Raw genomic sequence first — 57,671 nt, forward strand, 5'->3', positions numbered from 1 at the left:
ACTTACACCTTCTGGAAAATAATTGCACACCTAACACTTGGTTTTCTATTCAAGAATTTGCATTTTTGGAATTTATTCAAACCTTGCGGTTGGTGTGCACCTGCTCATGCAGGGCACACACAATGTACAAAAAGCACCCTAGCGGGTCGCTGCGCTGCTTTTTGTACTAAACGTCAGACTACGCAAAAACTAACAGTTTTACTAGCATAAAATTTTAAAAAATCGTAAATTTAGAGAAGCAAAAACTTCTCTTTTTTTATGGATTTTCAAAAAGGTATCGACAGGCATCAATTACAGATATTTGTTTAAAAATAGGGTGAAAAACTTAGTTTCTAAATTTCGGAACAAGTATTACTCATTTTTAGTCGTTTTAATACATTTTATTCTTCAAAGCATTTCACCTTTGTTTAAATTATTCAAAATTAAAACACTCTTAAATTTGATTTATTTATGTTAAAAGATTAGTTTTAACGAAAATTGTGGGGTTTGTGCGCAGACTCCCGTTGTAACCAATAAACATAAAAAGAACAACTTAATAAAATGACTACAAGAAAAATCTCTATTCTTATAATAATAGTTTTATTTATTGTTGTTTTAGTTTTACCAAACTTCAATTTTCCAATTAAAAACAAAGATCTAATCGGAACATACATTGAAGATTACTATGTATCATTAAATTCAGATCACACAAAAATAAGAGACACTTTAATACTTCGAGAAAATGGCCTGATAAGTAGTAATTATTTCGGTAATGGCTCTTATAAATTCACTAAACCAGATAGAATAACACTAATTCCGGAAACAGGAAAAGATGCTATGACATATACTGTAAATCTTACTAACATCATATTTCAGCCTATAACTATTGAATTAAGTAATACCGTAGATTGGCATCGATATGAAAAAATAAAATCAAACTAGTTACAACAAAGAACTGAGTTAAAACCCAAGTAAAACAGTCTTAAAGCTTATACAATATTTATCTAAGCATATCAGAATAATATTTTGATATGCTTTTTTTGCTTTTAATCTATTTTACCATTATTTAAATTATTCAAAATTAAAACATCCTTAAACTTGATTTATTTATGTTAAAAGACTAGTTTTAACGAAAAATATGAGTTTGTATGCAGACTCCGTTTTGCAACATTACTAAATAAGCTTTGAAAATAATACAATAACCATGAAAAAAAAGAACACAATCTTAATTTTACTAACATTATTTTCATTTTCTCTTTTCGCTCAAGAAAATAATTCTGATGCTGGTGGTCCACCAAAACTTTCTGAACTGTTAGGAGTTTGGAAAAAAGTTGAAATACCTAATGAAGATGAAATTAATACAGTAAATCCTTGGCCTCAAAAATATCAATGGTTTGCTTTTTTCGAAAATGGAAAAGTATATTCAATGATGTCTGATATTGATTATGATTATACCAAAAAAGACATTTTAGAAACATTTAAAGTTTTACCGTCTGACAAAACACCTGACTATAAATTAGAAGGACAATTTTTAACTATAGATAATAAAGAAATCAAAGATTACAGAGAGTTATGGGGAGTGAATTTATTTGCCAAAGATATAAATGAATTTCTAAAAAAAGGTAATTTAATGATGACTCTTGATGATGGAAAAGGGAATGTGATTTATTATAGATTATTAAAACGAATAGAATAATTACTACTAAAAAGAACTAATTTAAAAATTAAGTAAAACAGTCTTAAAGCTTATACAATATTTATCTAAGCATATCAGAATAATATTTTGATATGCTTTTTTATTTTTAATCTATTTTACCATTATTTAAATTATTCAAAATTAAAACATTCTTAAATTTGATTTATTTATATCAAAATGATAGTTTTAACGAGTATTTGAAATTTAGAATAAACTCTCCTTTAGTGTTAATTAAGAAAACTATACTTTAAATTTAAAAAATAAATAAAATTGGATAATAACATTCGACTTACTTATAGGAACGATAGCGAAATTCATTATTTCCTTTTTGAAAATAATAGCACATTCTTATTCAAAGATGTTTTCACTCAAGATAATCAAGAAAATATATCCGACTTTGACTTCTTAAGCTATTCAGAATTATTGAATATTCACTTAAATAAATCACGTTATAATTCTGGTTCACGATATATTTTATTGAGATATAAGGATAAAATCCAATTTATAGATTTGGTAGATGTAATTAATAAAATGCATCTAGACAAAGATTGGCATTACGACTATATTGAAAGCATAAATACTACTAATAAACCATATGAAATAGCTTTTATAACCCATAATCCTACTTATGGTGTTCAAGGAATAAAGATTTTAAAATTCAACAAATCATTTGATTTTGATTTAATCTATGAAATGGAAGATTTGGAGCTTGAAGGTGCATTTCACAATTTAACTTTTAATTCGAATAGCAATAAATTCTCTTTACTTTTATATAATTATAATTACCTAACCATTTGTGAGTATTCTATTGGTAAAAAAACAAAATCTCTAAATGAAATTCCACAAAAGATGTTTAAAACTGAATTTGAGTATTTCAAAAAAGGCATCCTAAAACTAAACATGAAATACTTAAACGATAATACTTTATGTATCGTAAGAAATTCAGATTTTATAATTTTTGATTTAAACGAAGGAAAAACATTAGAAATAATCAATAGAGATTTAGATACATCATATTTAATTACCTCACATTCTTTAAAATATAAAATGAATAAAAAATCTTGTGAAATAGATTTAAATCAATATTGAAGTGATTCTGAGAAATTATTTAAGATGCTTATGATTTTTTCTTACAAAAACTTAAACTTATTAAACAAAAAACTCCCTTTTGTAAAACTTAAAACAGTTTTCGAACATTTTAAATTCTAAAATTAGAAATTTCTTGCTTTTCAAACTTCTTTGCTTATATTCGCAGCGAATTTGGTTTTTCTTAACGGAAAATTAAAAGGGAATCTGGTGTAAATCCAGAACTGTTCCCGCAACTGTAAGTTTTTATGAAACTTTTTACAAATATCCACTGTTTTAATTTAAAATGGGAAGGAGTAAAAAGCTGAAAACAAGTCAGGAGACCTGCCAATTTCGTAAATATTACTATTAACTCTCGGGTAAAGAGTTGGATGGTTTATACGATATTGCTTCCTATTCGTACACAACCCCCTACACTTTCCCTGCAAACAATTTTTAAATGAAAAAAATTATTCTTTGCAGTGTGATGTGTCTTATATCTACATGGATATTTGCACAACAACGTATTCTTAAAGGAACTGTAAAAGACGCTACTACTGGTGAAAATCTAGTTGGAGCAACAATTCAAATTCAAACTACTACAAAAGGTACTGAAACGGATAGCAACGGAAATTATCAAATTGAAATTTCGAATGGAACACAAACAGTGGTTTTTTCTTCTATTGGTTACCAAACAATTACAAAAAACATTCAAATCTCAAAAGATGTTACGGTTTTAAACATTGGTTTAACAACGGAAACAACACAATTGAGTGAATTAAAAATCAACTCCAAACAAAACAAAACATTAGGAGCACAGATTGTACAAAAAGGTGTTCTAAAACTTCGTCCAATTAACAATGCACAAGATATTCTGAAAGTAGTTCCAGGTTTATTCATCGCACAACATGCTGGTGGAGGAAAAGCTGAGCAAATCTTCTTAAGAGGTTTCGATAATGATCACGGAACTGATTTCGCTGCATTTATTGATAATATCCCTGTAAATATGAGTTCGCATGCGCATGGTCAAGGTTATGCAGATATGCACTTTATCATTCCGGAAACTATTGGAAATATTGATTATTTTAAAGGACCACACGAAGCTAGTCTTGGAAACTTCGCAACTTCTGGTGCTGCAAAATTGAAAACAAAAAGTAGATTAGGAAGAAATGTGATCAAAGCAGAATATGGAGCTTATAATTATGCTCGTGGACTGGCGATGATTACTTTATTAGACAATAAAAATTTCTTATCTAAAAACTACGAAAACGCTTATGTAGCAATTGAAGGAACCTATAACGAAGGTTTCTTTGATTCTAAAATGAACTTGAGAAGACTAAATGGTTTTGCTAAATATTCTTTAGAAATCAATAATAAAAACTTTTTGGAAGTTTCAGGAAGTGGATTTACTAGTAAATGGAATGCTTCAGGACAAATTCCTTACAGAGCTGTGCAAAGTGGAATGATTGGTTATTTCGGAGCAATCGATGATACAGAAGGTGGAAATACAGATCGTTATCATGTAAATGCGCTTTTAAATTCTGAAATCAACGAAAATAATACGTTTACAAATAGTCTTTTCTTTGTTGCAAATTCTTATGATTTATATTCAAACTTCACTCTTTTCCAAGAAAATGAAGTAGATGGTGATATGATTTACCAACACGAAAACAGAAAAGTTTTTGGATATAATGGAAATTGGGAAAACAAAAGCTTTTTAGCAAACAAACCTTTAACTTCTGAAATCGGTGCATTTATTAGAGCAGATTTCAATAAAATGGGACTTGACAATGCTGTGAAAAGACAAATTACTTCTTCTGTAAATCATTATGACTTACAAGAAGTAAATTATGCGCTTTATCTTAAAGAAACTTTAGAACTTACTTCTAAACTTACTTTCGTTGCAGGACTTCGTGGAGATTTCTTCACATTTCAACAAGAAGATTTATTAAACAATACAGGAACTGAGAAAGAAAATGCATTTCGTTTTTCTCCAAAATTTAGTTCGTATTACCAAGTAACTCCTTCTGTGCAATTATTCGGAAAAGCAAGTATTGGTTATCATTCAAATTATACGCAAACTGCGATTAGCAGACCGGATATTCATCCTCTTCCAAAAGTAGAAGGATATGATTTAGGAACTGCTTTTAAAATTGGAGAAAAATTCGTTGGAAACTTCACTGCTTGGTATTTAAAAAGTGATGCAGAATATGTTTTTGTTGCAGATGCTGGAGGTTTTGAAAATAACGGAAAATCGGAAAGACTTGGAGTGGAAGCTTCATTTAAATACCAACCTCTTCCGTTTTTATGGTTAGAAGCAGATGGAAATTATAGTCACGGAAAATTATTGGATTCTCCTTCTGGAGAGAATTCTATTCCTGCTGCGCCAAGATTCACTTCTACTGGTGGAGCTGTTTTCAAATTTAAAAATGGAATCAACGGTTCTCTTCGTTACAGATATCTTGGACAAAGACCTTTAGTGGAAGATGAAAGCGTAGAAGCAGAAGCTTATTTCCTAGTGGATGCTGTTCTTAACTATACGAAACCAAAATATGAAATTGGAATTACTGTTGAAAATATTTTCGATGAAAGATGGATGGAAGCTGTTTTTTATGACAGTTCAAAACTAAAAAATGAAACGGAACCACAAGATGATTTCCATTTCACGCCAGGAACTCCATTCTTTATCAAAGCAGGAATTACTTATTTCTTCTAAAAATATGGGAAAAGATCTAACAAAAGCTGCCATCACAATTCAATTTTGTGATGGTGGTTCTTGCAAAAAAGCAGGAAGCGAACAAACTACTAGAGAAGCAAGAGCTTTTCTGAGAAATAATGGATATTGGAATGATATTCATAACATGAAAACTCGCTGCAATGGTCGTTGCGAGGATGCGCCTACTTGGATTATTTCCCAAGAAAATAGCTGGTATAAAAATGTTTCTCCAGAAAAAGGAATTGAAATTTTGAAATCTCATCTGGAAGAAAACAAACCACTAGAAGATTATTTATTATTCAAAAATGGTTGGTCTGAAGTAAAATCGGACAACGAGAGAATTGTAAAGAAACCTATTTTTCAATACAAATTCAATGAAAATTTTGGAGAACATCTTTCTGCTAGAATGATTTCTAGTGATCAATATATGTATCCTCTTTTTCAGTTTTTAATGGAAAATCACAAAGGAATTTCTGTGGAAATAGATGCTGAAACTTTTCTTCTTACGGAAAAACACAAAGCAGATTATTCGGATTTAACTTTTCTAAAAATTTCAGGAAAAGATTGGAATACTTCTTTTGCAATTGGAAAAGTTGAAAAAGATGCTTCTTACGAATTGGCTTCTCAAAAAATCGCAGTTGTGGAAGTTATTTGGAAAAATAGAAACGAAATAGAGGAGAAAAAAGCAATTGTTTTCAAAAGTAGAAAAGGAACACATTTGTTTACAATACATCTTTCTAATAAAGAAAAATTAGTTTGGAATCACATTCTAAAAATCTATCTTGACATGGATTTTAACAACTATAGAATAGAAGAAAAACATGCAAAAACAAATTAGTATTTTAGGTTGCGGTTGGCTTGGACTTCCTTTAGCCAAACACCTTTCAGAAAAAGGATTCAAAATAAATGGTAGTACAACTTCCGAGGATAAACTTGCCGTTTTAAAAGAAAAAAACATTCATCCTTTTCTTTTAAAAATTTCAGAAAACGAAATTGAAGGAAACATAGAAGCTTTTCTTGAAAGTTCTGAAATTGTCTATATCAATTTTCCTCCGAGAAGAATTCCAAACATTGAGGAAATTTATCCAAAACAACTACAATTAATACTAAATAACCTAAAACCAGTACAAAAAATAATCTTTATCAGTTCTACTTCTGTGTATCAAAATACAAATGGAACGGTGACAGAAGATTTGGAAATCAAACCTGAAAAAGCTTCTGGTGTTGCGCTTCAAAAATGTGAAGCAATTTTACAAAATTTACCAAATCCTACAACAATTATTCGTTTTGCAGGATTAGTTGGAGCAGACAGACTTCCTGGTAGATTTTTAGCTAATAAAACAAATCTAAAAAATGGAAATGCTCCAATAAACGTAATACATCTTGAAGATTGTATTGGTTTAATTGAAGAAACAATTTCTCAAAATTATTGGAATAAAATCATCAATGGTTGTGCAGATGAACATCCTTTGAGAAAAGAATATTACACTTTAGCAGCAAAAAAAATTGGACTTACTCCTCCCCTTTTCGCTGAAGAAGAATCTTGTGATTTTAAAATCATTTCCAACCAAAAATCAAAAAACGATTTAAACTATACCTATAAATTTCCAAATCCTCTTGATTTATTATGAAAAAAGGAATTTTACTTTGCGGACACGGAAGCAGAAAAAAAGCAGCAGTTACCTCTTTCCAAAAATTAGTAAAAGTATTGACGGAAAGATATGAAGAAAACTATATGGTTGATTATGGTTTTCTAGAATTTAACCATCCAACTTATGAAGCTGCCGTAGAAAGACTTTATGAAAAAGGTGTTCGTGAAATTATTGCACTTCCCGTAATTCTTTTTGCTGGAGCACATGCAAAAAATGACATTCCTTATGAGCTAAATACTTTACAATCTTATCATAATGATTTGACCATAAAAATGGGAAAACACATTGGTGTTAGCTCTTTTTTATTGGATTTGGCAAAAAAACGTATTGAAGAAACAGAAGCTAAACTTCCGAAAATTGATAGAAAAGATACTTGTCTTTTAGTTGTTGGTCGAGGAACTACGGATCCTGATGCAAACAGTGATGTACATAAATTAACAAGTATGCTTTGGGAAGGAATGCAATTTGGTTTTGCTACTGTTGCTTATTCTGGAACTGCTTTTCCAGATATCAAAACTGGTTTAGAAATCATTGAAAAACTAGATCATAAACGAACTATTGTAGTTCCGTTTTTCTTTTTCACAGGAGTTTTATTAGATAGAATTTACAGTGCTGTAGACGAACATAATCAAAAAAGTGAAAACGAATTTATCTACACAGCTCCTTTCAACACGGATGAATTACTTCTAAAAGCTTTTGATGAACGTGTGCAGGAAGCAGAACAAGGAATTGCAAATATGAATTGTCAGCTTTGTAAATATCGTAAACAAGTTATCGGTTTTGAAGAAGATCTTGGAAAGGAACAAATCGGACATCATTTAAATGTAAAAGGAATTTTGTTCGAAGAAGATGAAAAAATAGATGAAAACAAAAAGTCTATTGGAAATAAATTTAAAAAGATGTTAGGAATCTAGCTTTGGGTGTTTCCCTACGGGTCGGGCTTTCCGCTATATCTTTTTTGCTAAAAGCAATTTTATGAAGAAGCAAAAAAGGATGCCGCTGCAATCCCTAACACAAAAAACATTACTAACTATAAACCAATTTGATTAAGACGAAACAAAGTAAAATTTGAAATTCAAATGATGACTGAGCGTAGTCGAAGTCCGCACAAAATATATTACTAACTAAATTTCGGTGACTGAGCGAAGCCGAAGTCAAATTAACAAATTATGATTACATCAAAAATACCAGTTACAATCATCACAGGGTTTCTTGGTTCTGGAAAAACAACCTTGATTCATCAAATTGTCAAAAATGCCAATGGAAAACGAATTGCCATCATCGTAAACGAGTTTGGAGAACTTGGTATGGATGGTGAAATCTTAAAAGGAGCAGATTGTGGTTGTGAAGAAGAAAATATTCTTGAATTAAGTAATGGTTGTCTATGTTGCACGGTTCAAGAAGAATTCTTACCAACCATGCTTGCTCTGATGGAAAGAAAAGAAGACATCGATCATATCATTATCGAAACTTCTGGCCTTGCACTTCCAAAACCATTATTAAGAGCTTTTAATTGGCCAGATTTAAAACCTCAAATTACGGTGGATGCTGTAATTACTGTGGTAGATGCTGTTGGGCAAGCTACAGGAGAAATTTGTGATAGAGCTCGTGTACAAGCACAAAGACAAGCAGATGATAGTTTAGATCATGAATCTTCTATTGAGGAACTTTTTGAAGATCAACTTTCTTGTGCAGATTTAATTATCATGACGAAAAAAGATTTGGTAGAAGAAGAAAAATTCAATGAAGTTTCTTCTATTATTCAAGAAAAAGTTGGAAAAAATATCAAAATGATTGCTGCGGTAAAAGGTAATATTCCAACAGAGATTATTCTTGGTTTGGACGCTAAAGCGGAAGAAGATGTAGAAAATAGACATTCGCATCATGAAGAACATCACCACCACCATGATCATGACCACGATCACGACCATGAACATGATGAATTGATTAATTCGCATTCTATCGTTGTAGATGCTCCGCACACACCTCAGCAATTAATCAAAGTTCTAGAAGAATTAGTTTCAGCTTATACAGTTTACAGAATTAAAGGAATTATCCATGTTCCGAACAAACCAATGCGAATGATTGTTCAAGGTGTTGCACATCGTTTTGAAAACTATTTTGATAGAAAATGGAAAGAAAACGAGCTAAAGAAAACACAATTGGTAATTATTGGAGAAGATTTAAAAGAAGAAGATTTGGTTTCTTTCATTGAAGACAAATTAAAAGTTTTAGCATAAAAAATATGGTGCATCTAAGAAAAGCTACACTTGAAGATATTCCGGGAATTTTAGAGATTTTGAATTATGAAATCTTGAATCGAACTGCTATTTATTTCTATGAAGCTAGAACTCTAGCACAACAAATCGAATGGTTTGAAGAAAAGCTTGAACAGAAATTTCCTGTTTTAGTTGCTGTAAAAAATGAGCAAATTGTTGGTTTTGGTTCTTTTGGAAAATTTAGACCAAAACCTGCTTATCAATTTACAGTAGAGCATTCGGTTTATGTTTCTAAAGATTTTCAAGGTTTGGGAATTGGTAAAATCTTGTTGGAAGAATTGATTCTTATTGCCAAAAATGATAATTACCATTCGATGATTGGAGTGATTGATGCTAACAACAAAAGTAGCATTGCATTTCATGAAAAATTTGGTTTTAAAGAAGTTGGTGTTTTGAGAGAGGTCGGATATAAATTCGATACGTGGCTGGATATTTCTTTGATGCAATTAGTGTTGAAAAGTTCTGAGTAAATGTTTACACATTTCGCTGGCGCGAGTTTGTAACTCGTGACCACACAAATACTAGAAACAATGGACACAATTACAAAAGTGTACCTGATTTTCAATATTGAAAAGTTCTGAGTAAATATTTACACATTTCGCTGGCGCGAGTTTATAACTCGTGACCACACAAATACTAGAAACAATGGACACAATTACAAAAGTGTACCTGATTTTCAATATTGAAAAGTTCTGAGTAAATGTTTACACACCCCTAGCCCCTCTCAAGAGGGGAACTGAAAATTTTAATGCGTTAGGGATGGTAGTGAAAAGCCCGTAAAGAAAAAACTTTAGAGATTCTTTGCAAACGGAGGCGACCTTAGAAGCCCACGGATTGCTTAGAAGCTCTTGAGTTTTTTCTGCGGACTTGTAACGGACAGCCCGACTCCAAAGTTTTCGAAACTTTGGAGGAACGCCATAACTAAAAAGAAAAAACATAATGAAAATATATACAAGAAAAGGAGATAAAGGAAAAACTGGAGTCTTCGGTGGAAAACGAGAATATAAAGATTCGGCAAGAATTGAGTGCAACGGAGCTTTGGACGAAGCGAATTCGACAATTGGTTTGTTGCGAGCAAAATTGGGTGAAGACCACGAATGGCAAGCAAATCTACATCGAATTCAGAAAGATTTGATGGATATGATGTCGCATTTGGCAAGACCTTCGGATTCTAAAAAAGAAAATCCGAATGCGAGACCTGTGGATGGAGCAGAATTTTGTGAGCAATGGCTGGATGAATTAGAATCAAATATTACTTCGCCTTCAGATTATTTTATTCTTCCTGGAGGAAATGAAATTTCGGCTTTGTGTCATATGTGTCGAACGCAGATTCGTAGAGGAGAGCGTCGATTGGTGACATTGATGTTGGAAGATCCGGAGTGTGTGGAAGATTACATCATGGCGTATGTGAACAGACTTTCGGATTTATTCTTCACGATGGCGAGAGCGGAAATGGACAAAGAAGGTGTTGCGGAGGAAAAATGGCAATTGTTCTTGTATAAACGAAAAAAGAAAAAATAGATGTTGCATCCTGTTGTTGGAGTTTCTGTTGGGCCTGGAGATCCGGAATTGATTACGGTAAAAGCTTTGAAAGCTTTAGAAAATGCGGATATCATTTATTTCACAGGTTCGGAGCATAAGGGAATACGAAAAAGTTATGTATTGCCGATTTTGGAATTTCATCAGATTTCGAAAGAAAAATGTAAGGGATTTTTTATTCCGATGGATTTTAAAAGAGACGGTGCAAAGAAAACTTATTTGGAAACTGTAGAAGCTGTTCAAAAAGATTATTTGGATGGGAAAAAAGTCTGTGTAATCTGTGAGGGAGATATCAGTCTTTTTGCTTCGTTTTCTTATATGATGGAACATTTTCATCAGAGAGAAATTCCGATTTCTTTGATTCCTGGTGTGAATGCTTTTTCGCTAAATGCCGCAGAACAACAAGTTCCGATTAGCTTACTGAAAGAAAAAGTAGCAATTCTTCCGAGAGTGCAAGATATTTCGGAAATCGATGCTTATATGGAAAACTTCGATACCTTGATTTTAATGAAAATCAAATCGGGATGGAATACTTTTCAAAAAGAATTGGAAGCAAGAAAGTATCAATGTTTTTATGGAGAAAAGCTTGGAACTTCTGAAATGTTTTTCACAAAAAATATAAAAGATTTAAAAAACCGAGAAATTCCGTATTTCTCTTTATTAATGCTAAAAAAATGATTGAAGTTATTGGTCTTGGACCTGGACATAAAGATTATATCATTCCGATGGCAACGGAAGCAATTCCTAAAGCTGAGGTGATTATTGGATACCATTATTATTTTCAATTTATAGAACATTTAGTTTCTCCGAATGCAGTTTGTATCGGGAAAGAATTAGGTGATGAAGAAAAAAGAGCAGATATCGCAATTGAACATGCTTTGGAAGGGAAACGTGTTGTTGTTATTGGTTCTGGAGATGCGAGTATTTATGCGATGGCTTCTATCGTTTATGAAAAAGTTGCAAAACAAAATTTAGATATTGAACTAGAAACTATTCCAGGAATTTCGGCTTTTATAACTGCTGGAAGTAAACTTGGAGCTGTTTTAGGTCATGATTTTTGTACGATTTCTCTTTCAGATTTGATGACTCCTTGGAAAACTATTGAAAGAAGAATCAAAGCTGCGGCAATTGGAGATTTTGTGACTTCGATTTACAATCCGAAAAGTGTAAAACGTTATTGGCAATTGGCAACTTTGAGAAATATTTTCTTAAAACATAGAAATCCGAAAACTCCAGTTGCTATTTGTAAACAATTAGGAAGACCAACCGAAGATATTTTCATTACAACTCTGGAAGAATTAGATGTTGAAATGGTAGATATGTTTAGTGTGGTTGTGATTGGAAATGAGCAAACTTTTCAACACAAAAATCATTTAGTAACTCCACGAGGATATTTGAACAGAAAACCAGAAACTGGAGAAGAAATTCAACAAGCAAGTTTTGAAGAAATTCTGAACACACTTCCATTGGAAGATTATGAACCTTCTTTTCTTTGGGCAGCAATTCGTTGTATTCATACTGCTGGAGATTTTGAATATATCAACTATTTGGAAACTACGGAAAATGCCATTGGAATTTGGAGAGAATATTTGAAAAATGGAGGAACTATCGTAACCGATGTGACTATGGTTGCAAGTGGAATTACAAGAGCTTTTACAGGGAAATATGAAAATCAAGTAGTTTGTATGCTAAATGATGAAAAAACTTTAGACTTAGCTGCAAAAGAAGGATTAACTCGCTCACAAGCCGGAATACGTTTGGCTGCGGAAAAATATCCAAACGCACTTTTTGTGATTGGAAATGCACCAACTGCATTGATAGAAATTGCAGATCAAGTAAGAGAAAATAAAATCAATCCTATTGGAATTGTAGCAGCTCCTGTTGGATTTATCAATGTGATTGAGTCTAAAGAAAGAGTAAAAACACTTCCTAATACGCCTTATGCTATTATTTCAGAAAAAAGAGGAGGAAGCAATTTTGCAGCTGCTATTGTAAATGCTGCTTTTACTTATGATGAAAATTTTGTAGAAAAATATAATAAAGAACTTGTTTAAATGGATTTACCTAAATCATTCAGAACTTTTAACAGAGAAGAGCAAGAAATCTTTAAAGAAATCTTGGCAAACAGAAGAGATGTTCGTGGACATCAATTTTTGATAAAAGGAATTCCAGATAGAGAAATCGACCAAATTCTGGAAGCTGCTCTGATGGCTCCTTCTGTTGGATTTTCACAACCTTGGGAGTTTGTAATCATTAAAGATTTGGAAACAAAACTAGCAATCAAAAATAGTTTTGAAGAAAAAAATCAAGAAGCAAGTCATCTATTTGAAGAGAAAAAACAGAAAGCTTATGATGATTTAAAATTGGAAGGAATCATTGAAGCGCCCTTGAATATTGCAGTTTTTTATGTTCCATCTAAAGAACCTGTTCTTGGACAAACTGCAATGCCAAATATGGGAAGATATTCTGTTGCTTGTGCAATTCAAAATATGTGGTTGATGGCTCGTTCTCTAAATATCGGAATGGGTTGGGTAAGTATTTTAGATGCAGAAAAAGTAAAAACTATTCTGAAAGCTCCTGAAGATAGAGAGTTGATTGGTTATTTATGTTTTGGTTATACAGATGGTTTTTACAGTAAACCAGAATTGGAACTAAAAAAATGGGATAAACGAAAACTTTGGAAAGAAGTCGTAGTTAACGGAAAATACGAAGTGAAATGAAATTCATCATTATTGGAATAGGAAATAAAAAAGCACATTTTTCAGAGGAATTAAAAAGTCTTTTTCAAAAATCTACATTTTTTACTGGAGGAAAAAGGCATTATGATTTGGTGAAAGATTTTTTACCAAAAAAACAGCAATGGATTTTTATCAAAAGCCCAATGCAAACACTTTTTGATTCTTATTCTGAAATTGAAGAAAACATCATCGTTTTTGCTTCTGGAGATCCACTTTTTTATGGTTTTGCAAATACTTTGAAAAATGCTTTTCCAAATGCTATTTTTGAAATTCATCCGTATTTTTCGAGTATTCATTTATTAGCAAATCATTTTCATCTTAATAAAAACGATTTAGAAGCCGTTAGCGTACACGGAAGAGATTGGTCGGAGCTTAACTTCGCAATTTCTAAACAAAAAACTTTAATCGGTGTTTTAACAGATTCTAAAAATTCTCCAAATGCAATTGCAAAAAGACTTTTGGAATATGGTTATTCTAACTATAAAATGTTTATTGGAGAAAATATTGAAGGAGAAACAGAACAGTTTTTCGAACTAGATTTAAAATCGGCTTCAGAAAAAGCCTTTGCAAATCTAAACTGTATTATTCTACAAAAAACAGAAAATAAAACAACTTATTTTGGAATTCCAGACACCGCTTTTTTCGGTTTAGAAGGAAGACCAAACATGATTACAAAAATGCCAATTCGACTTCTTAGCTTAAGTCTTTTAGATATTTCAAACAGAAAACATCTTTGGGATATTGGTTTTTGTACAGGTTCTATAAGCATTGAAGCAAAGCAACAAAATCCAAATCTGAAAATTTCAGCTTTTGAAAAACGTGAAGAATGTGATCTAATTTTAGATAAAAATCAAAAAAAATTTGGTGTGTTTGGTATTGATAAATATATGGGAGATTTCTTTGAACAAGATTTAAAAAACATCGAAAAACCAGATACTATTTTCATTGGAGGGCATGGTGGAAAATTAGAAAATTTACTTTCTATTTTAAATTCCATTCTTCCAAAAAATGGAATTATCGTCATCAATGCAGTGAAAGAATCTAGTATTGAAACTTTCAAAAAAAGCATCGGAAATTTAGACTTTTCTTTAGAAAAAGAAACAACAATTCAAGTAGAAAATCACAATCCAATTACACTTTTAAAAGCCATTAAAACAGCATAGAAAAACATGAACGAAAATAAAAAAATAGCAATCATTTGTTTTACCGATTCGGGAACTGAAATTGCGCTAAAACTACAAACTGAATTTCATAAAAGTTTGGTTTTTACAACAAGAGAAAATTACGCTCAAAAAAACTGTTTTCACTTTGAAAAAACAAGTGATGTAATGGCGGATAAATTCCACAAATTCACACATTGGATTTTTGTTGGAGCACTTGGAATTTGTGTAAGAAGCATCGCAGATTTCATTCAAGATAAAACAACAGATCCTGCTGTAATTAATGTAGATGATCAAGGAAAATTCGCACAATCTGTTTTAAGTGGACATCTAGGTGGGGCTAATAAAATGACAGAGCAAATCAGTAGAATCCTGCAAGCAACTCCTGTAATTAGTACTTCAAGTGACAATCAAAATAAATGGTCTTTAGACACTATTAGTAAAGAATTTAACTGGACTTATCAAACCAACACTTCACTTAATGAGTGTATTTCACTATTTATCAATAATAAAAAAACAGCACTTGTATTAAAAGTAAAAGATAAAGGAACCGAATTTCTTGAAAAATCAACACCTAAGAATATTTCCATATTCTATGATTTACAAGATCTTAACCCAAATGAATTTGAATTATTACTTTACGTTGGATACGAAAAGATAAATTCCACAATTCCTTTTATCGCATATTACCCAAAATGCTTACATCTTGGAAGTGGTTGTAAAAAAGATATTGAAAGTGATTTATTCGAAAATGCTCTTTTAGAAAATTTAGAAAAAAACAATATCGCTCCAGAAAGTATCGCAAGTTTAGGTTCTGCTTTTATCAAAGAAAACGAAAAAGCATACTTGGATATTTGTAAAAAATACAACTGGAATTTCAGCACTTTTTCAGCAGAAGAATTAGATTCGATTTCAACTCCAAATCCTTCAGAAAAAGTAATCGAAAAAGTTGGAGTTCCAAGCGTTTCAGAAAGTAGTGCTTCTCTCCTTTCCAACAATCAAAATTGGTTATTAGAAAAAACCAAAATCACTGTTGATTCTGGTAAAAAATTCACGCTTGCAATTAGTCTTGATTCTAAGTTTGAAAGAAGAGCAAGTATCGCAATTATTGGAGCAGGTTCTGGTGATCCGGATTTACTTACCATCAAAGGAAAAGAGCTGATTGAAAAAGCTGATTGTGTTCTTTATGCTGGAAGTTTAGTTCCTGAGAAATTAACACATTTTGCAAAAGAAGGTGCTTTGGTAAGAAATTCTGCTTCGATGACTTTAGAACAACAATTCGAAATCATGGATTCTTTCTACAAAGCTGGAAAATTCATCGTTCGTCTGCATTCCGGTGATCCTTCGATTTATGGAGCAATCCAAGAGCAAATGACGCTTTTTGATGAGCGAGGTTACGATTATTTTATCGTTCCAGGTATTTCTTCGTTCCAAGCAGCTGCGGCTTATTTAAAATCGGAATTTACCATTCCGGAAGTTACACAAAGTATCATTCTTACTCGTGGAGAAGGAAATACGCCAATGCCAGAACACGAGAATTTAGAAGAAATGGCAAAACACAGAGCAACAATGTGTGTTTTCCTAAGCGCTGGGATTGTCAAAAAAGTGCAAAAACAACTGATGGCACACTATCCTTCAGAAACACCTCTGGCGGTATTGTATCGTGTGAGTTGGGAAGATGAGCAAGTTTGGACAGGAAAACTGGAAGAATTAACAAGTATCATTAAAGATAATAAACTAACAAGAACAGTTCTAATTGTCGTTGGAGAAGCTGTGGGAGCTCGTAAAAACCGCTCTTGGTTATACGGTGACAATTGGCATCATATTTTTAGAAAGAAAACGAAAATTACACCTTCGAATAATTAAAATTCCCCTCTTGAGAGGGGTTAGGGGTGTGTATTACAATAATCATAACTAGAAATTGGGCAAAATTGAAATCTAAATAAACTTCAACTTCACTCAATTTTTAGTTCAAAACAAAAAGCAAAATGATTCTACTATTTGGAGGAACTACAGAAGGAAAAAAAGTGGCAACTTATCTTGATCAGATAGGAAAAACTTATTTCTATTCTACAAAAACTGAAGTATCGTTTTCTGGAAAAGGAAATACAGTTTTCGGTGCAATGAATTCCTCTGACATAACAGCTTTTTGTTTAAAAAATAATATTTCTTTAATCATCAATGCATCGCATCCTTTTGCTGAAAATCTTCATAGAGAAATTGCAGAAGCAGCTATACAAATTCCTTTAGTTCGATTTGAGAGAAAACAACTTCCTGAAGAAATAAATCCTTTACTTTTTTATGCTAAAGATTATCCTGAATTCATTCAGAAAATAGAAAGCTTCTCTCCTACTAAAATTTTATCCTTTACAGGAGTAAATACGATTGAAAAACTAAAAACGATTTGGAAAAAACATCCTTCTATTTTTAGAATTTTAGACCGAGATATTTCTAGAAAAGTTGCTGAAAAATCAAATTTTCCGAAAGAAAATCTTCGTTTTGGAATTCCTCAAAATTATGAAGAAGAAATCGCTTTTATCCAAAAAGAAAATCCTTCTTTATTATTGACAAAAGAAAATGGTTTCTCAGGAAAATTAGATGTAAAAATCAAAATAGCAAAAGAATTAAACATTCCATTATTCATTTTAAAAACACCAAAAATTTCGAGTAAATACAAGTATATTCAAAGTGTAGAACAATTAAAACCTTTTCTCCATGAGTGATTTACAAGAAATTCCTAAAAAACCTTTACGTTCTGGTTACACAACTGGTGCAAACGCAACAGCAGCTACAAAAGCTGCACTTTTATCTTTAGTTTTACAAAAAGAAATAATGGAAACGGAAATCACACTTCCCATAGGAAAAACAGTGCTTTTCAAAATGATTTATTGTGCTTATGATTCTGAGAAAGCAACAGCAACTGTTATCAAAGATGCTGGTGATGATCCAGATGTTACGAATAAAGCAAAAATCAGCGCCACTGTTTCTTTGAATTCGAATAAAGAAATTGTTTTTCTTCAAGGAAAAGGTGTCGGAAAAGTAACACTTCCTGGTTTACAAATCAGCGTTGGAGAGCCAGCAATCAATCCTGTTCCGAGGAAAATGATGCAAACAGTTTGTAAAAAAATCATTGCAGATCATAATTTGAATCAAGGTGTAGATATTACCATTTCTGTAAAAAATGGCGAAGAAATGGCTAAAAAAACTTTGAATGCTCGTTTGGGAATTTTAGGTGGAATTTCGATTCTTGGAACTACTGGAATTGTAACGCCATTTTCTGCAAGCTCTTACATCGCAAGTATTCAACGAGGAATTGATGTTGCTATTGCAAATAATTCATCTGAATTACTGATTAATTCTGGTGGAAGAAGCGAAAAATATTTAAAAAATATCTATCCAAATATTTCGGAAGTTTCTTGTATTCATTATGGAAACTGGATTCAAGAAACTTTTGAAAAAGTAAATATTTCGCCAAAAATCAAAAAGGTTTTTATGGGAATTATGCTAGGAAAAGCTGCAAAACTAGCACAAGGAAGATTAAATACACACAGCGGAAAAACACTTTGGGATAAACATTTTATTTATGAATTAGCCAAAGAAGCAAACTACTCAGAAAGTCATGCAAAGCAAATTTTAGACTTAAACATGGCTGGAAGATTAACCGAAATTTTTCCTTTTGAACAAACAGAACCTTTTTACCAAAAACTTTTAGAAAACTGCTATTTCCATTGTAAAAAATTAGCGCCAAATATTCAATTAACAATTCACTTAATTGCAAGTGATGGAAAAATAATCAACTATCAAAAAACATGAGTTTTATTAATTTCACAAGACCACTTTTGGCTGGAATTTTACATTCTTTCGAGCCAGATCATATTTCCGCAGTTTCGGTTTTAGCTGCCGAAAATGCTATTCAGAAAAAGAAAACCAATTGGAAAGTTTTGTTCACTGCTTCGCAGTGGGCTTATGGACATTCCTTGACTTTATTACTTTTTGGAGGAATTGCGCTTTTGTTTAAAACTACTTTGGAAGCTTTTGTTCATGACATTTCTTTTTGGGCGGAATTTTCTGTTGGGCCAATCATGGTTTGGCTTGGAATTGATGCAATTCGAAGAAATCATAAAATCAATGAAATGATGCAAGATCATAAGAAAATTGAGGAACATGAACACACTACAAATGCTATTCATCTTCATGGAAAATCTGGTGAAGAAATCGCGATGAATCCAATCAATCGTTCTTTTTGGGTTGGAATGCTTCATGGTTTGGCAGGAACTGGAGGAGCTTTGACTTCTGCGCTGATTTTAAGTGCTGCAACTTTTTCGGATGCTATCATGATTCTTGTGGTGGAATCTATCGGAATTATTGTTTCCATGGCTGCATATACTTATGTTTTGATTTTTACGATGAGTAGATTTATTGAGAAAAACCTTGCCATTTTTAAGTGGTTAAATGGAATTGTTGGTTTGCTTTCTATCTTTTTTGGAGCATTACTGTTTTATAATACAGTTTTAGCTTGATTTCGGCTATGTTCAATTTCCTATTGATTAAAAAACTTACACACCCCTAACCCCTCTCAAGAGGGGAACTTAATTTCTTTAGTTTATTAATTATGAAAACATCTATTATTTAAAACTATAAAAATATGATTCCTAAAATACAATTTCCGTTTACAGCTATTGTTGGACAAGAAGATTTTAAACTTTGCCTTTTATTAAATCTCATCGACCCGATGTTGGGTGGAGTTTTGGTTTATGGAGATAAAGGAACTGGAAAAACTACGACAATTCGTGCATTGAGCCAATTGATGGGAGCTGATTTTCCTTTCGTAAATCTACCAATTGGAGCAACTGAAGATCGAGTTTTGGGACATGTGAATCTGGAAGTTTTATTCAATGAAAAACGAATGATTTTAGAAAAAGGTTTGTTGGCAAAAGCAAATCGTGGTTTTTTATATGTCGATGAAATCAATCTGCTGAATGATTATTTGATGGATTCTCTTTTGGATGCTTCTGCTTCTGGAGGATATCATTTGGAAAGAGAAGGAATTTCTGAATGGCTAGAAAGTAGATTTTGTTTAGTTGGTTCTATGAACCCAGAAGAAGGGGAATTGAGACCGCAACTTGTAGATCGTTTTGGTTTAAGTGTGGAGATTTCTTCGGAAAAAGATTTAGTACTTCGAAAAGAAATCACCAAAAATAGATTAGCTTTCGATTTGGATGCTGAGAGTTTTTATGAATCTAAAAAAGAAGCGGAAAATAAACTTAAAGAGGAAATTATTTCAGCAAAAGAAAGATTGAATTCAATTATAATTCCTGAAGAAATAATGGAATTAGCAAGTAAAATTGCACTAGAAGCAGAAGTTGAAGGTTTGCGTGCAGATATTTTATTATTAAAAACTGCAAGAGCTTATACAGCTTTAAAAAAGGAAACAGAAGTAAGTAAAGAAAATTTAGAAAGAATCAAGGATTTTGTTTTAAATCATAGAGCAAAAAATAAAGACTCTGAAAATTCTAACAATTCAGATTCTAATAATAATTCTTTAGATGAAAATCAAAATCAAGAACAAAAAAACAATCAAAATTCTCATTCCCAAGAAGATTTTCAGTTGCCAGAAAATGTACTTTCTCAATTGCAATTTTCTGGAGAAGTTTCGGATAAAAAAAATTTATTTTCAAATCAAAACTTTACGCAACCAAAACAAACTATTAAAGGGAAAGATGTCAAAAAGATTGATTTACTAAAAACAATTCAACATAAATTATTGTTTTCTAAAGTAAAAATACATTACAAACAACTAGATAACAAAGCGAATTCTTATATCGTTTTCCTTGTGGATTGTAGCAGTTCTATGGCTATTGAAAAACAGATTTCATTTGTAAAAGGTTTGCTTCAAAACACTTTAGAAAAAAAGAAATTTCAGAAAATCTCTTATGCTTTGGTGGCGATTCAAGATGGAATTGGAAAAATAATTCATCCTTTTACACAAGATTGGAAAACTATTTTGGAATTAGGAAATAATCTTAAAACCAAAGGAAAAACAAATCTTGGTGATGCATTTTTAAAAGTAAAAACATTGATCAAATCTTTACAAAAGAATCAAATTCAACTTTTTGTTTTCACGGATGGAAAAATAAATCATGGAAATGAAAACCCTGAAACTTTTGCAAAAAAAATATTTCAACAACACCTTCGATTTTTACATAAAACAACTGTTGTAGATACTGAAAATGATTTTGTAAAACTTGGTAAAGCGAAAGATTTTGCGGAGGAATTGAAGTTGGATTATGTGAGATTGGTATGATAACCACCCCTAGCCCTTCCTTTTAAAGGAGGGGAATGAATAATTAAATTTCGTACACGAAATTTTAGTTTAAAGCAAAAGTATGTTTACAAGCTCGCATTAACATATAGAATAAATTTTAAAATGAAACAGAATAACAGATTTATGATTGCGGCTCCTTGGAGTAATTCTGGAAAAACTACGTTAACACTTGGTTTTGCTAGATATTTTAAGCAACAAAATAAGAAAGTACAGCTTTTTAAGTGTGGACCAGATTATATTGATACGATTCATCATACGAAAGCTTCAGGATTACAAAGTATCAATCTGGATTCTGTGATGATGTCGGAAGAACATGTGAAAGAACAGTTTGAAATCTATGGTAATTCTTCGGAAATTTCGATTGTAGAAGGTGTAATGGGATTGTTTGATGGAGCAAAAAAAGACAAAGGTTCTGCTGCGGAAATTTCAAAATTATTAAATCTTCCTTTGATTTTAGTTGTACCTGCAAAAGCTATTGCTTATTCGGTTGCTCCACTTCTTTTTGGATTGAAAAATTTTGATAAAAACATCCAAATTGCTGGAGTGATTTTCAATTTTGTGAATTCTGAATCCCATTTTAGTTTTTTAAAAGAAGCTTGTGAAGATGTTGGAATTCCTTGTTTTGGTTATTTGCCAACGAATGAAAAAATTCAAATGCCTTCGAGACATTTAGGTTTAAAAATAGACCAAGATTTTGAAGATTTATATGAGGAAGCAGCAAGTCATCTTGGAAAACATTTAGATTTTGAAGCTATTCTAAAGGCAACAAATTATACTTCAAATTCTATTTCAAAAACAAAGAATCCTTCTTTTAAGCAAGAGAAAAAAATAAAAATTGCAATAGCACAAGACGCTGCTTTTCAATTTACTTATCATGAAAATATCAAACAATTTCAAAAACTTGGAGAAGTTACTTTTTTCAGTCCTCTAAAAGATAAAAAACTTCCAGAAGCAGATCTTATTTATCTAGCTGGAGGCTATCCAGAATTGTATTTGGAGCAATTGGCAAAAAATATAGAAATGAAAAATTCGATTCGAAATGCTTTTGAAAAAGAGAAAAGAATCCTAGCAGAATGTGGTGGAATGATGTATTTGGGAAAAGAAATTGTGAACGCAAAAGGAGAAAAATTTGAAATGTGTGGGATTTTTGATTTTGAAACAAGTATGGAAAATAAAAAACTGCATTTAGGATATCGAAACGTGGTTTTTGAAAACTTTTCTGTTTGGGGACATGAATTTCATTATTCGAATTTGGGAGAAAACACCGAAAAAAATATAGCGGAAATATTTACCTCAAGAGAACGAAAAACAAACACGGATTATTTCAAAAAGAAAAACTGTACAGCTAGCTACGTTCACTTGTATTGGGGAGAGAAAAACACATTACATAATTTAGTTTATAATCTATAAAATATGCATTTAATAGCAGCAATTCCTGGAGGTTGGAATCCAGATGATGATGGGATTTTTTATATCGAACAAAAACCTGGAGATATTGTTTTTTTGAGTTCTGCAGATACAGAACTTCATACTTTAAATGAAGCTTATAAAACATTTCATCAAGAAGAAAATGGAAATGTTCCGAGTTTTCGAATGACAAATCTTTTGTATTTAAAACAAGAATTGACCATCGATAATTACATGGAAGATGTTTTGGAAAAAGCAAAAATTGTGGTTTGCAGACTTCTTGGAGGAATGAGCTATTATGGTTATTTGATTGAATCTTTAACTGAAATGCAAGAGCGAGTTGGGAATAAAGTAGTGTTTCTTTCTGCCTATGAACCAGATGTCGAATTGATGCAACTTTCTAGTTTTTCTTTGGAAAAATTACATCAAATCAATACTTATTTTAATGCTGGAGGAAAAGACAATGCGATTACACTTCTTAAATATATTTCCAATGAAATTTCTGCTACAAATTATGTAATAAATGAAACAAAAGAAATTCCAACACTTTTCTTATTTCATCATCAAAAAGGAATTGTTTCGAATGAAGAATTGAATACTCTTTTAAATCCTGAATTACCAACTATGGTTATTTGGGCATATCGAACGCATTTTGTTTCTGAAAATTTAGATCCAATTGAAGTTCTTTCTAAAACTTTTGAAAGAGAAAATTGTAATGTATTTACTGTTTTTGCTAATAATTTAAGAGAAAAAAACACTCTTGAAGAAGTCAAAAAACTAATGACTTTTGATGGAAAACGAAAGATTGCTTCTATTATAAATACCACAGGTTTTACGATTAAAATGATGGAAGAAAAAGATTTCATTTTTGATCAATTAAATATTCCTGTGATTCAAGCGATTTTTTCTTCTACGAATAAAGATTTATGGAAAGAAGGACTTTTTGGTTTAACTCCAACAGATATTGCGATGAATATTGCACTTCCAGAAATTGATGGAAGAATCATTGGACGAGCGATTTCATTCAAAAAAGAAATTGAAAAAACAGCTTTGACAGATAGTTCTATTTTAAAATATGAAGCATACCAACCAGCTTGTGATTATACGGTTTCTTTAGCAAAAAATTATGCGAAGCTTCAATCTTTAAAAAATAAAGACAAAAAAATAGCACTGATTTTACCAAATTATCCAAATAAAGATAGTCGTTTAGCAAATGGAGTTGGATTGGATACTCCTGAAAGTTGTGCTTTATTTTTGAAGAGTCTAAATGAAAATGGTTTTGATGTTGGAAACGCCATTCCAAAAAATGGAACTGCTTTGATGCATTGGTTTACACAATTAACTACAAACGCAATTGAAACAACCAATACAAGACCGCACGCTGCTATTTTACCTTTAGAAAAATTTCAGAAAATGTGGAACGCACTTTCTTCTGAATTAAAAGAAAAAATAGAAAACCAATGGGGAAAACCTTCTGATGATCCTTATTTTACGGAAAAAGGATTTATAATTCCAGGGTTTCGACTTGGAAATATTTTTGTGAGTATTCAGCCCTCCAGAGGTTATAATCAAGATCCACAAGCGATTTATCATTCGCCTGACTTAGCTCCTACGTATCAATATTTGGCTTATTATACTTGGGTTCAAAAAGAATTTCAAACCAATGCAGTAATTCATTTTGGAAAACATGGAAACTTGGAATGGCTTCCAGGAAAAAGTGTTTCGCTTTCGAATGAAACTTGTTTTCCTGCGGCAATTTTTGATGCAATTCCACATTTTTATCCATTTATCATCAATGATCCTGGAGAAGGAACACAAGCAAAAAGAAGAAATCAAGCGGTGATTCTAGATCATTTAATTCCACCGATGACAAGAGCGGAGAGTTATGGTAAAATGGTACAATTAGAGCATTTGGCAGAAGAATATTATGAAGCAGCTTCTTTGGATACTAAAAGAGCAAAAAGTATTGAAAAAGAAATAGCCGATTTAATCAAACAAACAAAACTAGATGTAGATTTGGGAATCAATTCGGATGATTTGGATGAATTATTGGTCAAATTGGATGGTTATTTATGTGAATTGAAAGAAGCACAAATTCGTGATGGTTTACACATTTTTGGGAAAGCTCCAGAAGCCGAACAATTGGAAGATTTATTGATTGCATTACACAGAGTTCCGAGTTATAATTCTATAGGAATTACACAGGCTTTGGCTAAAGATTTGAATATTTCGGATAATATTTTAGAAGAAAAATATGAAAACAAATGTGAGATTTCTGTGGATGAAACTCTATGTCGAACTTATGGAAAAGTAATCGAATCATTAGAGTTAAAAGCAAAAACATATCTACAAGAAGTTTTAAAACAAAATAAATATCCAGAGAATTTACCTTTAACAAAAACTGTTTTAGAAAAAATAAAAACAGAAACTTTAGGCAAAATTTTAGACACAAAAGAAGAAACTATAAATCTTTTGAAAGGACTAAATGGTGCATATGTTTCTTCAGGACCTTCGGGAGCTCCGACAAGAGGAAGATTGGATTTATTACCAACTGGAAGGAACTTTTATTCTGTAGACGTACGAACAATTCCGACAGAAACAGCGTATCGTTTGGGAGAAAAAAGTGCGCAATTAATCATTGAACGATATTTACAAGAAAATGGAGATTATCCTGAAACAATTGGAATTTCTGTTTGGGGAACCTCAACGATGCGAACAGGAGGAGACGACATTGCACAAGCTTTTGCTCTGATGGGAGTTCGTCCGATTTGGAAAAATACCAATCGTCGTGTGACGGATTTTGAGATTATTCCCTTAATGAAATTACAAAGACCTAGAATTGATGTGACTTTGAGAATTTCTGGATTTTTTAGAGATGCTTTTCCAGATGTAATTTCTTTGTTTAATTCTGCAGTGGAAAAAGTGGCGAATTTAGAGGAAGACTTAGAATACAATCCTATACGAAAAAGATTTTTAGAAGAAAGTGAAAATTGGAAATCAAAAGGTTTACCAGAAAAAGAAGCAAAACAAAGAGCTATGTATCGTGTTTTTGGTTCAAAACCTGGAGCTTATGGAGCAGGATTACAAGCTGTGATTGATGAGAAAAACTGGAAAACACAAGAAGATTTAGCGAAAGTTTATATCAATTGGAGTAGTTATGCTTATGGCAAAGATCGAAAAGGAGTTTCTGCGCATGAATCTTTTGAAAATAGATTGCAAGCCATGGAAATTGTTTTACAAAATCAAGATAATCGAGAACATGATATTTTAGATTCAGATGATTATTACCAATTTCAAGGAGGATTGGCAAATGCTGTGACAACTACAAAAGGAGAAGCTCCAAATATTTATTTCGGAGATCATTCTAGACCTGAAACTCCAAAAATTAAAACTTTAAAAGAAGAATTATTAAAAGTGTATCGTTCGAGAGTTGTAAATCCGAAATGGATTGAAGGTGTGAAAAGACATGGATATAAAGGAGCTTTTGAAATGGCTGCAACTTTAGATTATATGTTTGCTTATGATGCTACAACAAACTTGATCGATGATTTTATGTATGAAGGAATCACGGAATCTTATCTTTTAAATGAAGAAAATAAAAAATTCATTGAACAAGTAAATCCTTGGGCTTTGAAAGATATGAGTGAACGACTTTTGGAAGCAATGCAAAGAGGAATGTGGGAAAATCCTACGGAAGAAATAAAAAAGAAAGTAGAAGATTTATATCTAGAAGGAGAAAGTTTGACGGAATGATTTTTTAGTACTTACTAGCTGAAAGCTGACGTATAGAGAAAACACACACCTAGCCCTTTCAAGAGGAGAATTAAAAAAACATCAATTTACCCCAATCCTTTTAAAAAAAAGGAATTATAAAACAAACATGATAAATAAAGAACAAATAGAATCGAAATTAACATTAATTGGAGCAGGTCCTGGAGATCCAGAATTATTTACAATCAAAGGAATGAAAGCATTGGAGAAAGCAGATGTCGTAATGTATGATGCACTTGTAAATAAAGATTTATTGGATTATGCTCCGAATGCTGTAAAATTTTATGTTGGAAAAAGAAAAGGTTTACATTATTTATCACAAGATCAAATTAATGAGAAAATTGTTGAATTTGCTAGAACTCATAAAAATGTTGTACGCTTAAAAGGTGGAGATCCATTTGTTTTTGGAAGAGGAACGGAAGAAACGGATTATGCGGAGCAATTTGGAATTGAAACAGAAACTATTTCTGGAATTACCTCAGCGATTAGTGTCCCTGCAAGTGTTGGAATTTCTGTAACGAAAAGATATGTTTCTGAAAGCTTTTTTGTGGTTACTGCGACTACTTCAAAGTTTAAAATGAGTGATGAAATTTATACTGCTACAAAAGTAAATGGAACTGTTGTTATTTTGATGGGAATTCATAAGCTTCCAAAAATTGTTTCGGTTTTTCAAGAAGAAGGAAAAGGTCAACTTCCTGTTGCTGTGATTCAAGAAGGAACTCGTGAGAATGAAAAATATGGTGTTGGAATTATGGATAATATCGTGGAGATTGTTGAAGAAAAAGAATTAGGAGCACCAGGAATTATCGTTATTGGAGAAGTGGTTAGAGAAAGTTCGAAGTTGAAGGAATATTATGAATGTTTTTTAGAAAATGAAATCTAAAAAAAATACATTATTTATATTTCATTAATTAAATTGCCTCATGAAAAAAATTCTAGAAACCAACCGATTAATTTTAAGAGAATTTTCTGTTTCGGATGCAGAAAATATGTTTTTACTAAATGAAGATTTAGAAGTATTGAAATTTACAGGAGATATTCCTTTTGATAACATTGAAAAGGCGAAAACATTCTTGGAAAATTATGATCAATATTCTAAAAATGGTTATGGTCGTTGGGCTGTTGTTTTGAAAGAAAATAATGAATTTATTGGCTGGTGTGGTTTGAAATTTAACGAAGAAAACTATACGGATATTGGTTTTCGATTTTTCCAAAAACATTGGAATAAAGGATTTGCTACAGAAGCTGCAAAAGCAACTTTAGATTATGGTTTTGAAACTTTAAAATTAGATGAAATAATTGGAAGAGTAGCTACAGAAAATTTTGCTTCTATTAAAGTTTTAGAAAAATTAGGAATGCATTTTTGGAAACACGATACTTGTAAAGGAATTGAAAATTCTAGGTATTATAAATTGAAAAAAAATGACTATGAAAAATAAATTATACATTATTGGAATTATTTTTTACTCAGGATTTCATTAATTATTTTCAACTTTCTGAATCTTTTTCTAAATTTAAATAACTAAAATTCAAAGTCATGAAAAATAAAGATTCTAAAGAACCTGTTTACAACGAAATTGCATCTTCTTATGCAGAATCGAAGAAATTGTTGTATAGAAAAATGATTGAAGAATATAATTTATTCAAAATTGCTGGAGATATTTCTGGAAAAGAAATTTTGGATTTGGCTTGTGGTGATGGTTATTATTCTAGAAAATTGATGGAACATGGAGCAAAAGCAGTTCTTGGAATTGATGTTTCAGATGAAATGATCAAACTTGCAGAAAAACAAGAGGAAGAAAAACCACAAGGTTGTTGTTATATGGTTCGTGATGTATTGACTTTGGAAAAAGTAAAAGAATTTGATTTGGTAAACGCTGTTTATCTTCTAAACTATGCAAAATCAAAAGAAGAACTTCTGGAAATGTTACATGCAATTTCTTCTAATTTAAAATCTGGAGGAAGAATTTTTGGTTATAATTTTAGTCCTTTTTATCGTTTTACTTATTTTGAAGAAACTAAAAAATATGGTTTTACCGTAAATCAATATGAAAGTAGAAAAGAAGGTGATCCGATTTTTCAAACACTTTATAATGAAGACGGAACAGAATGTGGTTTTGATACGAGATATTTAAATCCTTCTACTTATGATATTTGTTTTGAAGAAGCTGGATTTACGAATTTCAATTGGCAATTTACCACTATGGAAGATTCTCAATTTCGAAATCCATTTTGGAAAGAATTCCTTTGCGACCCGCCTGTGATTGGATTTTCTGCAACAAAAAAGTAAAACTTTGACAGTTAAGCATATGTTAAATTCTCAAAAATATTTTTGTATTTGGACGACTGTCTATAGATTTGCAACATGGAATTGAAACAAGAACTATTAGAAATCGGATTGGAATTATTTTCTACAAAATCTTATCATGCAACAGGTATTCGAGAAATCACCAAAAAAGCAGGTGTTCCAACAGGTTCCTTTCACTATCATTTCAAAAACAAAGAAGACTTTGCTCTTTCTATTTTAGATTATTTTTTTACAAACAAACTAGAAAGAGAAACTAAAATCGTAACTAATTCTTCTTTGAATTCTAAAGAAAAACTGATAGAACTTTTTGAAATAATGATTCAATATCATACAGAAAACTCACAAGGTCCAATTGGTTTTAATGGTTGTATTATTGGAAATTTAGGACAAGAATTATGTAACCAAAGTACTCCTATTTCTGAAAAAATAAATTCCATTTATGAATCTATAACAGAAACTATCACAAATTTGTTGGAAGCAGGACAAAAAGATGCATCTGTAAATTCTAAAATTTCTTCAGAAAATCTGGCTCGCTTTATTTTTGACGCATATGAAGGAGCTTTATTAAGAAGAAAAATAGAAAAAACAGATGCTGCCACAGCAAATTTTATCAAAATACTTAAAGAACTCTAATTAGAGTTTTTTTTAAAACAAATACTAGACGGACGTCCAAATAATAAAAAATAAATAAGAAACCTCAAATACAATTATCATGTTTAAAAACATCAAAATAATACCTATAATAATCTTTTTATTTCTAGGATTCGCAAATTCTGAAGCGCAAACTAAAGATAATTCTAAAAAAGTTTTATTTGTTTTAACAAGTCACGATGCGTTAGGAAATACAGGATACAAGACAGGATTCTGGCTAGAAGAATTTGCAACACCATATTACCTTTTAAAAGATGCAGGAATTGAAATTACAATTGCATCTCCGAAAGGAGGACAACCTCCGATAGATCCTAAAAGTTTGAGCGCAGATTTTGCAACGGAATCTACAAAGAGATATGATTCAGATAAGAATTTACATGAAATATTAAAAAATACATTAAAGCTTAAAGATATCGATGCTAAAAAGTATGATGCTATTTTTTATCCTGGTGGACATGGACCTCTTTGGGATTTAGCAAATGATGCGACTTCTATTTCTTTGATTGAATCTTTTTATGCAAATAAAAAGCCTGTAGCTACAGTGTGTCATGGACCTGCTATTTTAAAAAATACTAAAACAAAAAATGGACAATATATTGTTGACGGTAAAAAGGTAACAGGATTTTCAAATACAGAAGAAGCTGCAGTTCAGCTTACGGAAGTAGTACCATTCTTACTTGAAGATATGTTAAAAGAAAATGGAGGAATTTATTCTAAAGGAAAAGATTGGATGCCATATGCAATAGAAGATGGTTTATTAATCACTGGTCAAAACCCTTCATCTTCTGAAAAAGTAGCAAAATTATTATTATTAAAATTAACAAAATAAAAATCGACTATTTGATATAGTTGACAATAAAATACATAAAAATGAAAGAAGATTTTTTAAATAAACTAAGAGAACGTTATGCTTGTAAGGCAATGAACGGAGAGAAAATTGAAGAAGAAGTTGTAGAAAGAATTTTAGAAGCTGCACGTTTAGCTCCTACTTCAAGTGGTTTACAACCTTTTGAGATTTTTGTAATTACAGATCAGGAAGTGAAAGAAAAAATCAGACCTGTATCTTGGAATCAATCTCAAATTACGGATTGTTCTCATTTATTAGTTTTCGCTGCTTGGGATACTTATACGGAAGATCGAATCAATTATATGTTTGATTTGACAAACGAAATTCGTGGATTTAAAAACGAAGGATGGGAAAACTATCGTCAGCAATTATTAGCTGTTTACCCAAATCAAGATGCGAATGAAAACTTTCATCATGCTGCTAAACAAGCTTACATTGCAATGATGGCTGCAATCACACAAGCAACTTATGAAGGTGTTGATAGTGTTCCAGTAGAAGGATTTACTCCAAATGATGTAGATGAAATTTTAGGTCTTAAAGAAAAAGGACTAAGAAGTGCTGTGATGCTTCCTTTAGGATATAAAGATGCAGACAACGATTGGTTAGTAAACTTGAAAAAAGTAAGAAAACCAATGGATAAATTGGTTACAAGAATATAATTTTAGAAAACTCATGAGCGAAAGTTCATGAGTTTTTTGTTTTTATTATTTCAATCGCTCCCCTTCTATTTTTTTGTTATAAATCTTTTTTACTTTTTTCTTCCCAAAATCATATCGTAGATTGATGTATGCTGTTTTATAATAATTTTTCTTTTTATAAAATGAATATGTGCCTCTGTCTTCCTTCAAAATAAGGTCTTCTCTTGCCAAATCATAAGCTCCGATGTTTACACTAAAATTATTGAAAGTTCTACTCAGCGTAACTTTTAAAGAATGTAAAGCATTTCTTTCTCCAAAAATATTAGTACTTGTAGATGTAAAACCATAATCACAACTGAATTGTAAATCATTTTTCTTAGATAGATTTACGAAGTTTCTCAGATTAAATGTGAAGTTTTTATTTTCATAATCTAAATTAATTCCATTATAGGCACCATTGGTATTATCATAAGTAAATTCAGTTGTAGTAGAAACATTCCAATTTCCATGAAAAAAAGTATTTGAATACATAAAACCTAAATAATAAGAATTGGAATTTCCGTAATTATCTGTCAGAATTTCGATATCGTTATTTGGTAAAACAACATCAAAATCATTGAATAAATCTTGGTCATGGATATATTCAAAATCAAAACTAAAATCATCAAAAAAGGTATAGTTCAACAAAGCTTCATAAGACAAAATTGGTTTTAAATTCGGATTACTAATTCGATAAGAATTTGGTGAAGTATATTCCAAAAAAGGATTCAAATTTCTATAAGGAGCTCGCATAATATTTGAAACTAAATCTAGCGTAAATTCATGATTATCTGAAGGATCATAAAGTAAAAACAAACTTGGAAACAAATATGTATTTTCAATATTTACTTCATTTTTTACCGTTTCTGTTTCACCTTCTGAAGAAAAATGTTCTAATCTTAAACCGAAACCTCCTTCTATTTTTTTAGAAATTACTGTTTCGTAACTTGCATATGCTGAAATCGTATATTCTTTATAGTCAAATTTATTCGATTGCTTTGGATCTGAAACATAGATAGGATTTTCAAAGTTTCCGAAGAAAAAATCGTTATTAATTTTACTGTAATTCCCTAAAACTCCATATTTCAAAATCGCATCATTTTGGAATACTTTGTTATAATCTGTCTTGAAGTTTAAAATAGAAATTTCAATCGCTGGATTTTGAATAAACGAATCAAAAACATCCGATGCATAATTAAAATTGTTATATGATTTTTCATCTTCTTTTTTATAAAAACTAGAAAAATCAATTCGCAAATTACTTCCTAATGTATCTGTTTTTTTATAATAATTTAAATTTCCGAAAAGTTGTAAAAAATTCGGATTTTCTCGTAAAATTTCACTCGTAGAGACAGAATCAATTGCAATTTCATTTACATTTCTAAAAATATTTTCTGTGTGATTTTTAGAGTTTTTATCTGAAAAAACAGCATTGAACTGCACTCCTATTTGCTCTTCTTTCGAAAATTGATATTCAAAATTTAAATAAGGATTAATTCTCTTTTCTTTATTTATTTCTGAGTTTAAAATTTCAGTTTCTAGATTTGCTTCATAATTCTTATAACTATTTATCGCATCCAACCTCGATTTTGAATTTCTTAATGCAACACCTGAAGTCAGATAAATTTTATTTTTAGCATAAGACAAAAAACTACGAAATTGCTGTGAATTATAGAAAGACTGATAAGAACTCAAACTAACAGAACCTTTTAAACCTTCATAATCTTTTCCTTTCAAAATCACATTTATAATTCCATTTTTATTAGAAGCACTATACTCACTTCCAGGATTTTTAATGATTTCAATTCTTTTAATTTCAGAAGCCGGAATAGATTTTATCATGTTTAAAGCCACATCATTTGAGCCAACATTTTTTCCATTTATCAGAATTGTAGCATCTCCTCTATTTCTAATTTTCAGACTAGAATTATTGTGTGAAGTTTCTAAAATTGGAACTGTATTTAAAAATTCAAAAGTGGATTTATTTTTTGAAAATTTAGAAGCAGAAATATTAGTCAACACATATTTTCCTAGTTTTTTTTTCAATTTTGGTTTCGAAGTAATATCTACTGCTTCTAGATTTATCTCTGATTTTAATTGAAGCTTTTTTAAATCCAAATTCGAATCGATTAACAATTCTTGCTCATGGATTTTCTCTGAAAAATAAAATATCGTCAGTTGATATTTTCCTTTTTTTAAATTTTCTAGTTCAAAAAAACCTTCAAAATCTGAGATGGTATTTTTTAATTCTCCAGTATTTTGATGTTTTAAAACTACCTCAGCATAATCCATCGGATTTCCTTGACTGTTCTCAATATTTCCAGAAATTCTATATTGAGAAAAAGTAAAAACTGGAATAAAAAACAAGAAATAATAGAAGTTTTTCATCTTTTAATCAGGAATATCAGTTTCTAAAATTTCATTGTTTTTATAAGCCAGAATAGTCGTTCCGAAATCATGTTCATAAGAAAAAGATGTTTCTTTTAAATCTAAATCCTCAGAAAAAACCAATTGATCAAACTCTTTTATATTTTTTAAAACTTCTTCCGGATTTTCTTTAGAGAAATATCCAGGACCAAAACCTGTAAGCTCAGCACTGAAATTTAATCCAGTCTCAGAATCTTGAATATAAAAAGCATACCCTTCTTCCGTTACATCTGGCTCAAAACCAAGAAAACTAAATAATCGAACAAAAAATTCTGCTCTAATTTTCGGAATCGCAATATTTTTTGATTCTATTCTATCTCCTGTACTCTTTCTTTTATTCTCAATAAATCTTTGTTGCATTTTTTTATTTTTTGGCAACTAAATTTATTAATAATTAATTATAGTACCAATTATATCTTTTTCATCAACAAAACCAAAAAACCTAGAATCAAGAGCGTTATGTCTATTATCTCCTAGAACAAAATATTTTCCTTGAGGAATTTTTAATGGACCAAAATTATCTATATTCCAATTTTCACCATAAACCTTTTTAATTTCAGAATCTACAGCTCCTTTTTTAGACATTCGGATATAAGATTCTAAATTATTTTCTTGAGCAAAATTTTTATCCAAAGAAATAGTTGTTTTATCATCACTATTTCTAAACTTCTCTGTAATATTTGAAAAATCATGTTTTTTTGAAAGCTCTTCAAATTTTTCATTATCTAAAATATAGAAATGTTGAAGATTTAAATTTTCATCAAAATTCTTCCCATTGACAAAAAGTTCTCCAGCTTTAATTTCAAGAATATCTCCTTCTTTTGCTACCATTCTATAAATTACATGAATTTCACCCAATCCCATAATTTCGTCAACTCTTTTGAAAGAAATAAAATCGCCTCTATCATATGAAACTAGATTAGAAACTAATATTTTCGAATTAATTTTAATTGTAGGCATACTCGATGAAGTTGGTACAGTATAAACTCTTAAAACAGCAGTGCTATGTAATATTTGATAAAAAATCAAAAGTCCACCTAAAACAATTCCAATCCTAACAAGTAATTTTTTGTTCATTTTTTTATTTTTAATTTATTTCGGTCAAATGTATAAATTTTGTATTTATATAAATTTTAAACCACTTCATTTTCTTTAACAATCGAATCTCTACCGAAAACTTTTACAAATATACTTTTTAATAATTTTTAATTACATTTATTAACTTTAAATCATTTTTTTAACACATTACGTATAAATACTTATTTTTTTAACATTTTTTTCAATATATTTAAACTCTTTAAAAAAATTAAATGAAAATAACTTTTCGAGTATAAATATTATATCATAAACAAAAAATATGAAAAAAATAACTACTTTGATTGGAGCTTTTGCTCTTGCTTGTTTTAGTTGGAATGCCAGTGCGCAAACAGCTATTTTTAGTTCTGATATGTCTATAGAGACATTTGGGAGCGTAAATTCTCCTGCAAACGAATCTGTAGGAAATGCTATTGATGGAACTTCGAATAAGTATCTTGATTTTAATGGTGCTGACGGAATGGGATTTACCGTTGATTTAGGTGGAGAATCTAAAATTGCGCAATCTATCGAAATTACAACTGCAAATGATGCTCCAGATCGTGATGGTGGTCAATATGAAGTTTTAGGTTCTACAGATGGTACTGAATTTACAAGTGTTGCAACGGGTTCTATTCCTTGTGTTACTACAAGACATTTTACAAGACAATTTAATTTTGAAAATTCTACGGCATACACGCATTATCGTATTATTCTGAGCGAAAGATGTGGTGGTGGAGATGATATGTATCAAGTAGAAGAAGTTCAATTATACGATAGTCCATTTTGTATTGCTCCAACTAATTTAACGGTTACAAATTTAACAACAACTTCTGCTGACTTAGAATGGACGGAATCTGATGATTCAACACTTTGGGACGTAGAATGGGGAACTACAGGTTTTGAGCAAGGTTCGGGAACTATGGTCACTGGAAATACAACTAATGTTGAGAGTTTATCTGGATTAACTCCTTATGAAACTTATGATTTTTATGTAAGATCTGATTGTGGTGAAGATCAAAGTGAATGGGTTGGTCCATATACTTTCACAACAGGATATTGTACACCTTCATCTTCAGGTGGAAATACTTATGTAAATAATTTTACTACAACAAACGGTATCACAAATATTTCTAATTTAGAATCTGGATTTACAACTGGAGGATATTTTGACGGATCTGAGCAATCAGTTCAAACTACAACAACAGGTTCTTTTGATTTTAATGCTGAAATAGTTGGAGGAACTGCAGGTTTTTCTGTTTGGATTGATTGGAATAACGATCTAACTTTTGATAATGAAACTGAAAGATTTTACAATACAACATCTTATCAAAATGGGCCATTTACTGGTACGATTGAAGTTCCTTCTGGAACTGCTGTTGGTGATTATAGAATGAGAATTGTAGTGGATTATTATTCTTCAAACCCTTCAAACCCTTGTAGAGAGGATGATCAATTAGAATATGAAGATTATACGATAAGCATTGTAGATAATGCTTGTGAAACTCCTACAGATGGATTAGCAGAGAATATTTCTATTGATTCTGCTGATTTATCTTGGACTAGTTCTGGGGATACTTGGGATATTGAGTTAGGAACTGCTGGATTTACGCCAACAGGAACTCCAACAACTGCTGGATTAACTACAACTACGCATAATGAAAATAATTTATTAGCATCAACTTCTTATGATTTTTATGTAAGAAATGTTTGTGGTGAAGAGCAAAGTGAGTGGGCTGGACCTTTTACTTTTACAACTTTAGATGAAGTAATTACTCCTTGTGAAGCACCAACTGATGGAGCTGCAAATAACATCACTATAAATTCTGCTGATTTAGCTTGGACTGAAAATGGTTCTGCTGCTTCTTGGGATATCGAATTAGGATTAGATGGATTTACTCCAACTGGAACTCCGACTACTTCGGCTACAACTGATAACCCAACTAATATTGCTGACTTAACAAGTAATACAGCATACCAATTCTATGTAAGAGCTATTTGTGATGATAATCAAAGTGAGTGGGCTGGACCATTTAGTTTTACAACTTTAGAAGAGGTAACTACATGTGAAGTTCCAACAGATGGAATGGCAAATAATATTACAAATGAATCTGTTGATTTAGCTTGGACTGAAAATGGTACTGCTACTTCTTGGGATATCGAATTAGGATTAGATGGATTTACGCCGACTGGAACGCCGACTACTTCTGCTACAACTGATAACCCAACTAATATTGCTGATTTAACAATCAATACAGCATACCAATTCTATGTAAGAGCCATTTGTGATGATAATCAAAGTGAGTGGGCTGGACCTTTCGATTTTGTAACTGCAAATATTGGAATTAACGAAAATGATAATGCAATTGGATTTAATATTTATCCAAATCCAAATAATGGAATTTTCAGTTTAGATATTAATGCTGCAAATGTTTCAGTTGAAATAGTGAATACGGCAGGTCAAATTATTTTAAGTAAAAATAATGTAAATACTAATGATAAAATTGATTTAAGAAATAATTCAAAAGGAATTTATTTTGTAACGGTTACATCGAAAGATAAGACATCTACTCAAAAATTGATTTTAAAATAATTATAATTTCTAAATAAAAATGAAAGGCTTGAATTTTATTGTTCAAGCCTTTTTTTTATCAATAATTTTAACAACCACTAGGATTCGAAATTTGAATGTATTTAATAGTTTCATTTCCTGAATGATCTGTAAGAATTAACTTAAAAAGTGTATATGGAATTGAGTACGCATATACAGTTCCTCGAAAATTATAAGTCGGAACCCAAGCTCCTTCTCCATTATGTCCCCAGTATTCTGATTTTGTCAAATTAAGTTTCTTTACTCTCTCTTTTTGAATTTTATCTGAATTTAAATTTGGACCTCTAAAAAATGCTCCCTTATTATATTTTATTTCATTATAAGAATCTGTTCCAATCCACTCTTCACCAGTATTATTTTCAATTAATCCTATTTTATTAAAAGGATACATTCTTTCCATATACGTATAAGAAACCTTTACTTTTTTGTATTTTTTATTTGGTTTAATATGAATCAATTTATGAGATATTTCACTCATTTCATCAGCAACATAAAGTGTGTCATTTTTTATTTCATAAACCTGTCCTTGAAAATCGAAAATTTCCAAATCAAAAAAATCATTAGAAGCTTTTATACCACAAGTTCCAAAATCTGGATCACAACCTGGAACATCTTTTGGGTTTCTTTCAGCAGGCAATAAAAAGCCACTAAAAACATAACCATTCGTCCCGTCTTCAGATTGCATTTTCACCCATTTTCCTACTACTTTTTTTCCTTCATCTAAAATATCAAAAGTAATTCCAGAAGATTTTATTAATTCTAAATTTTCTCCAAATTCAAATTTCCCAACTTTTTGAGAATTTAAATTTGGCTCTGTTCGAATATTTAAACCACTTTTTGCAATAACTGTATAATATTTCTGTGCATTTAGCGTATTTACTGCGACTAGTATTAAAACAAGAAATAGAAACTTTTTCATTTTTCTTTGAGTTTAAGTTAAATTTTTAACAAAAATAGATTTTCTTTTTAAAAAACACTTGATCAAAAACTATTATTAGAATAAGTTTTTCAGGTAGTTATCAAATTTTTGTAATTTAAATTGTAACAAAACAAATCTTAATTCTACTTATAAATTGAAAATTATATCGAGTGTGGAAAAAGATTTAGAGAAAGATTTTTTAGATAAAATAGATAAAAATCAAAATATAATTCATAAAATTTGCCGGGCTTATACCTCGGATGAAGATTCGCATAAAGACTTGTTTCAAGAGATCACAATTCAACTTTGGCAAGCTTATGGATCGTTTCGTGGTGAGGCAAAATTTACAACTTGGATGTACAGAGTCGCTCTGAACACTGCTATTAGTATTTACCGAAAGAAAAGTCGGCAAGTAAATACTTCTAGCATGGATGAATATAATTTTCAGGTTGCTTATAAACCATATGATTCTACGGAAGAAGAACAATTAGAACTGATTTATAAAGCAATTCAACAATTATCAGACATTGATAAAGCTTTGATTCTTCTGTTTTTGGAAGATAAAAGTTTTAAAGAGATTGGAGAAACTCTTGGTATTTCATACGTAAATGCCAGAGTAAAAATGATGCGAGCGAAAGAAAAGTTGAAAAAAATTATTGGAGTTTAAAAACATGAAATTAGAAGATTTAAAAAATACATGGCAAAATGCCGATCATCATATAGAGAACCAAGACAAAATCGAAATCGAGAAGTTCTTGTCCAAAAAACCTACGACAATTTTCACGAAAATTCGAAGAAACATTATTATTGAAACTTTTATCAATATAATTTTCATGGCTGGTTTACCTTTCATTCCTTTAAGATTAACTGGAAATGGAGAAATCTTTTTCTGGATAAATTACGGAATGGTTGCTGTAATTTATGTTGGATTGATGATAAAAATTAGAAAGATATTCAAAAAAGTTATTGTTTCGAATACACTTTTGGAAACCATTATTAAAACCAAAGATTTGTATGAAAAATACATCCGAATCTATAAAAACGTGAGTTATTTTATGGTTTTTCTTGGTCTTCTTCTTGGTTTAATTTTTAGGTTTTACAAAGAAGAAACGCATCTTTCTCATTTTGAGTTTGCAGACACCGAAAATATTTTATACTTCATTTTAGGAATTATCGGGTTTGGAATCCTAATGTTTTTCGCAGTTAAATACTACATTTATTTAGTTTATGAAAAGCATTTAATTAAGCTTAAGAAAAATTTAAATGAATTAATAAATATAGAAAAATGAGAAAAGTTTTATTATTAATAGTTGCTGTCTTTATAGCTAATTTAGGTTTTGCACAAGGAAAATTAGAAAATTCTACATTGTGGAAAATCACAGGAAATGGATTGGAAAAACCTTCCTATTTATTCGGAACAATTCATATTTATTGTGGAGAAGTTCCTTTTGACAAAGAAGATTTGGAAGCAATGAAAAACACAAACCAACTTGCTTTAGAAATCGATATGTCGAATCCTGCAAAAATTCAACAAGAAGTAATGCAATATTCATTTCTTCCAGCAGGAAAAACAGTAAATGATTATTTGACTCCTGAACAAACTACAAAAATTGATTCTATTTTCAGAGCAAAAGTTGGAATGCCTTTCGCTACTTTTCAAACGATGAAACCTCTTTTGGTTTCAACTTTTATCACAACACAGATGTTAGATTGTAAAAGTACAGAGGGATATGAAACTGCTATTTTGAAAAAATTTCAAGGAAAACAAATATTTGGTTTAGAATCTGTAAAAGATCAAATGGATGCTTTTGATAAAATGAGCATAGAAGATCAAGCTAAATCTTTAGTAGAACTTGCAGATAATCCTGAACAAATAAAAACGTATCTTGAAAAAATGATTGAGGTTTATGATTCTGAAAACATTGAAGAATTATTAAAATTAATGGACGAAGAAGAAAGCTTTAATGAAGAAGCAGCTGCTGCTTTATTAGATAAAAGAAATCAAAACTGGATACCAGTTATGGAAAAAATGATGAAAGAAAATCCGACGTTTTTTGCTGTAGGTGCTGCGCATTTAGCAGGAGATCAAGGTGTAGTTAATCTTTTGAGAAAAGCTGGTTATAAGGTAGAAGCTGAGAATTAATTTTTTCTAAAACATATTTTAAAAACATTCAAATTTCTAAAGTTTGGATGTTTTTTTTTATCTGTTTTTAAAATCTCTACATTTGCTTTCTAACTAAGAAAAACATGAAAAAAACATATTTTAATTGGAGTTCTGGAAAGGATTCGGCACTTGCACTTTACAAACTTCTTCAAGATAAAGAATATCAAATTGATTTACTTTTAACCACTGTAAACAAAGACACAGAAAGAGTTTCTATGCACGGACTTCGTGTGGAACTTTTGAAAAAACAATTAGAAAACATTGAAATTCCATATAAACTTATCGAGCTTAGCGGGAATGTTTCTATGGAATCTTATAATAAGATCATGCAAGAAAATACTTCAGAACTCAAAGAACAAGGTTTTGAATATACTGGATTTGGAGATATTTTCTTAGAGGATTTAAAAAATTATAGAGAAAAAGAACTTGAAAAAGTTGGTCTAAAAACAGTATTTCCAATCTGGAAAGAAGACACGAAAGAAGTTTTAAAACAATTATTAGATTTAGGTTTTAAGGCAATTACTGTTTGTGTAAATGCGGCTTATCTGGATGAAAGTTTTGTTGGAAGAGTTATCGATGAAGAATTCATAAATTCTTTACCAGAAAACGTAGATATCTGTGGAGAAAATGGCGAATTTCACACCTTTGTTTTTGATGGACCAATTTTTAAAAAACCTGTAGATTTTAAGATTGGAGAAAAAGTTTTAAAAACTTATAAACCTGTAGATGAAGATGACAATTGTTTTCAGTCTGATGACAAACAACAATCTTGGGATACAGGATTTTGGTACTGTGATTTGATTCCAAATTAAGTTTTTTTGGTTTAAAATTTCCCGCTTTAGAATTTTAAACCAAAGAATTTATTTTATTCAAAAACAGCAAAACTAAAGATTCTATAAAAATTTCATTAAAACAAATTAACATTCAAATAGTTATATTTTAAACTTATTTAGAAAAGCTTTATAAATGGAAACGTTTTTCCACTTAGATAAAATCGTATATTTGCAGCCTTAAAAATCAGAAAACATGAGAACAAAATCTTCTAAGAAGAATAAGATTAATGTAGTAACCTTAGGATGCTCTAAGAACTTATATGATTCTGAAGTATTAATGGGACAACTGAAAGCAAATGGAAAAGAAGTTGTTCATGAGGATGCCGAAGATGATGGAAATATTGTAGTAATTAATACTTGTGGATTCATCGGAAAAGCAAAAGAGGAATCTGTCAATACTATTTTACATTATGCACAAAAAAAAGAGCAAGGTGAAGTAGATAAAGTTTTTGTGACTGGTTGTTTAAGTGAGCGTTATAAGCCAGATTTGGAAAAAGAAATTCCAGATGTAGATTCTTATTTTGGTACGCAAGAATTACCACAACTTTTAAAAGTTTTAGAAGCAGATTATAAACATGAATTAATTGGAGAAAGATTGACTACTACTCCAAAACATTATGCTTATTTGAAAATTGCTGAAGGATGTGATAGACCATGTTCGTTTTGTGCAATTCCGTTGATGCGTGGAAAACACAAATCGCAACCAATTGAGAATTTGGTTATTGAAGCACAGAAATTAGCTGAAAAAGGAATTACAGAATTAATGCTTATCGCTCAGGATTTGACTTATTATGGTTTAGATCTTTACAAGAAAAGAGCTTTGGCTGATTTATTAAAAGAATTGGTAAAAGTTGAAGGAATTGAGTGGATTCGTTTACATTATGCATTCCCGACTGGTTTTCCAGAAGATGTTTTAGAAGTAATGCGAAATGAGGAAAAAGTTTGTAATTATTTAGATATTCCTTTACAACATATTTCGGATAGCGTATTAAAATCTATGCGAAGAGGAACTACACATGAGAAAACTACAAAGTTGATTCATAAATTCCGTAAAGAAGTTCCAGAAATGGCGATTCGTACAACTTTAATTGTAGGGTACCCTGGAGAAACGGAAGAAAATTATCAAGAATTAAAAGAATGGGTAAGAGAAATGCGTTTTGAGCGTTTGGGAGTTTTTGCTTATTCTCATGAAGAAAATACACATGCTGCAACTTTAGAGGATGATGTTCCTGAAGAAGTAAAGCAACAAAGAGTAGAAGAAATTATGGAAATTCAGAGCCAGATTTCTTTTGAATTGAACCAAGAAAAAGTAGGAAAGGTATTTAAATGTATCTTCGATCGTAAGGATGGTAACTACTTCATTGGTAGAACAGAACACGATTCTCCGGATGTAGATAATGAAGTTGTGGTAGATGCAACGAAATATTATGTACCGATTGGAAAATTTGTTAATATTTTAATTGAAGAAGCTAGCGATTTTGACCTTTATGGCAAGGTTATTGATTAATATATGTTAGCTGTATTATAATAGATTTTATTAGAATTTGAATGGTAAGGCCTGATTTGTTTTCAAACGTATCAGGTCTTTTTTTTGTGCGAAAGGGATTGGAATGGAAAGCTTTTCTTTTGAAAAAAATTAGTAGTTCTTGGAAAACGGAGGCGACCTTAGAAGCCCACGTATTTCCTAGAAATACCTTTTTTGAAAAAGGAAACTTGGAATGGAAAGCCCGACCTTTTCTGCGTTTTTTGGAAACGAAGAAAAATGGTTTCGCCCAAATGCTATTTAAAACCTCTTCTTACCTCTCCTATCTTATTTCTAGAATTTTTTTTCAGAAATAAATTGTGAAAATAAATTCTTCAATTATATTTGAAATTGATTAAAAAAATTAGCTTTCAATTAAAAAATTCTATAAAAACATTTCAAATGATTATAAATACGGCTTTTACTATTGGGATTATTAGTGGTTTTACTATTTTTCTTTCAAATTTACTAACATGGATTCAGGCTTATAGAAAAGGCCGAAAAATTGGTGAAGTCAAGAATTCTACGAGTTATAAATTATTTCGGAAAACTGTTGGTGAAACTGAAATTAGTTTAGGGATATTCCCTATAACTGGTACTTTACTTTTTTCGGATATTAAACCATATGTTTTGGAACCTCATCATGATGGGTATGAAGAAAATGAAATATTGATTAAACAAAGATCTCGTTTTTATTATTTGACTTGTTTGATAATGTTGATTTCAGGTGTTATTTTATTTTTGATAAGTACAACTTTGCCTTTTAATTTTTTGATTTCGACTTATTTTTCTATTGCTACATTTCAGATGGAAATGAGTGCTGGAGATGCTATTTGGGAACTTTTCTACACTAAACCTTTATTTTTGGCTAGTTTTATATTTATAAGCACAGCTTTCTCTTTCAGTAAAACAATTTTGCTTGAGGATAAATCTGTTTCAAAAATTAAAAAGATTATGTTTTACACTTTCTCTATTTTTATTCTTTTTGTTCTTTATAGTGTTGTTTATAGGTTGATTTGGAGTAATTTTAATTTTATGCAGATTGTTTATTTCATAGCAGGTTCCTTTATTACATCTCTAGTGGCAACTTTACTGAATATTGTTATTGCTAAAATTATGGTTAATTTAGATGCTAAGAAAGTTGATACTGCTTTTTAAAATTTAAAAAATAAATAATGAAAGTTACAGCCAAAAAGAATGAACAAGTTGCAAATATGACTTTTGCTTCTATTTATCCGCATTATGTGAGTAAAATTGAGAAAAAAGGTAGAACGATTGAAGAACTTCATCAGGTCATTGAATGGTTAACTGGTTTTGATACTAAAAAACTACAGGAACTTATAGATGAAAACGTAACTTTTAGAACCTTTTTTGAAAAAGCTAATTTGAATTCGAATGCACATTTAATTAAAGGTGTTATTTGTGGATATCGTATTGAAGAAATTGAGGATGAATTTGAAATTTATAGACAATGTCGATATCTTGATAAATTGGTTGATGAACTTGCAAAAGGGAGGAAAATGGAGAAGATATTGAGGGACTAAAATAAAACCTTCTTTTCAAATTAAGAGATAATAAACTTTTTAAATATTATCATTTCAATAAAATAATTTTATGAAAGTCGCTTCGAGAAATTGAAGCGACTTTTCTTATTTCGGTTATTATAATTTCAATAATTTTGAGTGTTGATTGAGTGTTTTTGATATGAAAAACACAATTTTAGCTTTAAATAATTTGTTAATTCACACAAAAACATACATTTGCATAAAATTTACTAATTGGAAAGTTTATGAAAAAAATTACTCTATTAAAAATTAAATTGTTTTTATTATTTGGATTTGTCTCCCAAATATTTTTTGCACAATGTCCAACTTCTGATGTTACACTTTTCACCCAAGAAGATGTGAACACTTATATTTCTAATTATGGTGATTGTAATATTATTGAAGGAAACCTTTTCATTGGTCACACCCAATATTATGGTACATCAGACATTACAGATATTTCAGGTCTATTAAATATAACTGAAGTACATGGTAGTTTAATTATCAGATCTAATTCTGGATTAGAATCTATCGAAGCATTACAAGGAATTACAAATATCACAGGTGATCTTTCTATATACAAAAACTTTAATTTAGATGATTGCTCTATTATTTGTACATTTGATGGCGCTGATGTTATACAGGGGACTAAAAATATTTACAGTAACTCTTTCAACTGTAAAAGCCAAGAAATTATTGAAGAAAACTGTAATCCGTCAGAATGCCCTCCTTTCTCTTTATACTACGAAACACAAGAACAAGTAGATAGTTTTCTTGAAAAATATCCAAATTGTACTGAATTAAATAAACAAGTAAAACTTGAAGGTGAAGAAATTCAGAATTTAGAAGCTTTTTCAAACATTGTCAAAGTGAATCATTATTTTTATATAGAAAATACTAGTATTACAAATTTTAATGGATTACATAATTTAAAAAATGCTACTGCGTCTTTTTATGTCGAAAAAAATGATAATATTAGCAATTTTGAAGGATTAAATAGTCTTGAAGAAATTGGATATACTTTTTATATAAATGACAACAATAATCTTACTTCAACAGATGGATTGAATTCTTTAAAAAAAGTAAACACTTTAACCTTCAGTTACAACTCTAATCTAACAAATTTAGTTCTACCTTCAAGTCTTGAAACTATAACAGAAAGTTTTCGAGTTGGATATAATGATCTTTTAGAATCGATTGAAATAAATAATAATCTTCAAAACAAATTTAATTTATTTAATCTTTATGACAATCCTAACTTAAATTCTATAATTAACCTCCAGAATGACTTAACAAATAGACTTTCAATTTACAATTGTAATTTCACTTCTCTAGATTTCCTTACAAATCTTGAAGATCTTGAACGGTTAAGTCTAGAAAACAATCCGAATTTAATTAACCTAAATGGTCTAGAAAATTTAAAGGAAATAGCTGAAGTTAATATATTGGAAAATGAAAATCTATCTAACATAGAAAGCATCTCTAATCTAGAAAAAATATATAATAATATAAATATCTCAAACAATCCTTCTTTGGAAGATTGTGATGCAATCTGTTCAATCATTCAAAATACTGAAATAACTATTTCTAGTATTTATTTAAACAATAACGGATCAGAATGCATGGATATTGATGAAATATTGGAAAACTGTGACTATTCTGATTGTCCAAAAGAGGATATGACTTTTCTAACACAGGAAGAAATAGACAATTTTGCAATTCAATATCCTAATTGTGAAACTTTAAAAGTTGATATTGAAATAGGAAGTTATGATGAGAGCTCGGATATTACGAATCTTGAGGCTTTTTCAAATATTAAGAAGATAATTGGAGATTTAGAGATTAATAATTTAGAGAGTCTTATAAATTTCAATGGTTTTCATAATCTTGAAGAGGTAAATGGAAATTTTGTCATTTGGAAAACTAGTCAAGTAACAAATATGGAAGGATTTAATAGTCTTACTAAAGTTGAATATGGTGAATATTTTTATATTAGTGAATGTGAAAACCTTATAAATTTCCAAGGATTAAACAGTCTAGAAACCATCAAAATTGATGATGATTTTAATATAGAATATAATACATCATTAATAAATTTTCAAGGATTAAACAACTTAGAAACCATTAAAGCTGGTGATGATTTAGAAATTTATGAAAATGAAAGTCTTATTAATTTTGAAGGTCTTGAAAACTTAAAGTATCTTGAATCTAATTATATTGAAATTTATAACAATCATTCATTACAAAACTTCATTGGGTTAGACAATATTGAGACGTTTATTAGTAACGATTATTTTGAAATTTATGAAAATGAAAATTTAATCAATTTTGAAGGATTCGAAAATCTTACAACAATGATTATTGACGATTTTTATATCTATAATAATCCAAATCTAAAATCATTTAAAGGATTCGAAAATATAACTTCTTTTGAGGAAAATGCTGCAATTAACATTTATGAAAATCAGAATCTTGAAAGTTTATATGGTTTTAATAATCTTATTGTTATTGATGAATTATATATTAGTTATAATGAAAATTTAAAAACATTAAAAGGGCTAGATAATCTTCAACAGGCTAATTATTTAACAGTTACTAGCAATAACAACTTAGATTGTATTAAAGATTTAAAAAACTTAATTAGCGTAACCGATCTATATATTGACTCAAACAATTCTCTTCAATCTTTAGAAGGATTACAAAATGTTACAGTTGAAAACTTATATATTTATGACAATGAAACTCTTTCAGAATGTAGTGCTATTTGTCATTTGTTAAACTTACCTAATGTTTATCATTATATTCAAGATAATATTGAAGATTGTAGTTCTACATCAGAAATAGAAGAAAACTGCTCAGATAATGAAGTTACTTATACAGAAACTGAAATAAATGGTTTTTATGACATTTGTCCGAATACAACTTTTGAAAATTTAGTTATTTTAGCAGAAAATGAAACTATCAGTTTTTATGATTCTTATGATAGTTCCACTCCTATTGCATTAGATTCTGAAATAACAGAAGGAGCATATTATGTTGAGATAATCAACACTATTACTGGAGCTATTTCTTGTCGAAATTATATAGAAATAGAGGTTGAAGACATCATTAACCCTGAAACAATTGTTTTAGAAGATATATCTTCACAATGTGAATTATTAGAAGCTGATATTACAGTTCCTACAACTACAGATAACTGTTCGGGAGAAATTACAGCGACTACTGAATCAAACTTGAACTTTACAGAACAGGGAGAATTTACTATCATTTGGAATTTTAATGATGGAAATGGAAACGATATCAATGTTTCGCAAACCGTAATTATTGAAGACACAACAGATCCTGAAACAATTGTTTTAGAAGATATATCTTCACAATGTGAATTATTAGAAGCTGATATTACAGTTCCTACAACAACGGATAATTGTTCGGGAGAAATCACTGCTACAACAGAAGCTGATTTAAACTTCACAGAACAAGGAGAATTTGAAATAATTTGGAATTTTGTAGATGCTGTTGGAAATGATATAAACGTAACACAAACCGTAATCATTGAAGATACTACAGATCCTGAAACAATTGTTTTAGAAGATATATCTTCACAATGTGAATTATTAGAAGCTGATATTACCATTCCTACAACTACGGATAATTGTGCTGGAGAAATCACGGCAACTACTGAATCTAACTTAAACTTTACAGAGCAAGGAGAATTTGAAATTGTTTGGAATTTCGTAGATGCTGTTGGGAATGATATAAACGTAACTCAAACTGTAATCATTGAAGATACTACAGGTCCTGAAACAATTGTTTTAGAAAATCTAACTGCACAATGTGAATTATTAGAAACTGATATTACAGTTCCTACAACTACAGATAACTGTTCGGGAGAAATTACTGCTACTACAGAATCTGATTTAAACTTTACAGAGCAAGGAACTTTCGAGATTGTTTGGATTTTTAATGATGGAAATGATAATGAAATTGAAGTAATTCAGGTTGTAACTATTGAAGATACGGAAGCTCCAACATTTGAAACTTGTCATGAAAATGTAATCATTGAAATGGGTTCTGGTTGTGAATATCCTATTTTGGATTACACAGAATTTGATTTTGGATTAACAGATAATTGTTCAGATGAAATTACAATCACACAAAGTTTAGAGCCAGGAACTATCATTTCTGAAAGTATTGAAATCGTTTTAACTTTTACAGATATCAATAATAATGTATCAGAATGTTCATTTATGTTAGAAGTTATTGATACAGTTGCTCCATCTTTCGAATGTCCAGAAACACAAACAGTTTTAGTAGATGAAGATGAACTTTATACTTTAATCGACTTTACAACAGACATCCCTGTTTCTTATGCATGTGAGGAAGTTACTTTCACACAAACACCAGAATCTGGAACAGAATTAGAAATCGGAGAACACACTATTACTTTAGAAATCGAAGATGTATATGGAAATACAGATTCTTGTGAATTTTTAATAAAAGTAACAGATGATTTAAATATTAGTGAAGAGAATTTAAAATCAATATCTATTTATCCAAATCCTTCGACTGGTAAATTCTTTATGGAAACAAAAACAGAAATTTCAGCACTTTATGTAACGGATGCTACTGGTAAAATAGTTTTCAAGAAAAGAAATAAAATTTCTAAAGAGTTTGATCTTTCTTCGTTTGATAGAGGAGTTTATTACATCACTATTCAAAACGAAAATAATTCAACAACTCAAAAATTAATATTGAAATAATTTCACAAAAGTCCTCACACTTTTTAAACGTCTCACAATTTCTGTGAGGCGTTTTTTTATTTCATAGCGTTACAAATGTTTAACATTCATTAAATCGATTTCACAAAACATTAATAAAACCTAGTATAAATGATTTTTAACTTAGAGTAAAGCATAAGAGATTTTTTCTTTATGCAAGTATATTGTATCAAAATATAGATAGTTTTTAAATCTTTTATCATGAATAAAACTACTTTTTACTCTATTTTATTTTTCTTGGTTTTTCTTATTCAAACTTCATTTTCGCAATGTCCGCCAAATGGAAATATTTCTCTGACAACACAAGATGAGTTAGATCAATTTATCATTGAATATCCTAATTGCACAGAGATAAATGGTGATTTGATTATAGGGGATCAACACAATGTTACTTCTTATATTTTTGATTTAAACGGAATGCAGAATATTGAAACTATTTCAGGTTCACTTTATGTGGTAAATAATATTAGTTTAATTTCTCTAGAAGGATTAGAAAATCTTACTTCCATTGGAAATGGACTTATCATTAAAAACAATGATTCGCTTTTAAATCTTCATGGGATTGAAAATGTAACCAGTCTTGCTTCTGATTTGGCAATTGTAGATAATAATTCTCTTTTAAATCTAGAAGGAATTAATATTGATACTGTTCATCATGATTTAAAAATTCAAGACAATGGTTCTTTATTAAATTTTCAGGGTTTAAATGTGCATACAGTGGAACATGATTTTCATGTTGAAGGAAATAATTCTTTGGTTAATTTCGAAGGTCTCGGTTCTTTTCATTTAAAAAATGATGTATATATCAACAACAACCAATCTTTGGTTAATTTACAAGGAATGGAAAACGGAATTTTTGATATTATAAATTTAAACATTAATAACAACGAATCTTTAACAACTCTTTCAGGTCTAGAAGGTTTAACAATTATCTATTTCAGTTTTGCTTGTACCGGTAATTCTGCGCTTACTTCCTTAGAAGCTTTGCAAAATGTAACAGCTATTCAAGGACATATTTTATTAAATGACAATTTATCTTTAGTAGATTTCTCTGGTTTGGAAAACCTCAACGGAGTAAATGGAAATCTAAGTATTAATAATTGTCCATCTCTTGAATCTTTTAATGGTTTAAACAATGTGACCTACATTGGAGATTGGGCTTTAATATCCAATTGCCCTCAAATTACATCTTTTGAAGGTCTAGACAATTTAAATTCTGTGGCACTTTCTTTTGAAATTGCAAACAATATAAATCTGACCAATGTAGAACATTTGAGTAATCTTGGAAATGTAGGAAACGGATTAGATATTCATGATAATCCACTTTTAGCTTCGCTTTCTGGACTAGAAAATCTTGGTGCTGGAAAAATAACAATTCAAAATAATGAAATCTTAAACGATTGTACTTCGATTTGTCATATTTTAGATGAACAATATGCCGAATATTTAGAACAAGTTTATATCACAAATAACATTGTTGGTTGTAATTCTAGAGAAGAAGTAAAAGGAATCTGCGACGCTCCTGAATGTCCGACAGATAATCTGATGTTTACTTCACAAGCTGAGGTAGATTTATTCAAAATCAAATTTCCAAATTGTACAGAAGTTAATGTCAATCTTTTTATTGGCGCACAACCAAATGAATATGGAGATTACACACCAACTGACATTTATGATTTAAGTGCTTTTAGCAATCTTACTTCAGTAAATGGATATTTAACTATTCAATATAATCCTGATTTAGAAAATTTAGATCCTTTGGTTAATATAAATAACGTAGGTCAAGCATTAACAATTCGAAACAATGAAACTCTTACTGATATTTCTGGCTTAGAAAATATTTTAAATATTACTGGAGATTTAAATATTCAAACAAATGCAATTTTAAATGAATGTGGAGTTGTTTGTACTTATATTGACAATGCATACGTTCAAGGATCTGTAAATATTTCAGACAATGCACTTGATTGTAGTTCTTCTATTTTTATTCAAGAAAGCTGTGCACCTTCCGAATGTCCGCCTTTTGACTTAAACTATATCACCCAAGAACAAATAGATAATTTTGCTGTAAAATATCCGAATTGTACAGAACTCCAAAGTGTGGTGATTAATGGAGCTGATATTACAAATATTGATGGTTTTACAAATATTGAATCTGTAAACAATCTTATAATAGAAAATACTTCAATTCCAGATTTAAGTGGGTTGGTAAGTTTAAAATATGCTAATGGTCTTTTCTTACAATACAACAATGAAATGACTTCTTTCAGCGGACTTCAAAACTTAGAAACTATCGAAAATATTTTTCAAATAAATTCTAATGATAACATTACTTCTACCGAAAACATTTATAGTTTAAAATATATCAACGGTTTATTTTTAGTAACAAACAATGATAATCTTACGGATTTATCCGCCTTTGCTTCCATTGAATATATAGAAAGTATTACTTTAATTAATAATCAAAATCTAGAAACAATTGCAAGTTTAGAGGATGGAATCGTTGACAATGTTTCGATTACAAACAGTAATATTAATTCTTTAAACTTTTTAGAATTTACTAGCTCTTTAGATGATTTAAATCTGTCTTCTAATATCAATCTTACCAACCTTACAGGATTAGAAAACCTAGAAAGTATTGACAATCTAACACTAGAAAACAACGATAATCTAAACTCAATTGAAGTGCTGCAAAACCTCACGACAATTCACGAAGGCTTACAAATTATAAGCAACGATAATTTAGATGATTGTTCTACTGTTTGTACTTTAGTTGAAAATAGCAATATTACTTTGAGTTCTATTCATATTTCTAATAATGGAACCAATTGTATGGAAAAAGAAACAATCTTAGATAATTGTAATTATTCCGATTGCCCAACAGATGATCTAACTTTCCTAACACAAGCAGATTTAAATCAATTTTTAGTGGATTATCCTAATTGTGAAACTTTGAAAGTGAATGTTTATATTGGTGATGAAAATAGTGACATTTCAGATTTAAGCCCTTTAACAAACATCACGGAAATACAAGGAAATTTAAGCATAATACAAAATAGTTCATTAAACACTTTGAGCGCTCTTTCTTCTTTAACCAAAATAAAAAATAGTCTAAAAATAGGTCAAAACAATCTTACAGATTTAGCAGGTTTGGAAAATTTAGCAGAAATTGGAGATGATTTATTTATTCGTAATGAAAATACTTTAGCCGATATTTCGGCACTACAAAATATTACAGAATTAAAAAGTTTATTTTTTGAAAACTTACCGCAATTACCAAACTTCACTGGACTTGATAATATTCTGAAGATTTACGGAGAATTTAAAATCGTCAACCTAGATCTCATTACTGATTTTACTGGATTTACAAATTTAGAATCTATCATCAGCGAAAATTATTTTGAAATAAAAGACAATGATGCATTAGTAAATTTCGAAGGATTTGATTTTTTAGATACTATTTCTGTAAATGATTTTGTAGTAGAAAACAACAATTCTCTTCTAAATTTAGAAGGTCTAGATAATCTTGTAAATCTGACGGTTCATTTTAATTTTGTTTGGAAAAACAATGATAATCTAGACAATTTTAAAGGTTTAGAAAATCTACTTCATCTAGAAGCTAAAAACATGACTATTTTTGAAAACACTAACTTAAAATCTTTTTATGGTTTAAATAAACTGACAAGTTTAGGTAGTTCAATTTTCTTCCATGTTACTTCCAATCCTAACCTAGAAAGTTTTTCTGGACTCGAAAACTTAAATTCTATTTATTATTTAAAAATCGATAATAATGATAATTTAAAAACACTTCAAGGTTTTGATAATTTAGCAAGTGTAAATAAAATTGACATTGCAAATAATGATAATTTAGAATGTATTAGAAGTTTAAATTCGCTTACTTCTGCAAAAGAAATTGATATTCATAACAATACTATTCTTGATAATTTAGAAGGTTTAAACCAAATTGAAACTTTAGAATTAAACATTCTGTCAATTACAAATAATCCTGCTTTAGACGATTGCTCTAGTATTTGCAATTTATTAGATATAGCAAATGTTGCTTACACTTTTCAAGATAATTTAGAAAACTGTAATACGTCAGGAAATATTAATTGTGTAGAATCTGAAACGGAATTTACGGATACAGTTTTAAAAGGATTTTATGTTATCTGTGGTGATGAAACTTTTGAACATTTACCAATTCCAATCGAAGAAAACGAAACAATAACTTTCTACGATTCTTATGAAAGTACTACTCCAATTGACGAAACAACTTTGGTTACAGAAGATATTTATTATTATACAATTAGCAATGCTGTTTCTGGTGCTGTTTCTTGTAGAAATTTTATTGAATTTAAAATTATCCCACTAAACACACCTACTTTAGATCCACTAACTGCCGAATGTCAACTTTTAGAAGCAGATATCCCAGTTCCAACAATTGATTTTAATTGTGTTGGAGAACTTACAGGAACTACAACTTCTGATCTAAATTTCACAGAACAAGGTACTTTTGAAATTGTTTGGAATTTTGAAGGAAATGACGGTGAAATGTTTGAAATCACACAAGATATCATTATAGAAAAAACAATTCCTACAGATTATCCAATTTTACAAACCATCAATTCTTCTTGTAGTATTTCTGCTGAAAATATTCCTATTCCTACAGCAACTGATGAATGTACTGGAGAAATAACTGCAACAACAGATTCTAATTTAAACTTCACAACAAATGGTTCTTATCAAATTATTTGGGATTTTCTAAATGAAGATGGAACTACTACATCAAGAATTCAATTTGTAAACATTAATGATACAATTCCTCCTACTCCACCAGTATCTTTAGAAACTTATACAATTACTTGTGGAACAACTCTAGATGAAATCCCGAAGCCGACTGCAACGGATACTTGTAGTGGGCAAATTGAGGGATATACTAATTTTGATTTTGAAAATATTCAAACTGGAAACAATGAATTTACGTGGATTTTTAAAGATGAAAACAATAATATTTCAACTGCAAATCAAAACATATTTTTAGATAGTAATACAAATTCTGAGATTATTTCCTGCATTCCAGATCAAGTGGTTGATTTAGACAATGAATGTTCTTATATTTTACCTAATTATGTAAGTTATCCGTATCTTATTCAAGATAATTGTCATACAACATTTTCTTTTACACAATCCCCTGCAGTTGGTACAGAAATCTTCACAAATACTGAAGTTACAATTGCCCTTACTGATTCTCAGAACAATGTAATTTCTTGTTCATTCTTAGTTGCGCTCCACGATAGTTCAGGACCAACAATTCAAGATTTTACGCAAGAAATGAATCATGAATTGGAAGGAACAGACACAACGCATTCGCTCGGAGATTTGAGTTCTGAAGTAAGTTTAGATAATGTTTGTGACGGAAATTATACCATGGAACAAACACCAGAAGTAGGAACAGAACTTGCAATTGGCTCACATCCTGTACAAATGCGAGCGACTGATTTTTATGGAAATTCAGCAGAATGTACAATTATGGTTCATGTAAAAGATGATATTCTTTCAGTTTCAAAAAACAATGAAACAATTCCTATTCATTTTTACCCAAATCCGACTACTGGAATTATTTATTTAGAATACGAACAAGATATTTCATCTATTTCAATCACAGATGTGCGTGGGAGAATCATTTATTTCAGAAAGCAAAATTTTGAAAATAAAATCGATTTATCTAGTTTTTCTAAAGGAATTTATATTTTAAATATTAATGATAAAATGAGAACTTACAGTAAAAAAATTATCTTGAGATAAGAAGTATTATCACATTTAATCGTCTGAGAGAATTTAGTTTAATTTAAAACACACCCCTAGCCCCTCTCAAGAGGGGAACTAGACAACCTTTAATTTAAAAAATTGTAAAAATTTATATAAACAAAAAACACATCTGTAATTAGATGTGTTTTCTTTTATTTTTTAGGGTAAACTTCTAAAGTATAAGTTGGAGAAAAAGTCAAACCTTCTTTTCCTGACATTTGAATCATTGTATTGATTATCTTCTTTGGAATATTTAAGATTGCATTTGTTGAAAACCCATATTTAGAATTGGTCAATCGAACTTCGTATCCTAAATCTTTTTCAATAAAAGAAGTGAACTTTTTCAAATCAATCATGTTTTCGGTCCAATTTCCTGTGTAAGGGTCACAAGTATTCGTCGGGTGTTCCATTTTATAATCAATCTGATTTGTTTTCAAATATTTTTCTACAACATCATAAATTAATGGCTCATACAATCCTCTTGTTTCTTTTGCTAAAGTTTCTAAGTTCTGCTCTGAAATCTCAGGATATTTTTTAGAAATAATACGTTTTCTTTCTGCTAAATAAGAAGTATTCAAATCCATTTCTTTTTGTCCCTCTACTTTTCCAAATCCAACATATTCTGAAATATGATGTAGTTTAGATAGTCTTTTTCTTGTTAAAGGATTCATATGATTTGCACTAGTCATTGAGCAAATAAAGAAGTCCGAATCAATAGTTGCAATTTTTTCCATCCACTCAAAAACATCATAAATATGTTCTAAAACGTCAAAAGAACAAATCACATTTGGTTTGATATTTTCAGCATTTATTCCTTTCAAAAAAGCATCAATATCTCCATGAATATAACTCGTTAAAGGCAAATCTATTTTATGTGAAATTACTCTAACATCTGCAACAGAAACATCGTAAATATCATTATAAACAACTTCTTTAAAACCAATTTCTTTTGCTAAATAAGACAACATTCCACAACCTCCTCCATAATCTACAAAAACTGTTTCATCAATAGATTTATTAAGACCCGAAAGCACTTTTTGTAGCAATTGTCGGTACGAAAACATATAAAAATCAAACTCATTTTTATACTTAGACAAATACTTCTTATTATAATCAGAAATATCTAAGTTTTGAATGTCTAAATTTTGAATTTTCAGCTTTAAATTTTGAATCGCTTTTTCTATAATTTGATTATTATTCATCAGGTTTTCGGTGGAATTTAATTTCTCTCAAAAGTATTTTTTTACAATTTAATATCAAAGTTTTTCTACTTCAAAAAACTCAACATAAAAGTTGTTCCTTTTTCTTGGTCTAAAAGATGAATATAACCTTGATTTGCTTCCATAATATTTTTCGATAAAGTCAATCCAATTCCAGCTCCTTTTTCTCTTGTGGTGAAATATGGTACAAATATTTTATCTCGAATATCTTTCGAAATCCCAATTCCATTATCCGAAATCAACAATTGTAAATTTTGTCTTTTCTTTCTTAATTCAATTTTAATTTCAGCTTGCTCTTTTTGCGCTGTTGCATAAACCGAATTTGTAAAAAGATTGATTAAAACCTGTTCTATTTGCTTTTTATCAATCAAAACTACATCATCTATTTTTTCTTCAACATTCAAAGAAAACTCCATTTTTGGATGCGATTTCTGAAATAAATGTATGCTCTCCTCTGTCAATTCTTTTAAAGAACAATATTCTTTTTCAGGATTTGGCAACTCTGTGATAACACGATAAGAATCAATAAATTCAGATAAATATTCAGATCTTTTCTTAATAATTCGAAGTCCATACTGCAATTCTTCTTTATTTTCTGGCGTATCTTCTTCAACCAAATCCCCAAGATTTTCTGCCAAACTATGAATTGGTGTAATTGTATTGATAATTTCATGCGACATTACTTGCATTAATTTATACCAAGATTCTTTTTCTTTTTTATCAATAACTTGTTGTAAAGTTTCTAATGAAATCACCAAATATTCATATTCTAGTGTTTTGGTCACATTCGTTTTTAAATGAAAAGCTTCAGTATTTTCATGTGAATTAATCGTAACTACTTTTTTCCATTCTTTCCAATTTTCAATATCAATCGTATCTAAAATCGGTTGAATTTTTGGTTGTAATAATTTCCAATGAAAATGTTTTGGAATATTTAGAAACTCCGTAAAAGCATTATTTATCTGAAAAACTTCGATTTCTTGTCCTTTTTTTCTTCGTAAAATCAACATTCCTGTTGTAGAATTTTCCAGAATATTTTGAAAAACTTCCTGTTCTACATCTTGAAGCAAAAGGTTTCTCTTATTCTTTTCTAGCTGTTTTTGTAGTTTTTTAAAAACTGGTTGTTTTTGTTTTTTATCTGAAATTGAAGCTGAAAAATCATCTACCAACATACAGTCTATTACTTTTTCTATTTCAAAAATTGAACCTCGAATCCAGTTTAAAAATTGAATTCCGACAAAAATCAATAATAATCCTACTGCAACAGAAGAAAAAATATAATCTTTCTGAAAAGTAATCTGTAAAACAATACTTAAAAAAACTATGATTAATAATTGTAAAATTCCTTTTATGTAAAATTGTTTCATTCTTGCATTTAATTTAGTTGAAACATTAAAAATTATCATGTATAAATTCTATTTTTAATGAATAACACACCCCTAACCCCTCCAAGATGGGAAATTGTTACTCTTTAAAAATTTGTACGAAAACCTACAAATCATATTTCTCCATTCTTCTATAAAGTGCAGCTCTTGTCAAACCTAATTCTTTTGCTGCTTTACTAATATTTCCTTGATGTTTTTGAATTGCGATAGAAATCAATTGTTTTTCAGTTTGTGCTAAATTCAAATTCTCTTGATTTGTTGAAATCACTTGATTTGATTTTGAAAACTGTAAATCTTCTACTTCAATTTCTTCTCCATCAGCAATAATCACAGCACGCTCCATAATATGCTCCAACTCACGAATATTTCCTGGCCAAGTATAAGAAATCAATGCATTCTCTGCTTTTTCTGAAATTCTAGTAAAATTCTTTTTATACTTTTTTACATTTTTTTGAAAGAAATGATACCCCAAAACCATAATATCTTCCTTTCGCTCTTTTAAAGTAGGAAGATTTATTTCTATGGTATTTATTCTAAAAAGTAAATCTTGACGAAACGTATTTTCAGAAACCATTT

General features: G+C 30.1%; 44 protein-coding genes and 1 riboswitch (1 of these 45 running past the window's edge). Of the genes, 37 read left to right on the plus strand and 7 right to left on the minus strand.

From position 1 onward, the window contains the following. The first annotated feature begins 540 nt into the window (after positions 1 to 540). From I0K12_RS16455 to I0K12_RS16585, 27 genes are all read left to right on the plus strand, one after another. Positions 541 to 921 carry a hypothetical protein gene (locus I0K12_RS16455; protein ID WP_196889232.1) on the plus strand — a complete coding sequence of 127 codons (381 nt, stop codon included), beginning with the start codon at positions 541 to 543 and terminating at the stop codon, positions 919 to 921. A 262-nt stretch (positions 922 to 1,183) separates the two neighbouring features. Further along, on the plus strand, positions 1,184 to 1,675 hold the full coding sequence (locus I0K12_RS16460; protein ID WP_196889233.1) for a hypothetical protein: 492 nt from the start codon (positions 1,184 to 1,186) through the stop codon (positions 1,673 to 1,675). 270 nt (positions 1,676 to 1,945) lie between these two features. After that, positions 1,946 to 2,764 (plus strand): hypothetical protein, encoded by an 819-nt coding sequence (locus I0K12_RS16465; protein ID WP_196889234.1) that lies wholly within the window; start codon positions 1,946 to 1,948, stop codon positions 2,762 to 2,764. A gap of 155 nt (positions 2,765 to 2,919) precedes the next feature. Next, a riboswitch (cobalamin riboswitch) is annotated at positions 2,920 to 3,108 on the plus strand. A gap of 92 nt (positions 3,109 to 3,200) precedes the next feature. After that, positions 3,201 to 5,456: a TonB-dependent receptor gene (locus tag I0K12_RS16470; RefSeq protein ID WP_196889235.1), complete on the plus strand. Its 2,256-nt coding sequence runs from the start codon at positions 3,201 to 3,203 to the stop codon at positions 5,454 to 5,456. 4 nt (positions 5,457 to 5,460) lie between these two features. Further along, positions 5,461 to 6,294 (plus strand): (2Fe-2S) ferredoxin domain-containing protein, encoded by an 834-nt coding sequence (locus tag I0K12_RS16475; RefSeq protein WP_196889236.1) that lies wholly within the window; start codon positions 5,461 to 5,463, stop codon positions 6,292 to 6,294. Further along, a complete protein-coding gene (locus I0K12_RS16480; protein ID WP_196889237.1) occupies positions 6,278 to 7,087 on the plus strand; it encodes an NAD(P)-binding domain-containing protein in 810 nt (269 codons plus the stop codon). The genes I0K12_RS16475 and I0K12_RS16480 overlap by 17 nt, the downstream gene beginning before the upstream one ends. Then, entirely contained in the window at positions 7,084 to 8,022 is a 939-nt protein-coding gene (locus I0K12_RS16485) for a sirohydrochlorin chelatase (protein ID WP_196889238.1), read from the plus strand. Before I0K12_RS16480 ends, I0K12_RS16485 begins: the two co-directional genes overlap by 4 nt. A 255-nt stretch (positions 8,023 to 8,277) precedes the next feature. After that, complete coding sequence (gene cobW, locus I0K12_RS16490) at positions 8,278 to 9,348, plus strand: cobalamin biosynthesis protein CobW (RefSeq protein WP_231372789.1); 1,071 nt, start codon at positions 8,278 to 8,280, stop codon at positions 9,346 to 9,348. 5 nt (positions 9,349 to 9,353) lie between these two features. Further along, entirely contained in the window at positions 9,354 to 9,857 is a 504-nt protein-coding gene (locus I0K12_RS16495; protein WP_196889239.1) for a GNAT family N-acetyltransferase, read from the plus strand. Between the two features lie 469 nt (positions 9,858 to 10,326). After that, positions 10,327 to 10,908, plus strand: a complete 582-nt coding sequence (locus I0K12_RS16500) for a cob(I)yrinic acid a,c-diamide adenosyltransferase (protein ID WP_196889240.1) — start codon at positions 10,327 to 10,329, stop codon at positions 10,906 to 10,908. Further along, entirely contained in the window at positions 10,909 to 11,604 is a 696-nt protein-coding gene (locus I0K12_RS16505; RefSeq protein ID WP_196889241.1) for a precorrin-2 C(20)-methyltransferase, read from the plus strand. Further along, positions 11,601 to 12,980: a precorrin-3B C(17)-methyltransferase gene (cobJ, locus tag I0K12_RS16510; protein ID WP_196889242.1), complete on the plus strand. Its 1,380-nt coding sequence runs from the start codon at positions 11,601 to 11,603 to the stop codon at positions 12,978 to 12,980. The genes I0K12_RS16505 and cobJ overlap by 4 nt, the downstream gene beginning before the upstream one ends. Then, complete coding sequence (gene bluB / locus I0K12_RS16515) at positions 12,981 to 13,646, plus strand: 5,6-dimethylbenzimidazole synthase (RefSeq protein WP_196889243.1); 666 nt, start codon at positions 12,981 to 12,983, stop codon at positions 13,644 to 13,646. It begins immediately after the preceding gene. Beyond that, the gene (cbiE, locus tag I0K12_RS16520; protein WP_196889244.1) at positions 13,643 to 14,827 is read left to right on the plus strand and encodes a precorrin-6y C5,15-methyltransferase (decarboxylating) subunit CbiE; all 1,185 of its coding nucleotides are present in this window, start codon (positions 13,643 to 13,645) and stop codon (positions 14,825 to 14,827) included. The genes bluB and cbiE overlap by 4 nt, the downstream gene beginning before the upstream one ends. Before the next feature lie 6 nt (positions 14,828 to 14,833). Beyond that, positions 14,834 to 16,690: a precorrin-4 C(11)-methyltransferase gene (gene cobM / locus I0K12_RS16525; protein WP_196889245.1), complete on the plus strand. Its 1,857-nt coding sequence runs from the start codon at positions 14,834 to 14,836 to the stop codon at positions 16,688 to 16,690. A gap of 122 nt (positions 16,691 to 16,812) precedes the next feature. After that, a complete protein-coding gene (locus tag I0K12_RS16530) occupies positions 16,813 to 17,547 on the plus strand; it encodes a precorrin-6A/cobalt-precorrin-6A reductase (protein ID WP_196889246.1) in 735 nt (244 codons plus the stop codon). Then, the gene (locus I0K12_RS16535; RefSeq protein ID WP_196889247.1) at positions 17,540 to 18,637 is read left to right on the plus strand and encodes a cobalt-precorrin-5B (C(1))-methyltransferase; all 1,098 of its coding nucleotides are present in this window, start codon (positions 17,540 to 17,542) and stop codon (positions 18,635 to 18,637) included. Before I0K12_RS16530 ends, I0K12_RS16535 begins: the two co-directional genes overlap by 8 nt. Further along, entirely contained in the window at positions 18,634 to 19,344 is a 711-nt protein-coding gene (locus tag I0K12_RS16540) for a hypothetical protein (protein WP_196889248.1), read from the plus strand. The genes I0K12_RS16535 and I0K12_RS16540 overlap by 4 nt, the downstream gene beginning before the upstream one ends. 125 nt (positions 19,345 to 19,469) lie before the next feature. After that, entirely contained in the window at positions 19,470 to 21,128 is a 1,659-nt protein-coding gene (locus I0K12_RS16545; RefSeq protein ID WP_196889249.1) for an AAA family ATPase, read from the plus strand. A gap of 123 nt (positions 21,129 to 21,251) precedes the next feature. Next, complete coding sequence (locus I0K12_RS16550) at positions 21,252 to 22,559, plus strand: cobyrinate a,c-diamide synthase (RefSeq protein ID WP_196889250.1); 1,308 nt, start codon at positions 21,252 to 21,254, stop codon at positions 22,557 to 22,559. Positions 22,560 to 22,562: 3 nt separating this feature from the next. Beyond that, positions 22,563 to 26,309 carry a cobaltochelatase subunit CobN gene (cobN, locus tag I0K12_RS16555; RefSeq protein ID WP_196889251.1) on the plus strand — a complete coding sequence of 1,249 codons (3,747 nt, stop codon included), beginning with the start codon at positions 22,563 to 22,565 and terminating at the stop codon, positions 26,307 to 26,309. Positions 26,310 to 26,436: 127 nt separating this feature from the next. After that, positions 26,437 to 27,210, plus strand: a complete 774-nt coding sequence (gene cobA / locus I0K12_RS16560; protein ID WP_196889252.1) for a uroporphyrinogen-III C-methyltransferase — start codon at positions 26,437 to 26,439, stop codon at positions 27,208 to 27,210. Positions 27,211 to 27,250: 40 nt separating this feature from the next. Continuing rightward, positions 27,251 to 27,766: a GNAT family N-acetyltransferase gene (locus I0K12_RS16565; RefSeq protein ID WP_196889253.1), complete on the plus strand. Its 516-nt coding sequence runs from the start codon at positions 27,251 to 27,253 to the stop codon at positions 27,764 to 27,766. A gap of 98 nt (positions 27,767 to 27,864) precedes the next feature. Beyond that, positions 27,865 to 28,617: a class I SAM-dependent methyltransferase gene (locus I0K12_RS16570; protein ID WP_196889254.1), complete on the plus strand. Its 753-nt coding sequence runs from the start codon at positions 27,865 to 27,867 to the stop codon at positions 28,615 to 28,617. Between the two features lie 75 nt (positions 28,618 to 28,692). Continuing rightward, on the plus strand, positions 28,693 to 29,268 hold the full coding sequence (locus I0K12_RS16575) for a TetR/AcrR family transcriptional regulator (RefSeq protein WP_196889255.1): 576 nt from the start codon (positions 28,693 to 28,695) through the stop codon (positions 29,266 to 29,268). A 79-nt stretch (positions 29,269 to 29,347) separates the two neighbouring features. After that, positions 29,348 to 30,115 (plus strand): type 1 glutamine amidotransferase domain-containing protein, encoded by a 768-nt coding sequence (locus I0K12_RS16580; protein ID WP_196889256.1) that lies wholly within the window; start codon positions 29,348 to 29,350, stop codon positions 30,113 to 30,115. Positions 30,116 to 30,156: 41 nt separating this feature from the next. Continuing rightward, complete coding sequence (locus I0K12_RS16585; RefSeq protein ID WP_196889257.1) at positions 30,157 to 30,792, plus strand: NAD(P)H-dependent oxidoreductase; 636 nt, start codon at positions 30,157 to 30,159, stop codon at positions 30,790 to 30,792. Between the two features lie 45 nt (positions 30,793 to 30,837). Here I0K12_RS16585 and I0K12_RS16590 read toward each other — a convergent pair whose 3' ends face one another. The 3 genes from I0K12_RS16590 to lepB are packed head-to-tail and all read right to left on the minus strand — an operon-like array spanning position 30,838 to position 34,314. Beyond that, positions 30,838 to 33,198 carry a TonB-dependent receptor gene (locus I0K12_RS16590; RefSeq protein ID WP_196889258.1) on the minus strand — a complete coding sequence of 787 codons (2,361 nt, stop codon included), beginning with the start codon at positions 33,196 to 33,198 and terminating at the stop codon, positions 30,838 to 30,840. Between the two features lie 3 nt (positions 33,199 to 33,201). Then, positions 33,202 to 33,597, minus strand: coding sequence for a hypothetical protein (locus tag I0K12_RS16595; RefSeq protein WP_196889259.1), 396 nt, complete (start codon positions 33,595 to 33,597; stop codon positions 33,202 to 33,204). 27 nt (positions 33,598 to 33,624) lie between these two features. Then, positions 33,625 to 34,314 carry a signal peptidase I gene (gene lepB, locus I0K12_RS16600; protein WP_196889260.1) on the minus strand — a complete coding sequence of 230 codons (690 nt, stop codon included), beginning with the start codon at positions 34,312 to 34,314 and terminating at the stop codon, positions 33,625 to 33,627. Between the two features lie 280 nt (positions 34,315 to 34,594). Here lepB and I0K12_RS16605 point away from each other — a divergent pair, with 280 nt between their 5' ends. Beyond that, positions 34,595 to 36,904 (plus strand): fibronectin type III domain-containing protein, encoded by a 2,310-nt coding sequence (locus I0K12_RS16605; protein WP_196889261.1) that lies wholly within the window; start codon positions 34,595 to 34,597, stop codon positions 36,902 to 36,904. A gap of 67 nt (positions 36,905 to 36,971) precedes the next feature. Here I0K12_RS16605 and I0K12_RS16610 read toward each other — a convergent pair whose 3' ends face one another. Further along, entirely contained in the window at positions 36,972 to 37,841 is an 870-nt protein-coding gene (locus I0K12_RS16610; protein WP_196889262.1) for an SH3 domain-containing protein, read from the minus strand. Between the two features lie 172 nt (positions 37,842 to 38,013). Between I0K12_RS16610 and I0K12_RS16615 the strand changes: the two genes are divergently transcribed. From I0K12_RS16615 to I0K12_RS16655, 9 genes are all read left to right on the plus strand, one after another. Then, positions 38,014 to 38,508, plus strand: coding sequence for an RNA polymerase sigma factor (locus I0K12_RS16615; protein ID WP_196889263.1), 495 nt, complete (start codon positions 38,014 to 38,016; stop codon positions 38,506 to 38,508). A 4-nt stretch (positions 38,509 to 38,512) separates the two neighbouring features. After that, complete coding sequence (locus I0K12_RS16620; protein ID WP_196889264.1) at positions 38,513 to 39,130, plus strand: hypothetical protein; 618 nt, start codon at positions 38,513 to 38,515, stop codon at positions 39,128 to 39,130. Continuing rightward, the gene (locus I0K12_RS16625) at positions 39,127 to 39,984 is read left to right on the plus strand and encodes a TraB/GumN family protein (RefSeq protein WP_196889265.1); all 858 of its coding nucleotides are present in this window, start codon (positions 39,127 to 39,129) and stop codon (positions 39,982 to 39,984) included. Before I0K12_RS16620 ends, I0K12_RS16625 begins: the two co-directional genes overlap by 4 nt. A 104-nt stretch (positions 39,985 to 40,088) precedes the next feature. Then, positions 40,089 to 40,817 carry a diphthine--ammonia ligase gene (locus tag I0K12_RS16630; RefSeq protein ID WP_196889266.1) on the plus strand — a complete coding sequence of 243 codons (729 nt, stop codon included), beginning with the start codon at positions 40,089 to 40,091 and terminating at the stop codon, positions 40,815 to 40,817. A gap of 214 nt (positions 40,818 to 41,031) precedes the next feature. Next, a complete protein-coding gene (gene rimO / locus I0K12_RS16635; protein ID WP_196889267.1) occupies positions 41,032 to 42,345 on the plus strand; it encodes a 30S ribosomal protein S12 methylthiotransferase RimO in 1,314 nt (437 codons plus the stop codon). 417 nt (positions 42,346 to 42,762) lie between these two features. After that, entirely contained in the window at positions 42,763 to 43,518 is a 756-nt protein-coding gene (locus tag I0K12_RS16640; RefSeq protein ID WP_196889268.1) for a hypothetical protein, read from the plus strand. A gap of 17 nt (positions 43,519 to 43,535) precedes the next feature. Beyond that, positions 43,536 to 43,904, plus strand: a complete 369-nt coding sequence (locus I0K12_RS16645; protein WP_196889269.1) for a DUF2200 domain-containing protein — start codon at positions 43,536 to 43,538, stop codon at positions 43,902 to 43,904. 245 nt (positions 43,905 to 44,149) lie between these two features. After that, complete coding sequence (locus I0K12_RS16650; protein ID WP_196889270.1) at positions 44,150 to 48,664, plus strand: T9SS type A sorting domain-containing protein; 4,515 nt, start codon at positions 44,150 to 44,152, stop codon at positions 48,662 to 48,664. Positions 48,665 to 48,883: 219 nt separating this feature from the next. Continuing rightward, the gene (locus I0K12_RS16655) at positions 48,884 to 54,487 is read left to right on the plus strand and encodes a T9SS type A sorting domain-containing protein (protein WP_196889271.1); all 5,604 of its coding nucleotides are present in this window, start codon (positions 48,884 to 48,886) and stop codon (positions 54,485 to 54,487) included. A gap of 155 nt (positions 54,488 to 54,642) precedes the next feature. On the opposite strand, the gene I0K12_RS16660 is transcribed toward I0K12_RS16655, so the two are convergent. The 3 genes from I0K12_RS16660 to I0K12_RS16670 all read right to left on the minus strand — a co-directional run. Next, the gene (locus tag I0K12_RS16660) at positions 54,643 to 55,692 is read right to left on the minus strand and encodes a hypothetical protein (protein ID WP_196889272.1); all 1,050 of its coding nucleotides are present in this window, start codon (positions 55,690 to 55,692) and stop codon (positions 54,643 to 54,645) included. A 65-nt stretch (positions 55,693 to 55,757) separates the two neighbouring features. Beyond that, positions 55,758 to 57,077 (minus strand): sensor histidine kinase, encoded by a 1,320-nt coding sequence (locus I0K12_RS16665; RefSeq protein WP_196889273.1) that lies wholly within the window; start codon positions 57,075 to 57,077, stop codon positions 55,758 to 55,760. Positions 57,078 to 57,201: 124 nt separating this feature from the next. Next, positions 57,202 to 57,671: the 3' portion of a sigma-54-dependent transcriptional regulator gene (locus I0K12_RS16670; RefSeq protein WP_196889274.1), read on the minus strand. The gene runs 904 nt beyond the window's last position; 470 of the gene's 1,374 nt are visible here — the last part of the coding sequence; its start codon lies off the right edge, out of view; it ends in the stop codon at positions 57,202 to 57,204.

The sequence above is a fragment of the Aureivirga sp. CE67 genome (assembly GCF_015767245.1).
GTDB lineage: Bacteria > Bacteroidota > Bacteroidia > Flavobacteriales > Flavobacteriaceae > Aureivirga.

Excerpts from the sequence above, each read along its gene's own strand:
- cobJ (WP_196889242.1), top strand. The coding sequence starts at position 11,601 with ATGATTGAAGTTATTGGTCTTGGACCTGGACATAAAGATTATATCATT.
- I0K12_RS16570 (WP_196889254.1), top strand. The coding sequence starts at position 27,865 with ATGAAAAATAAAGATTCTAAAGAACCTGTTTACAACGAAATTGCATCT.
- I0K12_RS16530 (WP_196889246.1), top strand. The coding sequence starts at position 16,813 with ATGATTCTACTATTTGGAGGAACTACAGAAGGAAAAAAAGTGGCAACT.
- cobM (WP_196889245.1), top strand. The coding sequence starts at position 14,834 with ATGAACGAAAATAAAAAAATAGCAATCATTTGTTTTACCGATTCGGGA.
- I0K12_RS16495 (WP_196889239.1), top strand. The coding sequence starts at position 9,354 with ATGGTGCATCTAAGAAAAGCTACACTTGAAGATATTCCGGGAATTTTA.
- I0K12_RS16500 (WP_196889240.1), top strand. The coding sequence starts at position 10,327 with ATGAAAATATATACAAGAAAAGGAGATAAAGGAAAAACTGGAGTCTTC.
- I0K12_RS16475 (WP_196889236.1), top strand. The coding sequence starts at position 5,461 with ATGGGAAAAGATCTAACAAAAGCTGCCATCACAATTCAATTTTGTGAT.
- I0K12_RS16460 (WP_196889233.1), top strand. The coding sequence starts at position 1,184 with ATGAAAAAAAAGAACACAATCTTAATTTTACTAACATTATTTTCATTT.
- I0K12_RS16625 (WP_196889265.1), top strand. The coding sequence starts at position 39,127 with ATGAGAAAAGTTTTATTATTAATAGTTGCTGTCTTTATAGCTAATTTA.
- I0K12_RS16650 (WP_196889270.1), top strand. The coding sequence starts at position 44,150 with ATGAAAAAAATTACTCTATTAAAAATTAAATTGTTTTTATTATTTGGA.
- I0K12_RS16630 (WP_196889266.1), top strand. The coding sequence starts at position 40,089 with ATGAAAAAAACATATTTTAATTGGAGTTCTGGAAAGGATTCGGCACTT.
- I0K12_RS16480 (WP_196889237.1), top strand. The coding sequence starts at position 6,278 with ATGCAAAAACAAATTAGTATTTTAGGTTGCGGTTGGCTTGGACTTCCT.
- I0K12_RS16665 (WP_196889273.1), bottom strand. The coding sequence starts at position 57,077 with ATGAAACAATTTTACATAAAAGGAATTTTACAATTATTAATCATAGTT.
- I0K12_RS16545 (WP_196889249.1), top strand. The coding sequence starts at position 19,470 with ATGATTCCTAAAATACAATTTCCGTTTACAGCTATTGTTGGACAAGAA.
- I0K12_RS16585 (WP_196889257.1), top strand. The coding sequence starts at position 30,157 with ATGAAAGAAGATTTTTTAAATAAACTAAGAGAACGTTATGCTTGTAAG.
- I0K12_RS16575 (WP_196889255.1), top strand. The coding sequence starts at position 28,693 with ATGGAATTGAAACAAGAACTATTAGAAATCGGATTGGAATTATTTTCT.
- I0K12_RS16655 (WP_196889271.1), top strand. The coding sequence starts at position 48,884 with ATGAATAAAACTACTTTTTACTCTATTTTATTTTTCTTGGTTTTTCTT.
- I0K12_RS16595 (WP_196889259.1), bottom strand. The coding sequence starts at position 33,597 with ATGCAACAAAGATTTATTGAGAATAAAAGAAAGAGTACAGGAGATAGA.
- I0K12_RS16470 (WP_196889235.1), top strand. The coding sequence starts at position 3,201 with ATGAAAAAAATTATTCTTTGCAGTGTGATGTGTCTTATATCTACATGG.
- I0K12_RS16540 (WP_196889248.1), top strand. The coding sequence starts at position 18,634 with ATGAGTTTTATTAATTTCACAAGACCACTTTTGGCTGGAATTTTACAT.
- I0K12_RS16455 (WP_196889232.1), top strand. The coding sequence starts at position 541 with ATGACTACAAGAAAAATCTCTATTCTTATAATAATAGTTTTATTTATT.
- I0K12_RS16605 (WP_196889261.1), top strand. The coding sequence starts at position 34,595 with ATGAAAAAAATAACTACTTTGATTGGAGCTTTTGCTCTTGCTTGTTTT.
- lepB (WP_196889260.1), bottom strand. The coding sequence starts at position 34,314 with ATGAACAAAAAATTACTTGTTAGGATTGGAATTGTTTTAGGTGGACTT.
- I0K12_RS16620 (WP_196889264.1), top strand. The coding sequence starts at position 38,513 with ATGAAATTAGAAGATTTAAAAAATACATGGCAAAATGCCGATCATCAT.
- cobW (WP_231372789.1), top strand. The coding sequence starts at position 8,278 with ATGATTACATCAAAAATACCAGTTACAATCATCACAGGGTTTCTTGGT.
- I0K12_RS16660 (WP_196889272.1), bottom strand. The coding sequence starts at position 55,692 with ATGAATAATAATCAAATTATAGAAAAAGCGATTCAAAATTTAAAGCTG.
- I0K12_RS16505 (WP_196889241.1), top strand. The coding sequence starts at position 10,909 with ATGTTGCATCCTGTTGTTGGAGTTTCTGTTGGGCCTGGAGATCCGGAA.
- I0K12_RS16535 (WP_196889247.1), top strand. The coding sequence starts at position 17,540 with ATGAGTGATTTACAAGAAATTCCTAAAAAACCTTTACGTTCTGGTTAC.
- I0K12_RS16640 (WP_196889268.1), top strand. The coding sequence starts at position 42,763 with ATGATTATAAATACGGCTTTTACTATTGGGATTATTAGTGGTTTTACT.
- I0K12_RS16550 (WP_196889250.1), top strand. The coding sequence starts at position 21,252 with ATGAAACAGAATAACAGATTTATGATTGCGGCTCCTTGGAGTAATTCT.
- cbiE (WP_196889244.1), top strand. The coding sequence starts at position 13,643 with ATGAAATTCATCATTATTGGAATAGGAAATAAAAAAGCACATTTTTCA.
- bluB (WP_196889243.1), top strand. The coding sequence starts at position 12,981 with ATGGATTTACCTAAATCATTCAGAACTTTTAACAGAGAAGAGCAAGAA.
- I0K12_RS16565 (WP_196889253.1), top strand. The coding sequence starts at position 27,251 with ATGAAAAAAATTCTAGAAACCAACCGATTAATTTTAAGAGAATTTTCT.
- I0K12_RS16610 (WP_196889262.1), bottom strand. The coding sequence starts at position 37,841 with ATGAAAAAGTTTCTATTTCTTGTTTTAATACTAGTCGCAGTAAATACG.
- cobN (WP_196889251.1), top strand. The coding sequence starts at position 22,563 with ATGCATTTAATAGCAGCAATTCCTGGAGGTTGGAATCCAGATGATGAT.
- cobA (WP_196889252.1), top strand. The coding sequence starts at position 26,437 with ATGATAAATAAAGAACAAATAGAATCGAAATTAACATTAATTGGAGCA.
- I0K12_RS16580 (WP_196889256.1), top strand. The coding sequence starts at position 29,348 with ATGTTTAAAAACATCAAAATAATACCTATAATAATCTTTTTATTTCTA.
- rimO (WP_196889267.1), top strand. The coding sequence starts at position 41,032 with ATGAGAACAAAATCTTCTAAGAAGAATAAGATTAATGTAGTAACCTTA.
- I0K12_RS16645 (WP_196889269.1), top strand. The coding sequence starts at position 43,536 with ATGAAAGTTACAGCCAAAAAGAATGAACAAGTTGCAAATATGACTTTT.
- I0K12_RS16485 (WP_196889238.1), top strand. The coding sequence starts at position 7,084 with ATGAAAAAAGGAATTTTACTTTGCGGACACGGAAGCAGAAAAAAAGCA.
- I0K12_RS16590 (WP_196889258.1), bottom strand. The coding sequence starts at position 33,198 with ATGAAAAACTTCTATTATTTCTTGTTTTTTATTCCAGTTTTTACTTTT.